This window comes from Pseudarthrobacter sp. DSP2-3-2b1, from assembly GCF_049895945.1.
In the GTDB taxonomy this organism is placed as follows: domain Bacteria; phylum Actinomycetota; class Actinomycetes; order Actinomycetales; family Micrococcaceae; genus Arthrobacter.
Map to the genome: position 1 here is coordinate 1 of NZ_JAFCTI010000017.1, position 56192 is coordinate 56192.

The 56192-nt window shown below is 64.8% G+C and carries 56 protein-coding genes (1 of these 56 running past the window's edge); 38 read left to right on the top strand and 18 right to left on the bottom strand.

Translation table 11 applies throughout. The annotated features are described in order from the left end of the window. From ACP7AX_RS17335 to ACP7AX_RS17345, 3 genes are all read left to right on the top strand, one after another. The coding region (locus ACP7AX_RS17335; protein ID WP_426228177.1) for a DUF3618 domain-containing protein at positions 1–435 on the top strand (435 nt) is incomplete at its 5' end. 276 nt (positions 436–711) lie between these two features. Next, positions 712–1767 carry an iron-containing redox enzyme family protein gene (locus ACP7AX_RS17340; protein ID WP_131683022.1) on the top strand — a complete coding sequence of 352 codons (1056 nt, stop codon included), beginning with the start codon at positions 712–714 and terminating at the stop codon, positions 1765–1767. Beyond that, positions 1764–2030, top strand: a complete 267-nt coding sequence (locus ACP7AX_RS17345) for a CDGSH iron-sulfur domain-containing protein (RefSeq protein ID WP_426228179.1) — start codon at positions 1764–1766, stop codon at positions 2028–2030. The genes ACP7AX_RS17340 and ACP7AX_RS17345 overlap by 4 nt, the downstream gene beginning before the upstream one ends. Here the strand turns inward: ACP7AX_RS17345 and ACP7AX_RS17350 are convergent. The 6 genes from ACP7AX_RS17350 to ACP7AX_RS17375 form a co-directional block, all read right to left on the bottom strand. Next, complete coding sequence (locus tag ACP7AX_RS17350) at positions 2027–3523, bottom strand: glycoside hydrolase family 32 protein (RefSeq protein ID WP_426228305.1); 1497 nt, start codon at positions 3521–3523, stop codon at positions 2027–2029. The genes ACP7AX_RS17345 and ACP7AX_RS17350 overlap by 4 nt on opposite strands. 47 nt (positions 3524–3570) lie before the next feature. Beyond that, complete coding sequence (locus tag ACP7AX_RS17355) at positions 3571–4413, bottom strand: carbohydrate ABC transporter permease (protein WP_426228307.1); 843 nt, start codon at positions 4411–4413, stop codon at positions 3571–3573. Positions 4414–4459: 46 nt separating this feature from the next. Next, complete coding sequence (locus ACP7AX_RS17360) at positions 4460–5425, bottom strand: carbohydrate ABC transporter permease (RefSeq protein WP_426228181.1); 966 nt, start codon at positions 5423–5425, stop codon at positions 4460–4462. 78 nt (positions 5426–5503) lie between these two features. After that, positions 5504–6799, bottom strand: a complete 1296-nt coding sequence (locus ACP7AX_RS17365; RefSeq protein WP_426228183.1) for a sugar ABC transporter substrate-binding protein — start codon at positions 6797–6799, stop codon at positions 5504–5506. A gap of 139 nt (positions 6800–6938) precedes the next feature. Continuing rightward, entirely contained in the window at positions 6939–7961 is a 1023-nt protein-coding gene (locus ACP7AX_RS17370; protein WP_426228185.1) for a LacI family DNA-binding transcriptional regulator, read from the bottom strand. Between the two features lie 182 nt (positions 7962–8143). Beyond that, positions 8144–8923 carry an SDR family NAD(P)-dependent oxidoreductase gene (locus ACP7AX_RS17375; RefSeq protein WP_426228187.1) on the bottom strand — a complete coding sequence of 260 codons (780 nt, stop codon included), beginning with the start codon at positions 8921–8923 and terminating at the stop codon, positions 8144–8146. Positions 8924–9006: 83 nt separating this feature from the next. On the opposite strand from ACP7AX_RS17375, the gene ACP7AX_RS17380 reads away from it, so the two are divergent. After that, positions 9007–9633 carry a TetR/AcrR family transcriptional regulator gene (locus tag ACP7AX_RS17380; RefSeq protein WP_426228189.1) on the top strand — a complete coding sequence of 209 codons (627 nt, stop codon included), beginning with the start codon at positions 9007–9009 and terminating at the stop codon, positions 9631–9633. A 70-nt stretch (positions 9634–9703) separates the two neighbouring features. Then, positions 9704–10240: a MarR family winged helix-turn-helix transcriptional regulator gene (locus ACP7AX_RS17385; RefSeq protein ID WP_426228191.1), complete on the top strand. Its 537-nt coding sequence runs from the start codon at positions 9704–9706 to the stop codon at positions 10238–10240. Here the strand turns inward: ACP7AX_RS17385 and ACP7AX_RS17390 are convergent. Next, entirely contained in the window at positions 10237–11466 is a 1230-nt protein-coding gene (locus ACP7AX_RS17390; protein ID WP_426228193.1) for an MFS transporter, read from the bottom strand. The genes ACP7AX_RS17385 and ACP7AX_RS17390 overlap by 4 nt on opposite strands. Then, positions 11463–12890, bottom strand: a complete 1428-nt coding sequence (locus ACP7AX_RS17395; RefSeq protein WP_426228195.1) for an alpha/beta hydrolase domain-containing protein — start codon at positions 12888–12890, stop codon at positions 11463–11465. Before ACP7AX_RS17395 ends, ACP7AX_RS17390 begins: the two co-directional genes overlap by 4 nt. Positions 12891–13037: 147 nt before the next feature. Between ACP7AX_RS17395 and ACP7AX_RS17400 the strand changes: the two genes are divergently transcribed. The 15 genes from ACP7AX_RS17400 (at position 13038) to ACP7AX_RS17470 (ending at position 30330) form a co-directional block, all read left to right on the top strand. After that, positions 13038–14636, top strand: coding sequence for an ABC transporter substrate-binding protein (locus ACP7AX_RS17400; protein WP_426228197.1), 1599 nt, complete (start codon positions 13038–13040; stop codon positions 14634–14636). A 13-nt stretch (positions 14637–14649) separates the two neighbouring features. After that, complete coding sequence (locus tag ACP7AX_RS17405; protein ID WP_426228199.1) at positions 14650–15591, top strand: ABC transporter permease; 942 nt, start codon at positions 14650–14652, stop codon at positions 15589–15591. Further along, entirely contained in the window at positions 15588–17540 is a 1953-nt protein-coding gene (locus tag ACP7AX_RS17410) for a dipeptide/oligopeptide/nickel ABC transporter permease/ATP-binding protein (RefSeq protein ID WP_426228201.1), read from the top strand. Before ACP7AX_RS17405 ends, ACP7AX_RS17410 begins: the two co-directional genes overlap by 4 nt. Further along, on the top strand, positions 17537–18418 hold the full coding sequence (locus tag ACP7AX_RS17415) for an ATP-binding cassette domain-containing protein (protein ID WP_426228203.1): 882 nt from the start codon (positions 17537–17539) through the stop codon (positions 18416–18418). The genes ACP7AX_RS17410 and ACP7AX_RS17415 overlap by 4 nt, the downstream gene beginning before the upstream one ends. A gap of 2 nt (positions 18419–18420) precedes the next feature. Then, complete coding sequence (locus tag ACP7AX_RS17420; RefSeq protein ID WP_426228205.1) at positions 18421–19302, top strand: alpha/beta fold hydrolase; 882 nt, start codon at positions 18421–18423, stop codon at positions 19300–19302. Then, positions 19299–20435, top strand: coding sequence for a CapA family protein (locus ACP7AX_RS17425; RefSeq protein WP_426228207.1), 1137 nt, complete (start codon positions 19299–19301; stop codon positions 20433–20435). Before ACP7AX_RS17420 ends, ACP7AX_RS17425 begins: the two co-directional genes overlap by 4 nt. Positions 20436–20475: 40 nt before the next feature. Next, complete coding sequence (locus tag ACP7AX_RS17430; RefSeq protein WP_426228209.1) at positions 20476–21732, top strand: CaiB/BaiF CoA transferase family protein; 1257 nt, start codon at positions 20476–20478, stop codon at positions 21730–21732. A gap of 26 nt (positions 21733–21758) precedes the next feature. Then, positions 21759–22721 carry a PaaX family transcriptional regulator C-terminal domain-containing protein gene (locus tag ACP7AX_RS17435; protein WP_426228211.1) on the top strand — a complete coding sequence of 321 codons (963 nt, stop codon included), beginning with the start codon at positions 21759–21761 and terminating at the stop codon, positions 22719–22721. Positions 22722–22859: 138 nt separating this feature from the next. Beyond that, positions 22860–23774 (top strand): transporter substrate-binding domain-containing protein, encoded by a 915-nt coding sequence (locus ACP7AX_RS17440; RefSeq protein ID WP_426228213.1) that lies wholly within the window; start codon positions 22860–22862, stop codon positions 23772–23774. A gap of 49 nt (positions 23775–23823) precedes the next feature. Next, the gene (locus ACP7AX_RS17445) at positions 23824–24717 is read left to right on the top strand and encodes an amino acid ABC transporter permease (RefSeq protein ID WP_426228215.1); all 894 of its coding nucleotides are present in this window, start codon (positions 23824–23826) and stop codon (positions 24715–24717) included. Next, positions 24717–25553 (top strand): amino acid ABC transporter ATP-binding protein, encoded by an 837-nt coding sequence (locus tag ACP7AX_RS17450; protein ID WP_426228217.1) that lies wholly within the window; start codon positions 24717–24719, stop codon positions 25551–25553. The genes ACP7AX_RS17445 and ACP7AX_RS17450 overlap by 1 nt, the downstream gene beginning before the upstream one ends. Next, a complete protein-coding gene (locus tag ACP7AX_RS17455) occupies positions 25550–26695 on the top strand; it encodes a CapA family protein (protein ID WP_426228219.1) in 1146 nt (381 codons plus the stop codon). Before ACP7AX_RS17450 ends, ACP7AX_RS17455 begins: the two co-directional genes overlap by 4 nt. Continuing rightward, positions 26688–27926, top strand: coding sequence for a CaiB/BaiF CoA transferase family protein (locus ACP7AX_RS17460; RefSeq protein ID WP_426228221.1), 1239 nt, complete (start codon positions 26688–26690; stop codon positions 27924–27926). The genes ACP7AX_RS17455 and ACP7AX_RS17460 overlap by 8 nt, the downstream gene beginning before the upstream one ends. Then, a complete protein-coding gene (locus tag ACP7AX_RS17465) occupies positions 27923–29086 on the top strand; it encodes a 2-hydroxyacyl-CoA dehydratase (protein WP_426228223.1) in 1164 nt (387 codons plus the stop codon). Before ACP7AX_RS17460 ends, ACP7AX_RS17465 begins: the two co-directional genes overlap by 4 nt. Next, a complete protein-coding gene (locus ACP7AX_RS17470; protein WP_426228225.1) occupies positions 29086–30330 on the top strand; it encodes a 2-hydroxyacyl-CoA dehydratase in 1245 nt (414 codons plus the stop codon). The genes ACP7AX_RS17465 and ACP7AX_RS17470 overlap by 1 nt, the downstream gene beginning before the upstream one ends. On the opposite strand, the gene ACP7AX_RS17475 is transcribed toward ACP7AX_RS17470, so the two are convergent. Beyond that, positions 30327–30734 (bottom strand): MarR family winged helix-turn-helix transcriptional regulator, encoded by a 408-nt coding sequence (locus ACP7AX_RS17475; RefSeq protein WP_426228309.1) that lies wholly within the window; start codon positions 30732–30734, stop codon positions 30327–30329. The two genes, ACP7AX_RS17470 and ACP7AX_RS17475, sit on opposite strands and share 4 nt — an antisense overlap. A 194-nt stretch (positions 30735–30928) precedes the next feature. Here ACP7AX_RS17475 and ACP7AX_RS17480 point away from each other — a divergent pair, with 194 nt between their 5' ends. Genes ACP7AX_RS17480 through menE form a run of 4 tightly spaced genes read left to right on the top strand, consistent with a single transcriptional unit; the run spans position 30929 to position 34860 of the window. Beyond that, complete coding sequence (locus tag ACP7AX_RS17480) at positions 30929–31864, top strand: SDR family NAD(P)-dependent oxidoreductase (RefSeq protein WP_426228227.1); 936 nt, start codon at positions 30929–30931, stop codon at positions 31862–31864. A gap of 1 nt (position 31865) precedes the next feature. Beyond that, positions 31866–32768: an amidohydrolase family protein gene (locus ACP7AX_RS17485; RefSeq protein ID WP_426228229.1), complete on the top strand. Its 903-nt coding sequence runs from the start codon at positions 31866–31868 to the stop codon at positions 32766–32768. Between the two features lie 44 nt (positions 32769–32812). Then, positions 32813–33268 (top strand): MaoC family dehydratase, encoded by a 456-nt coding sequence (locus ACP7AX_RS17490; RefSeq protein ID WP_426228231.1) that lies wholly within the window; start codon positions 32813–32815, stop codon positions 33266–33268. A gap of 32 nt (positions 33269–33300) precedes the next feature. After that, positions 33301–34860, top strand: coding sequence for an o-succinylbenzoate--CoA ligase (gene menE, locus ACP7AX_RS17495; protein WP_426228233.1), 1560 nt, complete (start codon positions 33301–33303; stop codon positions 34858–34860). 46 nt (positions 34861–34906) lie between these two features. Here the strand turns inward: menE and ACP7AX_RS17500 are convergent, their stop codons facing one another. Further along, positions 34907–35278, bottom strand: coding sequence for a VOC family protein (locus ACP7AX_RS17500; RefSeq protein ID WP_426228236.1), 372 nt, complete (start codon positions 35276–35278; stop codon positions 34907–34909). Between the two features lie 243 nt (positions 35279–35521). Between ACP7AX_RS17500 and ACP7AX_RS17505 the strand changes: the two genes are divergently transcribed. From ACP7AX_RS17505 to ACP7AX_RS17525, 5 genes are all read left to right on the top strand, one after another. Beyond that, the gene (locus ACP7AX_RS17505) at positions 35522–35761 is read left to right on the top strand and encodes a hypothetical protein (RefSeq protein ID WP_426228238.1); all 240 of its coding nucleotides are present in this window, start codon (positions 35522–35524) and stop codon (positions 35759–35761) included. A gap of 275 nt (positions 35762–36036) precedes the next feature. Then, positions 36037–36936 carry an NAD(P)-binding domain-containing protein gene (locus ACP7AX_RS17510; RefSeq protein WP_426228240.1) on the top strand — a complete coding sequence of 300 codons (900 nt, stop codon included), beginning with the start codon at positions 36037–36039 and terminating at the stop codon, positions 36934–36936. Beyond that, a complete protein-coding gene (locus ACP7AX_RS17515; protein WP_426228242.1) occupies positions 36933–38306 on the top strand; it encodes an MFS transporter in 1374 nt (457 codons plus the stop codon). Before ACP7AX_RS17510 ends, ACP7AX_RS17515 begins: the two co-directional genes overlap by 4 nt. After that, on the top strand, positions 38303–38932 hold the full coding sequence (locus ACP7AX_RS17520; protein ID WP_426228244.1) for a 4-carboxy-4-hydroxy-2-oxoadipate aldolase/oxaloacetate decarboxylase: 630 nt from the start codon (positions 38303–38305) through the stop codon (positions 38930–38932). The genes ACP7AX_RS17515 and ACP7AX_RS17520 overlap by 4 nt, the downstream gene beginning before the upstream one ends. 65 nt (positions 38933–38997) lie before the next feature. Then, the gene (locus tag ACP7AX_RS17525) at positions 38998–39636 is read left to right on the top strand and encodes a GntR family transcriptional regulator (protein ID WP_426228246.1); all 639 of its coding nucleotides are present in this window, start codon (positions 38998–39000) and stop codon (positions 39634–39636) included. Between the two features lie 83 nt (positions 39637–39719). Here the strand turns inward: ACP7AX_RS17525 and ACP7AX_RS17530 are convergent, their stop codons facing one another. After that, positions 39720–40358: an alpha/beta hydrolase gene (locus tag ACP7AX_RS17530; protein ID WP_426228248.1), complete on the bottom strand. Its 639-nt coding sequence runs from the start codon at positions 40356–40358 to the stop codon at positions 39720–39722. Beyond that, positions 40359–41000, bottom strand: coding sequence for an NADPH-dependent F420 reductase (locus ACP7AX_RS17535; protein ID WP_426228250.1), 642 nt, complete (start codon positions 40998–41000; stop codon positions 40359–40361). Positions 41001–41151: 151 nt separating this feature from the next. Here ACP7AX_RS17535 and ACP7AX_RS17540 point away from each other — a divergent pair, with 151 nt between their 5' ends. After that, on the top strand, positions 41152–41364 hold the full coding sequence (locus tag ACP7AX_RS17540; RefSeq protein ID WP_426228252.1) for a hypothetical protein: 213 nt from the start codon (positions 41152–41154) through the stop codon (positions 41362–41364). Positions 41365–41919: 555 nt separating this feature from the next. Further along, complete coding sequence (locus ACP7AX_RS17545) at positions 41920–42954, top strand: peptidase (protein ID WP_426228254.1); 1035 nt, start codon at positions 41920–41922, stop codon at positions 42952–42954. Positions 42955–43066: 112 nt separating this feature from the next. On the opposite strand, the gene ACP7AX_RS17550 is transcribed toward ACP7AX_RS17545, so the two are convergent. From ACP7AX_RS17550 to ACP7AX_RS17560, 3 genes are all read right to left on the bottom strand, one after another. Then, positions 43067–43411 (bottom strand): hypothetical protein, encoded by a 345-nt coding sequence (locus ACP7AX_RS17550; RefSeq protein ID WP_131683040.1) that lies wholly within the window; start codon positions 43409–43411, stop codon positions 43067–43069. A gap of 99 nt (positions 43412–43510) precedes the next feature. Then, on the bottom strand, positions 43511–43645 hold the full coding sequence (locus ACP7AX_RS17555; protein WP_426228256.1) for a hypothetical protein: 135 nt from the start codon (positions 43643–43645) through the stop codon (positions 43511–43513). Between the two features lie 280 nt (positions 43646–43925). Next, positions 43926–44285: a UBP-type zinc finger domain-containing protein gene (locus tag ACP7AX_RS17560; protein WP_426228258.1), complete on the bottom strand. Its 360-nt coding sequence runs from the start codon at positions 44283–44285 to the stop codon at positions 43926–43928. Between the two features lie 188 nt (positions 44286–44473). Between ACP7AX_RS17560 and ACP7AX_RS17565 the strand changes: the two genes are divergently transcribed. From ACP7AX_RS17565 to ACP7AX_RS17580, 4 genes are all read left to right on the top strand, one after another. Further along, positions 44474–46249 (top strand): FAD-dependent oxidoreductase, encoded by a 1776-nt coding sequence (locus tag ACP7AX_RS17565; protein WP_426228260.1) that lies wholly within the window; start codon positions 44474–44476, stop codon positions 46247–46249. Further along, positions 46233–47099, top strand: coding sequence for a hypothetical protein (locus ACP7AX_RS17570; protein WP_426228262.1), 867 nt, complete (start codon positions 46233–46235; stop codon positions 47097–47099). The genes ACP7AX_RS17565 and ACP7AX_RS17570 overlap by 17 nt, the downstream gene beginning before the upstream one ends. A 238-nt stretch (positions 47100–47337) precedes the next feature. Then, positions 47338–48705 (top strand): pectate lyase family protein, encoded by a 1368-nt coding sequence (locus ACP7AX_RS17575; RefSeq protein WP_426228264.1) that lies wholly within the window; start codon positions 47338–47340, stop codon positions 48703–48705. Next, positions 48705–50582, top strand: a complete 1878-nt coding sequence (locus ACP7AX_RS17580) for a pectinesterase family protein (protein ID WP_426228266.1) — start codon at positions 48705–48707, stop codon at positions 50580–50582. Before ACP7AX_RS17575 ends, ACP7AX_RS17580 begins: the two co-directional genes overlap by 1 nt. Positions 50583–50632: 50 nt before the next feature. Here ACP7AX_RS17580 and ACP7AX_RS17585 read toward each other — a convergent pair whose 3' ends face one another. Together ACP7AX_RS17585 and ACP7AX_RS17590 are read right to left on the bottom strand one after the other, a co-directional pair. Then, complete coding sequence (locus ACP7AX_RS17585; protein WP_426228268.1) at positions 50633–50938, bottom strand: hypothetical protein; 306 nt, start codon at positions 50936–50938, stop codon at positions 50633–50635. 126 nt (positions 50939–51064) lie between these two features. Then, positions 51065–51499 carry a CBU_0592 family membrane protein gene (locus ACP7AX_RS17590; RefSeq protein WP_426228270.1) on the bottom strand — a complete coding sequence of 145 codons (435 nt, stop codon included), beginning with the start codon at positions 51497–51499 and terminating at the stop codon, positions 51065–51067. Positions 51500–51602: 103 nt separating this feature from the next. On the opposite strand from ACP7AX_RS17590, the gene ACP7AX_RS17595 reads away from it, so the two are divergent. After that, positions 51603–52526, top strand: coding sequence for a LysR family transcriptional regulator (locus ACP7AX_RS17595; protein ID WP_426228272.1), 924 nt, complete (start codon positions 51603–51605; stop codon positions 52524–52526). Positions 52527–52590: 64 nt separating this feature from the next. On the opposite strand, the gene ACP7AX_RS17600 is transcribed toward ACP7AX_RS17595, so the two are convergent. Next, complete coding sequence (locus ACP7AX_RS17600) at positions 52591–54042, bottom strand: DUF222 domain-containing protein (protein ID WP_426228274.1); 1452 nt, start codon at positions 54040–54042, stop codon at positions 52591–52593. Between the two features lie 185 nt (positions 54043–54227). Between ACP7AX_RS17600 and ACP7AX_RS17605 the strand changes: the two genes are divergently transcribed. Together ACP7AX_RS17605 and ACP7AX_RS17610 are read left to right on the top strand one after the other, a co-directional pair. Beyond that, positions 54228–54779: a hypothetical protein gene (locus tag ACP7AX_RS17605; protein WP_426228276.1), complete on the top strand. Its 552-nt coding sequence runs from the start codon at positions 54228–54230 to the stop codon at positions 54777–54779. Then, on the top strand, positions 54776–56192 hold the 5' portion of the coding sequence (locus ACP7AX_RS17610) for an ATP-binding cassette domain-containing protein (RefSeq protein ID WP_426228278.1). The gene runs 1427 nt beyond the window's last position; only the first 1417 of its 2844 coding nucleotides appear in the window; the start codon lies at positions 54776–54778; the stop codon falls past the right edge of the window. The genes ACP7AX_RS17605 and ACP7AX_RS17610 overlap by 4 nt, the downstream gene beginning before the upstream one ends.

Genomic DNA, 56192 nt, shown 5'->3' on the forward strand with positions numbered 1-56192 from the left:
CACCACAGGGCGGACCACACCGGCAACGCAGTGGGCAATGCCGGCAACGCAGTGGGCTCCACCCTGCACGACGCCGGACAGGCCATCGGGGACGCACCCCAGCAGGTCAAGGCCAAGACCCAGGGCAACCCCCTGGCCGCCGGCCTGGTGGCCTTCGGCGCCGGCATGCTGATTTCCTCCCTGATCCCGGCCAGCACCAAAGAACGCGAAGCCGCAGACGCGCTCAAGACCGCGGCCGAACCGATGACCACGGAACTGACCGACGCCGCCAAGGACATGGCCGAAGGGCTCAAAGAGCCCGCCCGCGAAGCGATGGAGAACGTCAAAGCCACCGCCACCGACGCCGCCGAACACGTCAAGGCCGAAGGCCAGGTTGCAGCAGCCGACGTCAAAGACCGCGCTACCGACGCCAAAGACCACGTCCAAAACACGTAGTCCATAAGCGCTGCCAGGGCCGTCCTTCCTTGGAAGGGCGGCCCTCTCGGCTGATTCACCACCTCCGTCACCACCGCATACTACGAAAGGCCCCACCGTCGTGAAGAAACTGCTGCTCGCTTTCCTCCCCGCCATCATCAGCCGTATCCTGCGTGCCCGCCGGGCCAAGCAAAACCCCACCGCAACGCCCCGTAACCGGAACCGGTTCTAACACTGCCCGATGCGCTGCACGAGTTGGTTGCGCTGCACAATCCGAAGACTTCCCAGGAGAGACAATTGCACATCCCAGAACCGCGGGGCCCCATCAGCGCCGCCCTGCTGGCGCTCCTCGCTGACCAGCCCGCGGAGGTTCCGGGGGCCCTGACCGGCCTACCGGAACTCGTCACAGCGAAGCTCTCCGAGACTGATGACGTCATCGAGGATGACGATATCCAGCTTGCGCTGTTCTGTCTCTACGAGCTGCACTACGGCGGTCTTGATGGTGTGGATGACGGCTGGGAATGGCATCCGGGCCTGATTGCCGTTCGCCGTCTTTTGGAGCGGCCGTTCGAACGGGAACTCCGTGTGGCGGCCGCCTCCGCGGTTCCCGTGATCCCCCCGGTTCCGGCCGCGGGGCATGTGAGCGACGGCGTCGCCACCGTCTTGTTTTCCCTCGCAGCCGCGGACACCGGGCCCAGTCTCTCGAAGTACGTCGCGAAGAAGGCCACCGTTCCGCAGCTCGGGGAGTTTTTGGTTCACAAGTCCATTTATCAGCTCAAGGAAGCGGACCCGCACACGTGGGCGATTCCCCGGCTGACCGGCCGCGCGAAGGCCGCGCTGGTGGAAATCCAGGCCGACGAATACGGCGGCGGCCGCGCGGACCGGATGCACAGCGCCCTGTTCGCCCGCACCATGCGTGCCCTCGGACTCGATGACCGGTATGGCGCTTATGTTGACACCGTGCCGGCCATCGCCCTGGCGTCCGTCAACATGATGTCCCTCTTCGGGCTGAACCGCCGGCTGCGCGGTGCCATCGCCGGGCATCTGGCGATCTACGAGATGACGTCCTCCCGGCCCAACCAGCTTTACGGCAACGGCTTCCGCCGCCACAGCTTTGACTCCGCCGCAACTGCCTACTTCGACGAGCACGTTGAGGCAGACGCAGTTCACGAACAGATTGCCGGCCGGGACCTCGCCGGCGGCCTCGTGGAGGCGGAGCCGGACCTGCTCGCCGACGTCCTTTTCGGCGCGACGGCTGCCATCGCCCTGGACACCATACTGACCAGCCGCATTCTGGAGGCGTGGGAGAACGGGCGGTCATCTCTCCGCACAGCCCTCCCCGTTGCCGCATGAGAACACCTGAAGGAGGCCCCGTGGACCAGGAACCTGCCAACGGATCGCTTGCAGACGGTTCGATCATCGTCTGCCCCGACGGGCCGCTCCTGGTCCGCGGGGCCTTCGAAATCCTCACACCCTCCGGCGAGCCCGTGCCGAGGCAGCGCCAAACCGTTGCCCTCTGCCGCTGCGGAGCGTCAGCCATCAAGCCGTACTGCGACGGGACACACAAGCTGATCAAGTTCCGGACCGAACCGCCGGGCGAAAGCAAGGACAGCTAGCGCACGACGTCGAGACTCACCAGAGTGGCACCCTCACCGGCGGCGAAGACAGCCAACGCCATGCTCGTTTCGCTGGGGAAGATCTGGTCCGTGATGGTGGCCAGCCCGTCCTGGGCGAACACTTCCACCGAGCAGCGGTCCAGGAAGACCTGAAGCCGCAACCGGCCATCCTCGAGCGCCACGGGGACCCGTTCCACTGAGGCAAAGTCCTCGTGGAAGCGAGTATCCCCGGACGCTGTCCGGTCCAGGCGAAGCACTCCTTGGACGACGTTGTAAGCCAGGACAGTCCTCTCGCCGGTACCTTCACGCAGCACCAGCCCAACCTCGTCCGCCGTCCCCGGCACGAATTCAGCATCAATCCGCAGCACATCGCCGGGTCCTTCCACGGCGAGTGGGTACGAACCGGAGAGCCGCGTAGGCGCGAGGGCGCACACAACCTCCCCGGTTTCCGCAAAGGGATCCACCGGCTGCTGCTTCAGCACCACCCGTCCGGCCTGCCGGACAAGGGTTACTTCCCGTACCAGGGTCATGGCGCCGCGCCAGCCGCCGGTGGGTGTCAGGGCACCGTACTGCCAGTTGTTCATCCAGCCGATCATGAGCCTGCGCCCGTCCGGAGCATTGCTGAAGGACACGGCGGCGTAGTAGTCCCGGCCCCAATCGAGCCAGCCGTACTCCCCCATCCTGCTGCCGTCCTTCTGCATCCCTTCGGTGACCGTACTTTCGGAACGGAACCGGACGCCGTCGAACTCTCCAAGGAAGTACTGGCCGCCGGATCCGCCGGCGATGCCGCCGGGGTTCAGGTTCACCACCAGCACCCATTTGGTGGTGCCGGGTTCCCCGTCCACCGGCAACTCAAAGAGGTCCGGGCACTCCCACACTCCGCCGGTGGCGTTGGCCGGGCCGAACGTGCTCAGATACTCCCAGGCCAACAGGTCCGCGGACTTGTAGAGGAGCACCTCCCGGCCCAGCGCCTCGACCGCCACCATGACCCAGTAACTCTCCACGCCGCCGTCGTACCAGAAGACTTTCGGGTCACGGAACTCGGCGGACGCCCGGTCCAGCACGGGGTTCCCCGCGTACTTCAGCCACGTGGCGCCGTCGTCGATGCTGTACGCGAGGGACTGCGCCTGGCGTCCCGCCAGCGGCGACCCGGCAGAGTAGGCGCTGGTATATATGGCAACCAAAGGGGCGGTTTCCCCGGTTCCGAAGCCGCTGGTGTTGTGGACGTCAACGACGGCGGAACCGGAGAAAATGGCTTCCTGCGCGTCGCACAGGATGGCTACGGGTTGCTCGTCCCAGTGCACCAGGTCCGCCGAGGTGGCGTGGCCCCAGGACATGTTGCCCCAGTCAGCACCCTCCGGGTTGTGCTGGTAGAAGAGGTGGTAGATGCCGTTGGAGTAGAGCAGTCCGTTGGGATCGTTCAGCCAGTTGCGGGCTGCGGTGAAGTGGTACTCCGGCCGGAACCGGGAGTCTACGGTGAGGGCTGATGCCATGGCTGCGGGGTCTTCTTTCGAGCTGAGGGCGGCGGTCATGATGGGCATCAGCCCTTGACGCCGCTGGAGGCGATGCTGTTGATGAAGGACTTCTGGAATGCGATGAAGAGGATCACCACGGGCACGGTGATGAGCGAGGCGTAGGCCATGACTTCGCCCCAGGAGACGTTGAGCTGGAAGAAGTACTGGATGCCGATCATCACGGGCCGCAGCTCCTCGGACTGGACCACCATGAGCGGCCAGAGGTAGGAGTTCCAGGCGGGCAGGAAGGTCAGGATGGCCACTGTGGCGGTGGCCGGCCCGGCGAGCGGCATGACCACCTGCCGGTAGATCTTGAACCAGCCGGCGCCGTCGATCCGGGCCGCTTCATCCAGTTCCTTGGGAATGGACTCAAAGTACTGGTGGTACAGGTAGATGGAGAAGGCATTGGCAATGAACGGGATGATCTGGACCTGGTAGGTGTCCAGCCAGCCTTTGGAGAACTCGAGGCTGAAGCCGTCCAGCTCGAAGTAGGGCAGCTGGTTGACCCACCACACCAGCGGCAGCGCCAGGGTCTGGAACGGCACAATCAGCGTGGCGAGGATGGCGCTGAACACGATCCGTTTACCGCGGACCTCCATGCGGGAGAGCGCGAAGGCGCAGAGGCTGTTGACGAAGATGCCCAGCACCACCGTCACCGCCGAGACCCCGATGGAGTTGACCAGGAACCGGGCGGCGGGGACGCGGTCGAACACTGCGGCGTAGTTATCGAACGAGATGTTCCCGATCGGCAGGAAGGCTGCCACGGAGGACATATCGCCGAAGATCTGCTGGTCCGGTTTGAGGGAGGACACCAGCATGAAAACGATGGGGAAAACGGCGACGGCGGCGAACAGGACGCGCACTGCCATAGTCCCCAGGCTGGTCAGGTTCGCGGAAATGAGGGTCGGTTTCACGTCAGTCCTTCTCTCGGGTCAGGTAGCGCTGCACTGCGGAAACCAGCAGCACGAGGACGAAGAATACGAGCGAGATGGCCGAGGCGTAGGAGGTTTCCTGCTGCTTGAACCCGGACCGCACCGCCTCGTAGATGATGGTGGTGGTGGAGTCCAGGGGACCGCCCTGGGTCATCACGCTGACCTGGTCAAAGAGTCCCAGCGCCTGGATGGTGATGGTCACCAGGACCAGGCTGCGGGTGTGCTTCAGGCCCGGCCAGGTGACGAACCGGAACTGCTGCCAGTGGGTGGCTCCGTCCAGCTGCGCAGCCTCGTACAGCTCGCCCGGGACGCTTTGAAGCCCGGCCAGCCAGATGATCATGTGGAATCCGGCTGCCTGCCAGATCGACAGGGCGATGATGGCCGGCATGGCCGTCGCGGGATCGTTGAGCCAGTCAGCGCCCCGGATCAGGCCGAAGCTGAACGTGGAGAGCAGCTCGTTGATCAGGCCTTCGCGGCGGTACATGAACATCCACAGCAGCGACACCACCACCATGGAGGTGACCACCGGCAGGAAGTAAAGGGTGCGGAAGAAGTTCACGCCGCGGAACTTCTTGTTGATCAGCAGGGCCATGGCCAAGGCGAGGGCGGACTGCACCGGCACCACGATCACTGCAAAGTACGTGACGTTGAGCAGGGCACGCCAGAACGTTGGGTCAGCGAAGAGCCGGGCAAAGTTATCCGTCCCCACAAACTCCACGGGCCGGGGTGAAATCAGGCGGGCGTTGGTGAAGGCCAGGCCGAAGCCCATGATTGCGGGCAGGAACACAAACAGCAGGAGGAGGGCGGCGGCGGGGGCGATCATGCCCCAGCCGCTGATCTGTTCGCGAAGGAAGCCGGGGCGGGTGCGGCGGGAGCGGGTTGGGCCGCTGGCCTGCACCGGCTCGCTGACGGCCAGTGGCGGACGGGTGGGGAGTGGGCTAAGTGTCATGCGGGTCTCCTTGGGGAGGATCCGGGGGATGGACGACGGCGGCGCGTGCCCGCCGTCGTCCGTACCCTTGATCGCTGGCTATTTCTGGTAGCCGCCGTTGGACTTGATGTTGGCGTCAATCGCCTTGGCGGCCTTGTCCAGCGCACCCTGGGGATCCGCTCCGGCAAGGACGTCCTGGGCTGCCTTGCCGAATTCGGTGGCAATGAAGGGATAGGCGGGGGTCTCCGGCCGCATCACGGCGTAGTTGCGGGAGAACTCCATGAAGATGCGGTTGGCGCCGCCTTCGGCGAAGGCCGGGATCAGCGCGGCGGCGTCATTGGTCGCGGGGATGGTGCCGGTGGCTTTGGCCACGGCGGCGAGGTTCTCCGGCTTCAGGGAGTAGGAGAGGTAGTCCATGGCGGCCTCGGCGTTCTCGCAGCCGCTGGTCACGCCCCACTGCCAGGAAGCCCCGCCGATCTTCGGGCCGTTGCCGAGGTCCACGGTGGGCATGACCACCAGGTCATCGCCGAGGGCGGCTTTGGCTTTGTCCGCTGCCCAGGACCCGGTGTACAGGATGGCGCTCTTGTTGTTCAGGAAGTCCTGGGTGGAGTCCTTGCCGCTCTTCTGGGCCATGAAGCCCTGGTCCACCAGGCCGCGGAACCAACCTGCCCATTCAACGGCCTTATCCCCGTTGAGGACGCCGTCCGCTGACTGGAAGCCGTCGCGGTTGACGAGGTCCCCGCCAAAGGACTGCAGCATGGGCGAGTAGGCGTACGGCAGCCATTCACCGGTGCCGGCGGTTCCCATGTCCAGCGGGTGTTCCCACTTCCCCAAGGCCTTGAGCTTGGTCAGGGCGTCCTGGAACTCGGCGGCGGTCCACGGTTCCTCGATTGTGGCCACGCGCACGCCGGCCGCTTTGAGGTCAGAGGCACGCGCCATCATGGCCAGGGCGACATCGTAGTAGCCCACCGCGTAGGTTTCGCCGTCCCACTTGGCGACGGTGCTGGGGAGGTTGCTCGTTAGGTCTGTGGACAGGTTCAGGGGCTGCAGGTATTCCGCCCAGGCCCAGTTGGGAACGTTGGGACCGTCGATGTCCACGATGCACGGAAGGTTCCCGGCCGATGCGGCGGACACCACCGAGTCGTTGTAGGAGTCCTGGGGGAAGGCCTGGACCTTGACCTTTGCCTTCGCGTCACTGCTGCTGTTGTAGGCGGCGACCACGTCCTCGATGGCCTTCAGCTCCTCGGGGTTGCCTGCGTTGTGGGTCCACATGGTGATTTCGTTGGCGCCCTCGGAGGATGATGAGGCGCTTCCTTTGCTGCAGGCGCCCAAGGTGCCGAGGAGTGAAGCTGCGGCTAGGCTGGTGGCCAGGACACGGGTGAATCGCTTGTTCATGGTTGAGTCTTTCTGCTGATTTCGTGCGTGGATGAGTAGCCCGTTTCCGTGAGGGGCGTAGCCGGTGCAACGGCTGCGTCCCTTTATTTGCCGGAAACGGGGTTCGTGACGTGTTTAAGTACTGAGGGTGGGGGCCGCCTTACAGCGGTGGCGGGCCTACAGAACCTCGGTGGACCACCGGGCAGGCGAGCTTTTCCTGGACCGCCGGTGAGCTTGGGCCCTCGATGTCGTTGAGCAGCCGGACCACGGCCCAGCGTCCCATCTCGTAGTGCGGCAACGCCACCGTGGTCAGCCCGGGCCACAGGGCGTCGGCAATGAGCTCCAGGTTGTCCATCCCGACGATCGAGAGGTCCTCGGGGATGCGCAGGCCAAGGGCCGAGGCCGCCTGGTAGACGCCCATGGCAACCCTGTCGCTGAAGCAGAACAGGCCTGAGGGCCGGTCCGGAAGCGCCAGCAGATCCATTGCTGTTTCCCGTCCACCCGCCGTGTCCGCCACTCCGGCGATGATATGCCGAGGATCAGGGGTCAGGCCATGCCGGCGGACCGCGTTGTGGAAGCCCTCCAAGCGCCCGTGGGTTGCCGGGATGTCGTCCACGTTGTTGATCATTCCGATCCGGGTGTGGCCGGCGCTGATCAGGGTTTCAACGGCGGCCTCGGCAGCCGCGGTCTCGTCCGGCACCACGGAGGAGACAGACGCGTCGGTGGAGACGGCGTCGAGGAGGACTGTGGGCAGCCCGTCCAGTTCTTCCGGGAGCATGACGCCCTGGTGGTACATCTTGGCGTAGACGATGCCGTCCACCTGGTGCTGCTGGAGGATGCGGATTTCGCGTTTTTCCAGCTCGCTGTCCAGCCCGGAATTCACCACCATCAGCACATAGCCGCGTTCGTAGGCGGCATCCTGGGCTCCGCGGATCATCGCGCCGGCAAAAGGTGTGGTGGTGATTTCGTCACTGACCAGCCCGAGGATCTGCGACCGCTGGTTGCGCAGTCCGCTGGCGAGCCTGTTGGGGGCATAGCCGAGGTCCCTCGCCACCGCCCTGACATGCTGCTGGGTCTGCTGGTTAACCCGGGCACTGGTGGCGTCATTGAGGGCGTGGGAAACCGTTGTTACTGAAACTCCGGCGGCCTTGGCCACTTCCCGGATGCCGATCTTTGTCGCCATTGACTGTCCTTTGCAAAACGTTTTGCTTGTTGTGTTGATCACATTAGCCAAAACGTTTTGCAACTGTCAAGGGCCGGGTCTCAATCTCTTGGAATCAAGTGGGCACAAACGGAAGCGGGCGACCGCGGAACCTCCCGCCGTCGCCCGCTCTTTTTGGTGATTCCCCGTATTGGTGCCGCTCCTTACAGGGCCGACCAGCCGCCGTCGGACGCCAGGATGGCGCCGTTGAGGTTGGTGCCGTCGTCGCTCAGCAGGAACGTGATCGAGGCGGCGAGCTGCGCCGAGGTGGCGGGCGCCGGGATGTTGACCTGCATCAGCGGGCCGAGGCGCTCGGCCGCCAGCTGGGATCCCCAGTTGGCCACAATGTTGGTGATGGTGGCGCCCGGCGCTACGGCGTTGAAGCGCAGACCCTTGGGCCCGTACATGACGGCCGAGTTCTTGGTGAGGCCGATGACGGCGTGCTTGGACGCCGTATAGGCGGCACCGGCGGCGGATCCGCGCAGCCCCGCCTCGGAGGCGACGTTGACCACGGAGCCTGTACCAGCCTCGAGCATCAGCGGCACCACGGCTCGGGTGAGGCGCATGAGGGCGGTGACGTTGATCCGGAAGACGCGGTCCCAGGTGTCGTCGTCCACCTCGTGGATGGGGGCGAAGTTGTCCATGATGCCGGCAACGTTGGCCAGCGCGTCAACACGTCCACCGGCTGCAGCAATGACGGCGGCGACGGTCTCGTCGGTGGAGATGTCGCCGGCCACCGGGACCAGGTCCAGCTGGGCGTTCGCCGTCACGAGGTCGTCCAGCCGTTCCTTGCTGATGTCGGCGGCGATGACCCTGCCGCCCTCCTTCGCGATGCGCAGCGCCGTGGCCAGTCCGATGCCCGACCCGGCGCCCGTGACGATGACTGTTTTGCCGGCGAAGCGGCCGTTGGTGATGGCCTCCTGCCACGTGGCTTCGTTGCCCATGTTGTCCTTCCAAACGTTGATGGAGCTGATTCCACCAACCTTATGACACGCTGTGTCATTATGTAAGGGTGAATACTGGTGGGATGCCTTCGGATGCCGCGACCACCGCCGTTCCACGTTCGTTAGGGCGGCCGGTGACCATCAATCCCGACGCTGTGGCCGCCATTGCGCTGCGGCTTTTCGCCGAACGCGGGTACGAGCAGACCTCCATGGAGGACATCGCCCGCGAGGCCGGTATTGGCCGCAAAAGCCTGTACCGGTACTTCTCCAGCAAGGCGGAACTGATCTGGGGTGGGATGGAACCGGTGGTCGCGGCCTCCGCCCGGGTACTGAGGGCGGGCCCGGAATCAGCGGCCGACGGCGGCGTCCTGGCGCGGCTGCGCGAAGCAGCAGTCGCGGGGGTTGCCGTGCCGCCCGATCTTGCGGTGACCCGCGGCCGCCTGCGCCTGATCGCCGAACACCCCGAACTTGGCAGCCAAAGCTATGCGTCCCTGGCGCCCCAGCGTGAAGTGGCCCGGGCCTACCTTGCAGCGGCCGGTGTCCCGGAAGATGTGGCCGGGTATCTGTGCGCCGCGTATCTTGGTGCCACGTTCGAGGCGTGGATGCAGTGGGCCGCCGGAACCGATCCCGATCCGGTGCCGTACCTTGAAGCGGCTGTCGGAGTGCTCCGGGTGCCCCAAACAGCGGGATGGCGCCAAACCTTCGGGTAACGTGGGAGTAAATTTTGCCGGCCGAAACCATGGACAATGCCGCGCGAACACCCCACTCCCGAGGAGCGCTGTGGAACCAGCCCCGAATCAAGCAAACGAAGCGCACCCTGGCGCTCGGCCGGCCACCAGCGACCTTACCTACGTCATTTTCCGGCTCCACCGCGCCCTGTCACGCGCCGTGGAATCCATAGCGCTCCGCAACCGCCTGACGATGCCCGAGATGGTCACCTGCCTTGTACTTGCAGAAGGGCGGCCCCTCTCTAACGCACAGTTGGCGCGGCGCACGTTCGTTACCTCGCAGGCGTGCCATGAGGTAGTGGGCTCACTACTGTCCCGGGGGTTGGTAGACCGCGAGAACCACCAGACAAACAAGCGGATCCGCTTGGTCTTCCTCACCGAGCTGGGCTGGTCCGTGATGCAGGCCTGCCGCGCCGAACTCGATGACATCGAGCAGCGGATCCTGGCCAACCACTCCCCCACAGAGCGCCAGGCCCTCCTGCCCTCGCTGCTGCTCGCCGCCGAAACGCTGGCCGGAGGTTACTTCGGCGACGAAGCTGCCGAATCTGAGGCGCTCGAACTGCGCGGCAGGCTTAAGGGTCCCGCCTAGCCACGAGGGGCGGTGCCGCGTCCCCCGGAACGGCAGACAATGATCCACACGGCAACAGCGCTGGCCACGCAGGCCAGCGATCCCACAAGGAAAGGGGCGCGGCCGCTGGCAGAGTCGATCAGGGCTCCGGAGATGAGGGCACCAAAAGGAATCGATCCGAACGTCCCCATGGTCACAAAGGACATCATGCGCCCGATTGCAGCTGGCGGGACCAGGCTCTGTGCAGAGGCGTTTAGAGTTGCCTGGAACAGACCAATCCCCAGCCCCAGAACCGGGGCAAGGGCCAGGAACCACGCCAAGCTGGGCGCCAGGGCATTGGCGGCAAGGGCAACGCCGAAAATAACGCAGACCGGCGCCAGAGTGCGGAAGGACAACGATCGTAGCCTGGCCAGGAAAAAGGCTCCCACCACGGCGCCGACAGCGTTCAGCGCATGGGCCGCGCCCAGCTGTTCGGCACCGCCGCCAAGGGTCTCCGTCACCAGCGCGGTGATTACCACGTTCATGTTCATGGCCGTCACGGTCACCACCACGTTGACCAGCAGCAACGCCAGAAGTAACGGGAATACGGGCAGCTTCCGCAGCAGGATCTTCTCCCCTCCGCGGCGGGAAGACTGCCGCCCGTGAAGGTCGGCCGGCCGAATGAGCAGCACCGCGATCACCACCGCGGCATAGGAAACCGCGTTAATGGCCAAGCAGGGCACGGGCCCGAAAGCGGCAAAGGACAGGCCTGCGAGCCCAGGGCCGATCGAACGGCCCGCCGAGACATAGACGCTGGTCATCACGGTGCCGACCTTAAGAAGTTTCGGGCCCACCATCTCATAAACAAACGCCTGGGCGGCAATACGCTCAACACCTTGGAAAGACCCCGCAAGAACCAGCCAGCCCAACAGCCACGGCAAGCTCAGCTCAGACTGTCCCAGCACTGCTATCAGCCCGACGGAGACCGCCACGCTCCCCCCGGAGGTGACGAGCAGAATCCGCCGGATCGGAATGGTGTCGGCCAGCCGGCCAGCAAGCGGGGCCAGCAGGAACACCGGAGCGAACTGGGACATAGTGACCCATGCCAGCGCGGTGGCGCTACCGGTCGCCTGCAGGACCACCAGGGAGATGGCGAGGTTCTGGAACCAGGATCCCGTGTTCGAGACCAGTTGGCCTGCGAAGTACAGGCGATACGAGCGGCTTGAGAACGGGCCAAAAGACGCCCCCCGCCGCGCCGCGGAACTCACCCGCGACGGTCAGCGGCGGTCCACGCCGCCCAACGCCCGGGGATTTCACCGCACAACGCCTCGGCCTCTGCCTCCAACAGGAACCCCTCCTTGATGCTTGCCTCGATTGCGTCACTGAAGGCAAGGCCGTACTCGGATTCAGTGGCATACAGGCCAGTCACAGTTGCAGCGGGCAGCGGATTCATGTGCCCCACCAGCCTGGCCACACGGACGGGATCGCTGAGAGGCGTCCACTCCGGCGCCAGACAGTAGCCGGGTGCCGGCGTGCTGTGCGGGACATAGCGCTGGAGCGGCGCCTCGGTCCACGGCGTGCGGATCCCGCCCAGAACATTGCCGAGGCCGTCACGCGCCAGCTCGACCGTCCGCCCCTCCGGAACTCCGGCAGGGGTAAACCGCCGTCCTGCCGGCGGTTCGATTCCGTCGCGCGCCCAGCGGTCAAGGTGTTCGTAGAGTGCCCTGTTGTAGTAGTCCATGCGCGCATCGGACGGTGTCTCCACGATGCGGCGCTCAGGCACATCAAGTCCGGCTGCCCGGAACTGGGTGAAATTGGTGAGGATCGTGGCGTCGAGGTTGGCATGGGAGGTGCCGGCGATGGAATAGAAACGGTAGAGGTCCTCCGCCGTGTCGGAGTCCTGCCTCATGACGGGCATGTGGGTTTCCGACTCGAATTCGCTGAGCACCTCGAACACCGGAACGGGCGCCCCGGAGACAATGCGCCGTGGGTGTTCGAGCGGCAGCGGCTCCGAACCCGCCGACAGCAGCGGGTAGCCTGCGGTGGCAGCAGCCCCGGAGGAGATCCCGATCAGGACGCTGGAGATACTCGGTGTGCCATCCGCGATCGTGTAGTCGCTGATGAACCCCTCCTGGACGTAAAGGCGGCTGATGCTGCCTGTCGCCGACCACCCGGAGAGCGTAATGCGGTCCGCGACGACGTCAAACCGGCCTTCGCGCAGAGCCACCGACACTTGTCCAAGCAGATCGTAGACGAGACCCGCCACCGGCACCGACAAGCGGTGATAACGGTCCGGAAAGTATTGGGTAATCAGTCCGGCGCAGGTCGCATCCTGCGTGACACCGACCCAGGTGTGGCCATTGCGCACAATCCAGTCATGGATCGAGCGCCAGGTGTTGGCGCGGTCCAGGTTCGGGTGCAGGGGTTCAAGCTGCACCAGCCCGCTGCCCGCCGCCGGATCGGCCGGCCGCCGGACCAAAACCCTGGTCACGTAGGGGTGGGAAGCCATTGCCACGCGGTTGAAGTGCCCGTCGTAGCCCCATTCCGTGGCGGTTCCGCTGACGAGGAACTCTTCCTCCACGTAGCCCGAAGCGGCCAACTCAACCCCGACGGCCGCGCCGCTGGAGAAAGCGGCGCCCAAGGCCTCCCCCGGACCCGAAATCCGCTCTACGGCCAACTGGGTATCAATCATGACAATCTCCTTCGATTCTCGACCAGCCCTTGCATTGTTATCAAGCTACCTGATAACTTCTCGTGTGTCACCCATCACACCGGAGGCCCGCCCCGGCACGTGATAATCATTCGTTCGCTGGTTGACCAGCAGTCCCGAGGAGTATCAATGAAGAAGTCCCGGAACGGTTTCAAGGCATCACTTTTAGTACTGACCTGCAGCCTCGCCCTGTCCCTTTCGGCCTGCGGGGGCGGGGGAAGCGCCGCAGGCAACGGGAGCGGCGTGGAGCTCGCTGAATCCGGCCGGGGAGCCGAACTGCGCATGCAGTTCACCGGCCCGCCGACCAGCCTGAATCCCGCCTTGGCGGGAACCGGCGGCTCCACCGCGTTCGTCTCCCTGGCCTACGACCCATTGATCTTCATGGACTCGAAGGGCGAATTCGTCCCCGCCCTAGCCACGGCCTGGCGCTACGTCGGTGACGCCAACACGGCGTTCGAGCTGACCATCCGTGATGGCGTGACGTTTGCCGACGGCTCCGCGCTGACGCCGGAAGCGGTCAAGGCCTCGATGGATTACTTCCTCAAGAATGCCGGGCCAAAGGCGCTGAAGGTCGGTCCGATCGAGAGCATCGAGGCTTCCGGGAAAACCGTGACCCTGAAGTATTCCTCCCCGTTCCCCGAGGCCGAAGCCACTTTTACCCAGGAATGGATGTTCGGCAACATCATCAGTCCTGCCGGTCTCGCCAACCCGGCGTCGCTCCTCGTGGAGACAAAGGGAACCGGTCAGTACCAGCTCTCCGGCGGCGAAACTGTAGCCGATTCCAAATACGTCTACGACCGCAACGAAAAATACTGGCTCCCCGAGGCCCAGCAGTTTGAGAAAGTATCCATCTCCGTCATAGGGGATCCCAATGCCGTGATCTCGGCAATCACCACCAACCAGGTTGATTACGCCTCCGGTTCCGCTTCCACCTTGGAGGCCGCAAAGGCCGCGAACCTTGAGATCGGCAGCACGCCATTCTTCAACTGGTCCCTCTATCTGGCTGACAAGAAGGGGACGATCAACCCGGCCCTGACCGATGAGCGTGTCCGGAGAGCCATTGGCCTGGCGATCAACCGCGAGGCGATCGCCAATGCCGTTGGTCCTGAGGTTTCGGAGGCCAACGGCCAGATCATGAACAAGGGCACCCGAGGCTACGTCGACGGCCTGGGCTTCGACTATGACCCGGCGGAGGCCAAAAACCTGCTCGCAGAGGCCGGTTACCCCAACGGCTTCAAGCTCACCATCCTGACGCAGAACACCATTGACAACCAGACCATCCGTTCACAGGCGATCGCCGACAACCTCAAGCAGATCGGCATCGATGTGAACCTTGAGGTCATCACCACGGGCATCGCCAACTTCACGAGCGAAGCACTGTCCAAGAAGTATGAGGCGGTCATCTTCCCCCTCACCGGCACTTCCACCGGTTCAGCCCACAAGGACATGCTGCAGGGCGGTAACCGGAACCCCTTCCAGATCGTGGAGCCTGAAATCGACGCTCTGTACAAAAAGTCATTGCTCGCCGCGAGCACCGATGAACGAACCGAAATCTTCGAGGAAATGAGCCGCGAGTACTACGAGCAGGCGTTCGTCATCCCCGTTTTCACGGCCAAGAACCTGAAGTACGTCGGCCCCGGCCTGACCAACGTGAACTCCTCAGCACTAAACCCCACGGATGTTCCCACCGGTCCCGGCGCGGAATACTCCTGGCAGCCGAAGAAGTAGCGGAGGCCGGTCCATGTTTGGCTTTGTCCTCAGACGGTTCGCTATCTCTATACCTATGATCGTGATCGTTTCGATGGTCATGTTCGTGCTCTCCTCGATCGTGCCGGGAGACCAGGCAGCCACGATCCTGGGCGAAGACGCCACCCCGGAGGCCGTCGCGAGGCTCCGCGAGCAGCTGGGTTTGAATATGCCGCTGTACCAGCAGTACGCCAACTGGGCCGGCAACGCACTCCAAGGCGATCTGGGCAATTCGATCTACAGCGGTCAGTCCGTGGTCGACATCCTCGGGGACCGTCTGCCCGTGACCGTCTCCCTCATGGCAGTCTCCACCCTGGTGATAGCGATCGTCGGAGCCAGCCTCGGGCTGCTGTCCGCCATCAAGGGCGGCTGGCTTGGCCGCTTTTTGGACGCGCTGAGCCTCGTGGGGCTTGCCGTGCCCAGCTTCGCGGTGGCGGTCCTGTTTGTCTCCGTCTTCGCTGTGGGACTGCGAATTTTCCCGGCCACAGGGTACGCCCCGCTGGAACGCGGGGTAGGCCCGTGGCTGATGGCACTCGTGTTGCCGGTGGCGGCGATGAGCCTGTCGGGCACCACCCTTGTGGCCAAGCAGATGCGTGACTCAGCCCTGGACATCCTGGCCCGCGATTCCATCCGCGTGCTGCGCGCCAACGGCATCAGCGAGACGTCAATCCTCTACCGCCATGTGCTGAAGAATGCCGCCATCCCCGCCACCACCATCGTGGGGATCGGCGCCATCGGAGCCCTGACGGGAGCCGTGTTCGTGGAAAACGTCTTCGTGCTGCCGGGCATGGGCTCGCTGGCCACGGCCTCCACGCTGAACCACGATCTGCCGGTCCTGCTCGGCCTTTCGGTGTACTTCACGTTGGTCGTGCTGTGCATCAACCTCATCGTCGACCTTGTCTATGGCTTCCTGAACCCGAAAGTGCGTCTCTCATGAGCGAAACCACCACCGTGCGCACCGATGCAGCGGAGACGACCGTCGTCGTCGAACTCCCCGCAAGGCCGCCGTCCACACTGCGCCGCGTTACGCGGGACTTCCTGCGGAAGCCGCTGGGTGTCGCTTCAGCGGCGTTTGTCCTGGTGATGATCGCAGCGTCCATCCTTGCGCCGTGGATCTCTCCCGCCGATCCGCTTCAGCAGAACCTGATGTCAGTCAAGGCCGGCCCCTCGGCAGAGTTCCCGCTTGGCACTGACTCGCTGGGGCGCGACGTGCTCAGCAGGCTCCTCCACGGCGGCGCCGAATCCATCTTCGGGGTCCTGCAGGCCGTGTTGACCGCACTCTGCATCGGCATTCCGCTCGGCGTGGCCACCGGCTTCCTTGGCGGCCGGTTCGACAAGATCCTGATGCGGGCCATCGACATCAAGATGGCCATCCCGGGCATCATCGTCACCCTGTCGGTCCTTGCAATCTTCAATAACTCCATGACCGCAGCCATGATCACGTTCGGTGCGCTGGCGTCCGGCAACATCATCCGCGTCATCAGATCTACAGTGCTGGGTGTGCGCGAGGAACTCTATGTCGACGCCGCCCGTGTGATCGGGCTTGGCTCTGCGGCCATCATCTTCCGCCACATCCTGCCCCGCACCGTCGGCGTCATCATTGTCCAGACAGCCATGCTCGCCTCCATCGCCCTCGGCGTGCAGACCGGCTTGGCGTTCCTCGGCTTCGGCCCGCCGCCACCGGCCCCCACGTGGGGCGGCATGGTCTCCGAAGCCTCAGGGCTCCTGCGCCAGCACCCGTGGATGATGGTTCCCACCGCCGGCCTGATCACTATTGCCACACTGGCGCTCGGCCTGCTGGGGGACGCCGTGCGCGACGTTAACTCCGAGCGTTTGGGCCGCCCGAAGGGCTCCGGCCGCCGCCGTGCCGTAATTGACGCGGGACCGGCCGAAGAGCCGGCGCCGGCCGCCCTGCTCTCCGTTCGGGGACTGACCATTGCTTTCGACGACGGCGAGAAGGAAACCGTCGTCGTCCAGGGCGCAAGCTTCGATATCCACTCGGGCGAGACTGTTGGCTTGGTGGGCGAGTCCGGATCGGGCAAAACCGTCACAGCGCTGGCACTGCTTGGCCTTCTTGGTGATACCGGCCGGATCGTCTCAGGATCCATCCACTACCGCGGCACGGACATTTCGTCTTACACCCAGTCCCAGTACGGGGCCCTGCGCGGCAAGGAAATGGCCCTGATCTCCCAGGAGCCGATGGTCGCGCTGGATCCGGCGTTCCGTGTCGGCTGGCAGCTCGCCGAAGTTGTCATGACCCACCGCGGTTGCTCCCGCAAGCAGGCACGCGCTCACGTGCTGGATCTCCTGGCGGCTGTGAAGCTGCCGGACCCCGCGAAGGTGGCGGGTCTCTACCCCCACCAGATCTCCGGCGGTATGGCACAGCGAATCGTGATCGCCATGGCACTGGCCGGCGAACCTAAGCTCCTGATCGCCGACGAACCCACAACTGCGCTGGACGTGACGGTGCAGGCTGAAATCCTGGATCTACTGCACGGACTGCAACGCGAGCGCGAACTTGCGGTTCTCTTTGTCACGCACGATTGGGCAGTGGTGGCGGACATCTGCTCCCGGGCAGTAGTGATGTACGCCGGTGAGGTGGTGGAAAAAGCCACCGTGCAACAGATGTTCGACCGTCCATTGCACCCGTACACGCAGGGACTGCTCGATTCCAGCCCGCACCTCGCTGTCAAGGGACAACCCCTTCCCACCATCGGCGGCATCGTCCCGCCGCCCTCCCAGTGGCCCGTGGGATGCCACTTCAGCACCCGCTGCCCGCTCGCGACGGAGGCATGCCGGGTCGGCGGAATCGCCGAGATCGAGCTCGGCGAAGGACGCACCAGCCGGTGCCTGCGCACCGCAGAACTCACGGAGGCACGCCCATGAGCACCACAACACGAACCAATGACGCTCCGCTCCTGGAGGTTACCGACCTGGTAGTGGATTACCGCAACGGCCGGCGCAGCTACCGCGCCGTGCGGGGCGTGTCCTTCAAGCTGGAACGCGGCCGCACTATGGGCCTGGTGGGGGAATCCGGTTCCGGCAAATCCACCATTGGCCGCGCGATCCTCGGATTGGCCCCGGTAACAGATGGCTCGGTCCGCTTCCGCGGCGACGAACTGGCCACCATGAAGCGTTCCCAGCGGCGGGCTCTGAGCGACCAGATCCAGGTGATCTTCCAGGACCCCTACAGCTCCCTGGACATCACCAAGACCATCGGCTACACCCTCGCCGAACCGCTCAATCACCACGAGCGGCTCACTCGGGAGCAAACCCACCAGCGCATCCGCGACATGGTGCGGCGCGTGGGGCTGCCCGAGGAGAGCATCCACCGGTATCCTGCCCAGTTCTCGGGCGGACAGCGCCAGCGTATCGCCATAGCCCGGGCCCTTATCGGAAACCCTACGTTCGTGGTGTGCGACGAGCCCGTCTCGGCACTGGACCTCTCCATCCAGGCTGAGGTCATGAACCTCCTCGCCGAACTGCAAAAGAGCATGGGCCTGGCTCTGCTGTTCATCTCTCATGACCTGTCCGTGGTGCGCCACATCTCCGACGACCTGGTGGTGCTTAAGGACGGCCTCGCCGTCGAGCAGGGCTCAGCCGAGGATATGTACGCGAATCCTTCACACCCCTACACCCAATCACTCTTGGCGGCCTCTCCCGTGCCCGATCCACAGGCCCAGGCTGAACGCCGCAGACTACGGCAGGCGGCCGCAGCCGGCAGCCACGCACCGACCCAAACCCCCACGCTCGAAAGGATCTAGCCATGCCCCTGATTACACTGAACGGCGCGGAACTGTACTACGAGGAACACGGCGAGGGAGACGAAGTTGTCATCTCTTCGGCCAACGGATTCCATCCCACCTACCCTGCGTCGCTGGCGCAGGCTCCGACGAACTACAAGGTCTATACGCTGCAGACACTCGGCTTTGGCCGCTCCGCGCGGCTGGACACGGCCCCGCCGCAGGGCTATCTCAACCGATGGGCCGAGGACGTTATCGCCCTCGCGGACCACCTCGGCGTGGACAAGTTCTCCTATACGGGCATCTCGCACGGCGGCGGAATCGGCTGGGTGATTGCCCACCGGTTCCCGCAGCGGCTCAAGGCGCTGCTGTCGGTAGTGGGAACTCCCCACCTGCGCTACGGCGTCACGGATTCCTCGGAGGGCCGGCGCAAGATCGTGGACAACCCCGGCAACTCCGATGTCATCCGTGAGGCTATGATGCAAATGGCCGGCCCCACCCCCGAAGGGCGCGAGGAACTCCGCGATGCCGTTTTGGAGCTGGCACTGGCCACGAAACTGGATCGGGATCCGAACGAGGCGCGCATCAACCAGGGCATGCCCTTCCCCGAGGCCAAAGACAACGATGCCCTGCGCACGGTGCTCTCCAGCATCGATGTCCCCGTGCTGATCCTCGGTGGAATGCGCGACGGCGTGATCCCGCCCGGGTCCTCGGTGCTTGCCGGGGCGGCGGTACGCCGGGCCAAAACGGTCCTCTTCGAGGACGAGGGGCACTGGATTGCGAAGGAGAGCCCCGAGCGCCTGGTCCGCGAGATCAAGCTGTTTATGGACGAACTGGACGGAACGGCGCTGCCTCCCCGCAACGAGGCGCTGAGCCTCGCCGGCGGCGAGGCCGGGACGGTATGAGCGCTGCAGCCTATACCATTCTCGCCGTCGGCGATCTGGTCCTCGACGAGGAGGAGGTGGGCCACTACTTCGACCCCACCCGCGAGATCATCCAGGCCGCCGACCTGGCTATCGCCCAGATCGAGGTGCCGCACACCACCTCCACTGAGTGCGCCAGCGTCGACATTCCTGCTCCGCCTGCACCCGTACAGAACGTCGCCGAGATCGCGCGGGCCGGGTTCACAGTGGCCACACTGGCAGGGAACCACATCTACGACTGCGGCCCCCAGGGCATCGCCGATACGATCGGGTTGGCTAACGCCGCAGGCATGCAGACCACCGGGGCGGGCGCTGACCTGGACGCCGCGAAAGTCCCGGTCATCACCCAGCTCGGCCCGTTGCGTGTGGGACTGCTGAACTACAACTGTGTGGGGCCGCGCGAATCGTGGGCCACGTCAAAAAAGGCTGGCTGCGCTTTCGTCAACGTCCTCACGCACTACGAGCTCGACAGTGCCAACCCAGGCGGACCGCCGTCGGTTTACTCGTTCGCCGAACCCAAAAGCCTTGAGGCATTCACGGCAGACGTCCGCGCCCTGGCGGCAGAGGTCGACGTCGTGATCGTGGCCCTGCATAAGGGCGTTGTGCACCTGCCGGCGGACATCGCGGCCTACGAGACGCAACTGGCGCACGCCGCGATCGACAACGGTGCGCACGCGGTGATCGCCCACCACGCCCACATCATGCGGGGAATAGAGTTCTACCGCGGAGCCCCGGTTTTCCACGGATTGGGCAACTTTGTCACCGTGACCAATGCCCTCAACGTTTCCGGGGATAATTCGCCGGAGCGCCTCGCCTGGGCAAAGCGCCGCAAAAAGCTCTTCGGCTTCGAATCCGACGCAACCATGCCGAACTATGCCTTCCACCCGGAGAGCAGGAACACGGCAATGGCGCTGATGGAGCTCGACGAAGACGGCGGGCTGTCGGCGTCGTTCATCCCTTGTTGGATCGACCAGTCGGCAGCGCCCCGGCCGCTGAGCGATGAAGCCTCGGCTGCCCCTGTGCTCGCCTACGTGGAAGCGATCAGCCGGGAGGCCGGATTTGACACTCACTTCACCTGGGACACGGACCGCGTCAGGGTCTCCGCGCCCGCTTAACCCGGCACTTCATCGCCTCGTCATTACTGAACGGAATCACATGAACGCCAAACCACTGGACGGAACCATCGTCCTGGACCTGACCACCGCACTTTCCGGCCCCTACGCCACGATGCTCCTGGCCTCCCTTGGAGCCCGGGTGATTAAGATCGAGAATCCCCAAACCGGCGGGGATTCGTCGCGCAACAATGCGCCGTACGTGACCAAGGAGGGCATCTCGCTGCAGCGTTCGAGCTCCGAGGACATGTCCCTGTCCATGATGCTGCGGGGGCGCAACAAGGAGAGCGTGCTGCTGGACCTGAAATCCGGCACCGGCCGCGAGGTGTTCCTTGAACTGGCCTCACAGGCGCACGTCGTCGTCGAGAACTACAGTCCGGGCGTGACCCGGCGGCTGGGGATCGACTACGACGCCGTCAGCGCGGTCAACCCGCGGATCATCTACACCTCGATCACAGGCTTCGGGACGGCCGGCGGCACCGACGGCCTCAAAGCGATGGATGCGATCATCCAGGCGATGAGCGGCGTGATGTTCACCGCCGGGGAGGAAGGGCAGGACCCCGTCCGATTTGGCCTGCCGATGGGCGACCTGATCGCTCCGCTGTACGCGGTAATCGGGACGCTGGCAGCGCAGCGGCACCTGGACCTGACAGGCGAAGGCCAGTTCGTGGACGTGTCGATGCTCGGTTCGCTCACTTCCCTCGTGGCGATCGAACCGTTCGAAACCCTCGAAGCCCTGGGAATTCCGCAGCGAACAGGTTCCCACGTCCCGCGGCTGGCGCCGTTCGGCACATTCGCGACCCGAAACGGCTTCTTTGCACTGAGCGCCCCGACCGATCCGATGGCGCGCAGCGTTTTTGCCGGGATCGGGATGGCCGAACTCGGAGCGGACCCGCGGTTCTCCACCCGCGACGGCCGCGTATCCCATTCCTCGCAGCTGCACGGAATAATCCAGGACTGGGCGGCCGGTCTGGACAACCACGACGCCGTCACCCGCCTCGCCGCCGCCGGCGCCCCAGTGGCGCCTGTAAGGCAGCCGGCCGAAGCCATCCGCGACGCCCAGGTCCTTGCCCGCGGCGAGGTAGTTCCGCTGATAGGCAAGGCCGGCGCCGAGGGCACCATCTACGCTTCCGGGGTCCCGATCCAGATGTCGCGCGTGACCACGACGCTCGACAACCCGGCACATGCGCTGGGTGCGGACACAGAATCCGTGCTTGGCGGCATGCTGGGCTACACGCCTGAGCGGATCGCCACGATCACAGGCAGGGCACTATCTTCCACCGGAAGGCTATCGGACTAATCGCAGAACGCGTACGATCGTCCTTCATGGGAATACAATCAGCACCGGCTGTTCGGCCCGGCCCGGAGACAGCTCAACGCTTTCTGGAGGACGTCCGCGCTGCCGTCACCGAGGGGCCTCGCCCGCGGCAGATCCTGCTGACCCTCCTTGCCGATTACTGGCTGTCCCCTGATGCGCAGGCGCCGTCGGGAGCTCTTGTTGAGCTGCTTGCCGACTTCAACATCCCTGCATCAGGTGCCCGCACCTTGCTGGGCCGCCTCTGCAGGGACGAGCGCATCCAGCTGACAAAAATCGGCCGGCGGACCTTTTACAGCCTGTCCCCCTGGCTGAGGCAGCGGCTTGTCTCCCGCCTTGAACAGATGAACCAGTTCGGCCAGGAGGACACCCCTTTCACCGGGCTATGGACCTGCGTTGCATTCTCCATTCCCGAGGAGAACCGGGGCGATCGGCACAAGCTGAGGGCGGGCCTGTCATGGCTCGGATTTTCACCCCTCTACGACGGCTTCTGGATTACCCCCCGCCCCATGGCCGCCGAGGCCAGGAACCTGATCGTAAAACTCGGCGTGCTCGCTGCCACTGTATTTCAGGGGTCACTCACAGGCGACGGCAAGGAGTACGGAGCGCCAACCGACGCGTGGGATCTTGGCCACGTGGCCGCTCTTTACCGTAATTTCCTGAGTGACACGGAGCCCCTCGCCAACGCCTCCACCCTTAGTTCGATCGCGCCCGTGGAGGCGCTCATTTTGAGGACGGAACTGATCAACGTTTGGCGCGCTTTCCCCAACATAGACCCCGATCTGCCCCTGGATTTGCTGCCTCAAGACTGGCCGCGGACCAGGGCGCGGGAAGTCTTCCAACAGCTCTACGGCGGCCTCGCCCAACCCGCGCTCGCCCACGTGAAAGCCGTGGTCGCGGCGCACGCACCGGAATACGTGGACCAGGTCCAGTCCCATCTCACCGGTACGGTGACCGGGGCAGCCCCCCGGTGAGCCAATTCACAGAAAAGCCAAAGTTATGATTCAAAATCGTTGACGTTCGTCACGGATGAGAATACTGTTGGAGTTATCAAAGCGGCCGCTTGCCAACGAAGGCAGGCACGGGCTGAACTTTTTCCAGTGAGGGTTCTCATGAAAATTCCTGCTCCTTACAGGGTCGCCGCCGTCGCAGCTGGCGCCTTTCTAGCACTCACCGCCTGCGCCGGCCCTTCAGGGCAGGCCACCCAAACCACAGAAGCTTCCGGCGGCGTCAACAAATCCGCGAAACTCTACGATTCCCTTCCGCAGTCCATCAAGGACAAGGGCGAAATCGTCTTCGCCGGAGATTCCCACCCTCCGTACCGCTCTGTCGGCCCCGACGGCAAAACAGTCACAGGAATTGATCCGGACATCCAGAAGGCCCTGAGCGAATCACTCGGTGTCCCTGCCAGGATCGAAATCACCGAAGGCCTTCCCCAGATGCTGACCGGCATGAAGAGCGGCCGGTATGACGCGTTCAATGGACCGGTCAAGGCGACCCCGGAACGGCTTAAGGAATTCGACGGCGTAAGCTGGCTGAGCAGCCGGACCTCCTACGTCATTCCCACTACCAACGGCATTGATGCCCAGGGGACTGACGGCCTGTGCGGCACTACTACCGCCGGCGTCAAGGGCTCCATCACCGAGGAGCAGACCGCGAAGCTCAGCAAGTGGTGCGAGGACAATGGCAAGGCGCCGGTCACCTTCCTCGGCCTGGCAGACACCAACGCCACCATCCTCGCCGTGAAGTCGCAGCGCGCGCAGAGCGCGGCCACCACCCAGACTGGCGCGATCGACCTGATGACTCAGGAGAAGGACAAGTGGCGCTACGTCAGCCAGACCGACGAGCAGGGTGCAGGCGTGGACCAGCTGGTCATCCTGGCCCCGAAGTCCAGCGGCCTGGGACCGGTCCTCGAGAAGGCCTTCGTCGAGATCTTCGAGAACGGCACGTACAAGAAAATCGTCGACCAATGGGGCCTTGACGACGTCGCCGTAGACGCTCCGGTGCTGAACCCGGGCGCTTCCTAAGAAGGCAGGCATGACAATGAGCCGATCAACCAGTCCGGTCCTCCAGCCTATGGGACAGCCCGCAATCGACGTCGCAAACAGCGTTCCCCGTTTTCAGCCCTGGCGCTGGGTACTTTCAGCAGTTCTCCTGGTCATCGGGGTCCAGCTCGCCTACTTCCTCGTGACCAACCCCAACTTCGGCTGGGATGTCGTGTGGGAATACCTCTTCTTCCCCACGGTCCTGAACGGCCTCTGGATGTCCGTGCTCCTGGCGGTCATTGCCATGGTGGCCGGCACGCTGCTGGGCGTGGTCCTGGCCACCGCCCAGCTGAGCGACTTTGGTCCGGCCCGCTGGGCCAGCCGCCTGTACATTGGCATCTTCCGGGCGGTCCCGCCCCTGGTCCAGCTGATTTTCTGGTTCAACCTTGGCTTCCTGGTGCCCAACATTGGGATCGGAATCCCTTTCGGCCCCGAACTTGTGTCCTGGCCCACCAACTCGGTCATCACACCGCTGTCCGCAGCAATCATCGGGCTGAGCCTGCACGAAGGTGCGTACATGTCCGAAATCATCCGCTCGGGCATCACGTCCGTGGATCAGGGCCAACGTGATGCAGCGAAAGCGGCAGGCTTCACGCCCTGGCAGACATTCACACGGATCATCATGCCGCAGGCGATGCGGGTCATTCTGCCGCCCTTCGGCAATCAGTTCATCGCCACCCTGAAGGGCACGTCGCTGGTGAGTGTCATTGCCATGACCGACCTGCTGTTCTCGGTACAGACCATCGCTGACCGCACGTACCAGGTCATCCCCATGCTGCTGGTTGCCTGCATCTGGTACCTGGTGGCGGTTTCTGTCCTGACCTTCTTCCAGAAGAAGCTGGAGCGCCGGTACGGCCGCGGCTATGACGCAATGAAAACACCTGCAGGAAAACTCAAATTTCTTGGCCTCGGAGGCGGGATCTGATGACTGAAACAACAACCGGCAACAGCCCGGTCCTCCGCGTGGAGAACCTGCGCAAATCGTTCGGCGATCACAAAGCACTGGACGGAATCGATTTCGAAGTCCAGGACGGCGAGGTTGTGGTGGTTATTGGACCCTCGGGCTCCGGTAAATCCACGCTGGTGCGCTGCATCCACCAGCTCCAGAGCATCGACGGCGGTGCCATGTACCTGGACGGGGAACTCCTGGGGTACGAGCTGCACGGCGGACGTCCGCGTCCTCTGAGCGAGAAGAGCATTGCCGGCCAGCGGCGCCGGATCGGCATGGTTTTCCAGCAGTTCAACCTTTTCCCGCACTGGACGGTGCTGGAAAACATCACCGGCGCCAGCCGGATCGTTCACGGCAACACCTCCGCAGAGGCGGAGGAACGCGCCCGCTACCTGCTGGAGAAGGTGGGCCTGGCCGCGAAAGCCGATGCCCACCCACGCGAGCTGTCCGGTGGACAGCAGCAACGCGTCGCCATCTGCAGGGCACTCGCACCGCGTCCCCGGATCATGCTCTTTGACGAGCCGACGAGCGCGCTCGACCCGGAACTCGTTGACGAGGTCCTGTCTGTATTGCGGGACCTTACCTCTCTGGGAATGACCATGGTGGTGGTGACCCACGAGATGGAGTTCGCCCGGCAGATGGCCGACCGCGTGGTGTTCATGGATAACGGCAAGATCGTGGAGCAGGGACCGCCGGAGGAACTCTTCGGCCACCCGAAGACTGAACGGCTGCGCTCCTTCCTCTCCCGGTTCAACGCCCGCTCCACCAACTCCGGCTCCCCCACCGCTCCCACCGAAGGGGTCACAGCGTGACGATCTCCATCGCCGCCGTCGGGGATCTTGTCCTGGACGAGCCCGATCCTGCGTTCTTCCTCGCGCCCTCGGCAGCCGTCATCACCAAAGCGGATATTGCCATCGGGCACATCGAAGTGCCGCACTCCCACACAACTGTCCAGGCCAGCACTGACGTCCCGGCGCCGGCCGCGGATCCCGCTGCCCTGAAGGACGTCGCCGCAGCCGGCTTTGATGTGGTCACCCTCGCCGGGAATCACATTTACGACGCCGGTCCCGAAGGACTGCTGGACACCATCGCCTTCAGCCGCGACGCCGGTCTCCTCACTGCCGGCGCAGGCGCCAACCTGGCGGATGCCCGCAAACCGGCCGTCATCACCAAAGACGGCACCACAGTTGGAATCCTCAGCTTCAACTGCGTCGGACCGCGGGATTCCTGGGCTGCTTCGCAGAAAGCAGGCGCGGCCTACGTCAAAGTACTGACCCACTACGAACTTGATTCCGCAACGCCCGGCGGGCCGCCTACCATCTACACATTTACGGCACCTGACAGCCTCCGGAGCATGCAGGACGATATCCGCAAGCTGAAGGCAGAAGTGGACCTGGTGGTGGTTGCCCTTCACAAGGGCATCGGCCACACCCCGGCCGTCCTGGCCGACTACGAAATTCCGCTGTCCCACGCTGCGGTGGATGCCGGCGCAGACGTTGTGATCGGGCACCATGCGCACATCATGCGCGGCATCGAAATGTATCGGGGCGTGCCGATCTTCCATGGGCTGGGCAACTTTGTCACAGTCACGCAGGCCTTGAACGCGGATGGCGAATCCGCCGAACGTGCAGAGTGGGCGGCCCGCAGGGTCAAGATGTTCGGTTTCGCTCCGGACCCCGGCATGCCCACCTACCCTTTTCACCCGGAAAGCCGCAACACCGCCATAGCCGTGTGCACTTTTGACGGGCGCCGCCTGGTGTCCGCCGGGTTTGTGCCGTGCTGGATTGACGACGATGCCCGCCCGGTCCCCCACGGCCCGACCGAAACCGGCGAGCGCGTTCTGGCCTACATCACCGATATCAGCCGGAGTGCCGGCTTTTCGACAACTTTTACGTGGGACGGCGAGCATGTGCTCGTACAGGCCCATCCCGATCAGGAGAACCACCATGTCTAGCCGCCCCCTTGACGGTCTGACCGTCATTGACCTCACCACTGCCCTTGCCGGCCCGTACGCCACTCTCCTGCTCGCGGGCCTCGGTGCCCGCGTCCTCAAGGTGGAGAATCCGGGTACAGGCGGCGACGCTGCCCGCAACAACTCCCCGTACCTGGGCCGCGAAGGCCTGAACGTCCAGCGGCGCTCGGAAGACGACATGTCCATTTCCATCCTCTCCCGGGCGCGGAACAAGGAGAGCATCACCATCGACCTGAAGGATCCCCGTGGCCGCGAAGTCCTGCTCGATCTGGCCAAGACGGCAGACATCGTGGTGGAAAACTTCAGCGCCGGCGTGACCAAGCGGCTCGGCATTTCCTACGACGACCTCCGCGAAATCAACCCCGCTCTGATCTACACCTCCATCAGCGGCTTCGGGTCCAACCAGACCGGCGGCACGGGCAAGGCGATGGACACCATCATTCAGGCGCTCAGCGGCGTGATGATGACTGCCGGTGAGCCCGGCGGAAATCCCGTCCGCTTCGGCCTCCCGGTGGGTGACCTGGTGGCACCCCTCTTCGCCGTCATTGGGACCCTTGGCGCGGTGGTCCAGCGGCAATCCACAGGCCAGGGCCAGTATATTGATGTCTCGATGCTGGGTTCGCTGACCTCCCTGCTGGCCGCCGAGCCTTTCGATGCTTTCGAGAAGATCGGCTTGCCCACCCGCACCGGTGAGATGGTTCCCCGGCTTGCCCCCTTTGGGACCTTCGAGTCCCAGGACGGCTGGTTCGCACTCTGCGCACCCACGGACAAGTTCGCCCACGGCGTTCTGGCGGCCATCGGGCGTCCGGAACTGGCTACCGATCCAAGGTTTGCCAAGCGCGACGGCCGGGTCCAGAACGCCGACGAACTCCACGCCATGATCGGGGAATGGTCAAAGGCCCTCCCCCTGGACGAGGTCCTTGCACAGCTGGAAGCGGCGGGAGCCCCGGCAGCCGAGGTCCGGTCTCCTGCGGCAGCGGTCCAGGACCAGCGGGTCCTTGACCGAGGCGAAGTAGTACGCCTGAAGCACCCCGAGGCCGGCACTGAGAGCGAGCTGGTGGGGCCCGGCATGCCGTTCCTGATGTCCGGTGCCGAGACCACACTGGACAAGCCTGCCCCGCGCCTTGGCCAGCACACGCAGGACATCCTGAGCCGGTTCCTCGGATACTCCGACACCAAAATCGACGAACTCAAGCGCAGCGGCGTCCTGTGACCGGCGTCCGGCGGCAAAGCATTCTGGACGACTTCGCCGAGCACTATCCACTGCGGGTGGCCCGGGCCAGTAAGCGGGCCGGGCAAGGAACCGCCGTCGTCGGATTTGTGGGTGCCGATGTCCCCCGCGAACTCATCGCCGCCGCGGGCGCGCTGCCGCTCCGGCTCCACAGCCAGACCGGCCCGTCATCCGATGAAGCGGTGCAACTCCTCGGCGAGGCGACCGATCACGCGGCGCATTCGATCCTGACCCAGATTCTCGCGAAAGAGCTGGACTTCTTGTCCGGGATCATGATCTCCAGGGACTGCGAAGCTTCGCTGCAGCTTTTCTACGTGCTGCGCGAGTTGGCCGCCCGCCGCCCCGGGATGCCGCCGGTCCACCTGATTGACCTTTTGCACCTTTCCCGGGAATCAACGGCCCTGTACAACCGGCGCCAAGTCGCTGCGTGTGCCGAAACGCTGTCCCAGTGGACGGGAGCGTCGCCGGATCCTGCTTCGCTGGCGGCCTCGGTCGCGAGCTTCCAAGTGCTGCGCGGACACCTGGCATCCGTCCAGTCGCTCCGTCAATCAGGCCTGTTGTCCGGAACTGCCGGCCTCCACGTGGCTGCGGCTGCAGAATCGCTGCCGCCTTCGGAAGCGGCCCAATGGGTGGCAGAACTGGTGGGGACTTTTTCAGCTACGGCCACGGGCGGGGACTCTGCTCTACGTCTGTTTTTCTTTGGCAGCGCCCAGGATCAGGACGTCCTATACCGCGCCATTGAGGACTTGGGAGTCCGGATCATCGGCGAAGACCACGACTGGGGTCTACTTGCAGCCCCTGCTCCGGTTGCCGTCACGGCTGGAGCCAGCTATGAGGAACTTCTGGCCCGCCTGGCCGAGTCTTACCATTACCGAAGCCCCGCGGCGGCTATTTCCCCGTTGGCTGTCCATGCCCGGTGGGGCGCTGATCAGGCTGTATCCTGCGGCGCCGAGGCCGTCTTTTGCCTGACCCGCAGATTCGACGACGCGCCTGCCTGGGACTACCCGAAACTAGCCGAATACCTCCAGGACCGGGGCATACCGTCGGTCCTGCTGAGCCGCCAGCCCTTTGAACCGGAACCGGCGGTCCTGCGGGAATCGCTGGAACCCCTGTTGAGCACCGTATCGCCCGGGAGGCGTTGATGAACACCAAAAGACTGGAATCCGCCACCAGGGCATCGGCCTACCAAAAAGCCTGGTTCGCGGGCCTGCAGGAATCGGTCGGCTCGGGGGCGCCCCTTGCCCTTGTCAACGCCGATGCGCCGCAGGAGATCCTCAGGTCCATGGGCATTCAGTATGTGGTCAATCAATGGTGGGCCTCGGTGGTCTCGGCCAAGAGGCTTGCCGACCGGAGCCTTGATGCCCTGCGGGGCCGTGGCTTCCCGGATTACTCCCGCCAGTACGACGCCGTGTCTTTCGGCGCCTCGCATCTTCCGCCGGGCGTGGCACCGTGGGGCGGGCTGCCCACACCTGACTTCGTCATCGCTGAAAACAGCAGCGACTCCGCGCGGAAGGTCTTCGACCTTTGGGCCGAATCAGGAAAGACCAAGTTCTTTCCCTTCGAGCGCTCATCGGCGGTCCAGGCTCCCGAGCAGTGGTGGGAGCTGGTGCCGAGGAACTGGGAAGAAGCATTCGGTCCTGACCGCCTGGACCTGATGACCGACGAAAACTGGCAGCTCGTGAAATTCCTCGAGCAGAATACCGGACTTACATTTGACCTGGCCAAACTTTCAGACGTCATGGACCTCGTCAACGAGCAGGCCGAGTGGAACCGAAAGACCCGGGACCTCCTGGCGGCAACGCGTCCGGCACCCATCGGCGTCCACGACATCATCAACAGCGTCATGATTCCCCAGTGGCACCGTGGCACCGCCTGGGCCCGGGACGCGGCAAAAAGCCTCTATGAAGAGGTCCAGGCGGCTGTGGACAAGGGTGACGCCGTCTGCCCGGGTGAAAAGACCCGCCTGATGTGGATCGGCCGCGGGCTGTGGTTCGACATGGACCTCTACTCACGTTTCGAGGAAAAGTACGGTGCGGTCTTCGTCTGGTCCATGTACCTGGCGATCGCTGCAGACGGCTATCCGCGTTACGGGGAGGACCCCATGCGGGCACTCGCGGCACGGTTCGCCGGTTTCACTGACCAGCTCTACATGCCGGGTTGGGCTGACGAATGGTACGTCAAGGAGGCACTTACCCATGGGGTGGACGGCGTGGTGCACCTTGTAGCCGATGACGTACCCGGTGCCCACTTCACTACTGAAGCGCTTGAAAAAGCCGGCGTCCCCGTCCTCGAGATCCGCGCGAATAATGCGGATCCACGGTCTACGGACGCAGCGGCCCTCAGTGGCGCGATTGAGGACTTCCTGACCAGCCGGGTCCGCCCCTAGTCAAGGTTTCTACCCCACAACGCCTTGCGGAGCAGTCCTTTGAGCACCGTAACTTCGTCCGGTTCGAGTCCGTTGAGCGCCTCACCCTCGGCGCGGATGGCCGCCTCGGCAGCCTCTCCATGGAGTTTGGCACCCTTCGGCGTTGCGGTGACAGTCTTGGCCCGGCGGTCCTGTTTTCCGGCAGCCCTGGCGACCAGGCCCCGCTTCTCCAAATCATCCACAAGTGCCACGATCTGGCTGGGATCAAGGCTGAGAAAATCCGCGAGTTCACGCTGGGTCGGTTCCAGCCCACTGTTGGCCAGGACCAGCACCGAGTACGAGCGTTCCTTGAGGCCAAAAACAGCCAGAGCCCGGTTGTTGAGCACGGACCCAGCGGCGTGCAGCTTGGCCAGGAGAAAGCCCATGTCGTTGGTGAGGGAGGCCTGCACCAGCTTGTCTCCAACAGCCTGTTTGTCGGGGTGAGTCTCGATTCCCAATATCCGCTCCAATAGTCCCAAAGATTAATCGTTGACATTTTCAACAATAAGTATTTTCATGGATATAGAACAGCATCCCACGCCGGACGGCAGGATGCACCTCAGCTAGCGAAGGAGCAGCCATGAGCCTGTCAGGCAAAGTAGCAATCGTCACCGGAAGCGGCCGCGGCCTGGGCTTGGCCTATGCCCGGGAGCTGGCACGTCAGGGCGCCGCAATCGTGATCAACGACGTCGACGCGGACGTCGCGGCGGAAGCCGTGCGCACCATTGAGTCCGACGGCGGCCGCGCGGTTGCCGTCGTCGCTCCGGTGGGCAGCAGTGAAGTAGCAAAGCAGCTCGTGGAGACGGCCGTGGCGGAGTTCGGTCGGCTGGACATCCTGGTCACCAACGCCGGCATCCTCCGCGACAAGTCCCTGCTGAAGATGACCGATGAAGATTTCGACCTGGTGATCAACGTCCACCTGAAGGGCACGTTCACGTGTGTCCGCGAGGCGTTCGGTCACTTCAAGGAGGACAACGTCCAGGGCCGGATCATCACCATCGGCTCCCCCACCGGGCAGCGAGGCAACTTCGGCCAGACCAACTACGCCGCCGCCAAAGCCGGAATCGTGGGCATGGTCCGGACCTGGGCCCTGGAAATGAAAAAGGCCGGCGTCACGGTAAACACCGTCGTTCCGGTGGCAGCCACTGCCATGACCAAGACTGTCCCGTACTTCCAGAAGGCTGTGGAAGCGGACGAGCGCGGCGAGGCCATGCCGTCCTTCTTCCGCCACGACCTCGGGTTCGGAACGGCCGACGACGTCGCCGGCCTGGTTGCCTTCCTCGCCTCTGACGCGGCGGCCGGGATTACCGGCCAGGTCATCGGAGCCGGTGGTGACCGGCTGCAGCTCTGGACCCACCCCGAGGCAGCCGCCACCGAATACCGCGAGGGCGGCTGGGGGTACACGGACCTGGTCGAAAACTTTGACGGCCTCTTCGGCGACAAGCTCCAGAGCGTCGGCGAGGACTTCCTCCCCCTCCCGGAGGACCTCAAGCCCGAACCCGCCCAGGCCCGCTGAGATGGCCGCACCCCGTTATGAACTGGGCATCGACGCCGCCAAGCTCGATGCGATCGACATGCACGTCCACCTCGAGGTGGACGGCCACGGCCACCAGTCCCTGCCGCCGGCCCTGACCGAGGCCTCCGCGAAGTACTTCAAATCCGAGGACCGCACTCCGTCCCTGGACCGCATCGCCCAGATCTATCGCGGACTGAACATGGCCGCCGTCGTCTTCACCGTGGATGCCCGCACCCAGCTCAAGCACGAGCCGAACAGCATCGAGGACCTGATCGCCGGCGCCGCCCGGAACAACGACGTGCTGATCCCGTTCGGCAGCGTGGATCCGCGGACCGGCACCGAAGCGATCCAGGGCGCCAAGCACCAGGCCATCGACCTCGGAGCACGAGGATTCAAGTTCCACCCGTCCCTGCAAGGCTTCGATCCCTCCAACGAACAGTTCTACCCGCTCTGGGAAACCCTCCAGGAACTCGGGCTGCCCGCGATCTTCCACACCGGCCAGAATGGAATGGGCGCAGGCCTTCCCGGCGGCTACGGCATCAAACTCGCCTACTCCAACCCGTTGCTGCTCGATGCGGTGGCCGCGGACTTCCCGGAACTCCGGATCATCATGGCGCACCCTTCAGTGCCATGGCAGGACGAGGCCAACTCCATCGCCACCCACAAGGCCAACGTGTTCATCGACCTCTCCGGCTGGTCACCGAAGTATTTCCCCGAGTCGCTGGTCCGCATGTCCAACTCGGTGCTGCAGGACAAGGTCCTGTTCGGCACGGACTTCCCGCTCATCACCCCTCAGAAATGGCTCGGCGCGTTCGCTGACCTCCCGCTCAAGGACGAAGTCCGGCCCAAAATCCTCAAGCACAACGCCGTCCGCCTTCTTGGCCTGGACAGCACCACCCCCTAACGCACGCTAACCCCAACCCACACACCAACTTTCAGGAGCCCAAGATGCCCAATCTCGTCGTCGACTTCGACAAACTGCTCACCCTCGCCGGCACCGATCTCGGCGCCACCGAGTACATCGAAATCACCCAGGAACAGATCAACAAATTCGCTGACGCCACGGGCGATGACCAGTGGATCCACGTCGACCCTGAGCGCGCCAAGGACGGCCCGTTCGGAGCCCCCATCGCCCACGGTTTCCTCACCCTCTCCCTGATCATCCCGTTCTGGGGCGAGCTGTTCGACGTGGATGGTGTCACTGCCAAGGTCAACTACGGCCTGGACAAAGTCCGCTTCACCTCCCCCGTCAAGGTGGGCTCCCGCATCCGCATGCAGGCAACCATCGCCGAGGTCGCCGAGGTCAAGGGCGGCGCCCAGATCAAGGTCGCCAACACCATCGAGATCGAGGGCCAGGAACGTCCCGCCGTTGTGGCCGAATTCCTCGCCCGCTTCTACAAGTAATCCACCACTCCCTACTCGAAGAAAGGACCGCCGTGGAGAACTTCGGCATCGGCTCCTGGCTGCAGCGTCGCCGCCCCAAATCCGGTAACAAGACCGCGCTGATCAGCGGCAACCGGGAACTGAGCTATGTGGAGTTCGCGGACCGGAGTGCCCGCCTGGCCAACGCCCTCCGGGACCGTGGCGTAGCCAAGGGCGACAGGGTGGCCTACTTGGGCGAAAACCACCCGGCCTTCCTCGAAACCCTCTTCGCGGCAGGCCTGCTTCGCGCCATCTTCGTACCCCTCAACACACGTCTGGCACCTCCGGAGATCCAGTTCCAGCTCCAGGACTGCGGGGCGAGGATTCTTATCCACCCCCGGAGCCTGGATGTTCTTGCGACTCGGGGTTCCGACGGCACACCGCTGACGCGGAGGATCGTCGTCGATGACATCAGCGAGGGCGGTGCCGCGCCCTCGGAGAACATCCCGGGCCGGGGCTCCTTTGCCGTGGAAGACTTCGAGTCGGTGCTCGCCACCGTCTCGGACGACTTCCGGGATGAGACCGTCGGGCTCGACGACGGCGCCATGATCCTCTACACCTCGGGCACCACCGGGCGGCCCAAGGGGGCACTGCTGACGCACGGGAACGTGGTGTGGAACTGCATGAATGTCTTAGTGGACTTCGATTTTGCTTCCACGGATGTGGCGCTCATGATTTCCCCGATGTTCCACGTGGCGTCCCTGAACATGGGGGTACTGCCCACACTCCTGAAGGGCGGGACGGTGGTCCTCGAAGCCAAGTTCGATCCCAAGCGAACCCTTGAACTGATACAGAAGCACCGCGTGACCACACTGAGTGGTGTTCCCACCACATTCCAAATGCTTTGCGAGCACCCGGACTGGGAAGGCACGGACCTCAACTCCCTGAAGAAGCTGACCTGCGGCGGATCTGCTGTTCCCCTGCGGGTCCTGGACTCCTATGAGCTGCGGGGCCTGCGCTTCTCCAACGGCTACGGCATGACTGAGACCGCCCCAGGCGCCACGGTGCTTCCCGCAGACCGTTCTCGCGAAAAGGCAGGTTCGTCGGGGCTTTCCCACTTCTTCACCGACGTCCGCATCACCGGCTTTGACGGCGGCCAGGCCCCACCGGAGACCGTAGGGGAAATCCACATCAAGGGTCCCAACGTCATCAGCCAGTACTGGAACCAGCCGGAAGCCATCCTCCAGTCCACCGCACCTGATGGCTGGTTCAAGTCCGGGGACATGGGGTACAAGGACACCGAAGGTTTTGTTTACATCTCGGACCGGCTCAAGGACATGATCATCTCAGGCGGCGAAAACGTCTACCCGGCCGAAGTGGAGCAAGCCATCACCGAGCTCGAGGCCGTGGCCAGCGTCGCCGTCATCGGGGTCCCGGACGAGAAGTGGGGGGAAGTCCCTCGAGCAGTCTTGTTGCTTCGCGAAGGAGCGTCACTCACTGGCGAACAGGTGAGGGAACACCTCAGCGGGCGCCTTGCCCGATACAAGATTCCTAAGTCCTATGTCTTCGTCGACGAGATGCCCCGCACGGCCAGCGGAAAAATCCGCAAGGTCGAGCTGAAGAAATTTGCCTGAGAGGCAACCAACTTGGGCGCGGTTTTGCCCCATTGTGGATTTGCGGTCAGACGTGCTGATCGAACAGCACCGGGTTGCCGTCGGGGTCCGCGAGCATGAAACTCGCCGGGCCGGTGGTTGACTCGTCGGCCTCGGAAAGGAACTCCACGCCCTTGGCTTTCAGGTCCCGCTGCAGTTCGCGCACATCGGTGAACGATTCCACCGCTTCCGCGTTCTGGTTCCAGCCCGGGTTGAACGTGAGCATGTTCTGCTCAAACATTCCCTGGAAGAGGCCGATGACCGTCTCACCGTTCTTCAGAATCAGCCAGTTCTGGGTGATGTCGCCGCCGAAACTGCTGAAGCCGAGCTTCTCGTAGAACGCAGCTGACGCGGCGATGTCCTTCACGGTGAGGCTGATCGAAAATGCGCCGAGCTGCATGGGTTACTCCACTCTCAAAGGGACAGATGTGTCCGATGATACGGCGTGCCGACGACGGCGGGACGTACCGCCGTCGCCCGTTTCCTTTTGTCAGGCGCTCTCCGAGGCCAGCAGGCTTAAGCTGATACCAGCACGTCTCTTCCAGCGCAGGGAGGTCATCATGGACACGGAAACCGCCGAAGTTGTGGGTCATGATGTCACCACCATCACCTGCGTGTGCGGCAATACCGTCGCAAGGACGGCTTGATCCAGGCCAATTCGGAGGGCGTCCCCGTCTACATCGGCGAAAACACCGCCGTCCCCGCGGGACTGGCGCCGTGGCCGGAGGATGAGGACCTCTACACCCTGTGCCCCTCCTGCGGCCGCGTCTACCGCGACGCCGTCATCGAGGAAATCGGAACCGCGCCCGTTGCTTTCCGCGTGGACGTTACCGCTGGCCCCCTTGCCGAGGCCATCCGGGTCCACTGGGACATCAGCACCTAACCGATAGTCCTCGCGCCCCTCGTTCCGAAGGGTCGCAGTCCACCAGCGAGGCCGAGATAGCCACCGGGAAGTCCGTCGCCTTGAGTCCATTCCGCGGCGCCCAAGCACTGGAACCGCACACTGACACTGCCCCGAGCGCCGATTTCCAGACCCACAAACACAGAGTACTAAATAAGTACAATGTTGGCCTTACGCCGAGATTTTATGCAGGTCATTGCCAAATGGTACTCATGTTGTATTCTTGGTCACAGACATTTGCGACGAAGGAGTCTGTCTTGAAAACCACGATCATTGGTTCTGGCCAAGTTGGCCTGTGCTGGGCTGAGGCGCTCACAGCGAACGCCGCCCACGCAATTTCCGTTTCGGATCCGCAGCCACCCGCTCCGGCCAAAGCCTGGTCCGAACGCACCGGGGTTCCGATCCGCCCGGAGGTTTCGGCCTGGATTTCAGATCAGGACCTTGTCCTGGTCTGCGTCCCGGGTTCGATCCTGCCGTTCGTGACCGACTCGCTGGTGCAGCACCTGTCTCCGGGCGCGACAATCGTTGACATGACCACTGCCGCGGCCGGGGCCAAGCGCGAGTCGGCCGCTCGAGCGGCGGCGTCGGGCATCGAATACATCGATATCGCCATTACCGGCGCCGTCGCTCTGAAGGGGGTTCAGACGCCGCTGCTTTTTGCAGGGAAACGCAACGCTGCGGTAGAAGAACTCCTGGCCGCCGCTGGTGCGCCGGTCCGGGTTCTCCCGGACAGTGCACCCGGGGATGCCGTAACGGTCAAGCTGTTGCGTTCGGTGATCATGAAGGGCATTGAAGCCTTGGCTATCGAAGCCCTTCCCGCAGCCCGGGCATACGGTGTGCTTGATCAGCTTTACACGGTCCTTGGTGATGTTGACCAGGCACCTTTCACGGACCTGCTCAAGAGCATGGTTGCCACCCATCCGGCCCATTCAGTCCGGCGCCATGCGGAAGTCCTTGAGGCCGCATCCCAGCTGGACCGTGCCGGATACCCCGCGGAACTGACCGGACACGTGGCCGGCAAGTTTGCCGTCACCGCCGAGAACCTCGCCCGGACCGGGGGGCCCGCCGATGGCACTTTTGAGGCATCCTTGGAGTGGCTGGACACCTTCGCCCTCCCGGCAACAACAGCTCCGGCAGCAGAGGAAGTGACAGCATGAGCGCCGTAGCAAACCGTCCCCGCGTGGGGGACGCGACCGTCCGCAAGATCAAGTTCCGCATCCTCCCGCTGCTCGTGGTGCTCTACATCATCGCGTTCATCGACCGGGCCAACCTCGGATTCGTGGCCAAGGAGATGAATGCGGACCTGGGCATCACCACGGCCCAGTTCGGCCTCGCAGCGGGCCTCTTCTCCATCGGGTACTTCCTCTTCGAAGTGCCCAGCAACATCCTCATGCGCAAGGTCGGCGCCCGGCGCTGGATCGCCCGCATCCTGGTTTCGTGGGGCATCGTGGCCGTAGCCTGCGGCTTTGTGCAGGACTTCACCCAGCTGGCAATCGCACGCACACTGCTCGGCGTCGCCGAGGCAGGGTTCTTTCCCTGCGTGATCCTGTACCTGTCATTCTGGTTCCCCGAGCGCGAACGGGCCCGGGTGGTGGCCCTCTTCATGATCGCCCTACCGCTGGCCACCGTCATCGCCGCCCCCTTGTCCGGACTTCTCCTGGACAATGTCCACTGGCTTGGCATGGAAAGCTGGCGCTGGGTCTTCATCCTCGAAGGCGCGCCCGCCCTGATCCTGGCAGCCGTGGTGCTGTTCGTCCTCGTGGACTCCCCGGCCAAGGCCAAGTGGCTGACCGCGGAGGAAAAGACCTGGCTCGAAACCACCCTTCAAACTGAACAGGCTGCAAAGGAAGAACGCCACGGCCACGTCTCGTTCTGGCGCAGCCTCATCGGCGGCCGCGTCCTGGCGCTCTCCCTGATCTACTACAGCAAATCTGTGGCCATCTACGTCCTGGCATTCTTCACCCCGCAGATCATCGCGGCAGCATCCACCCAGCTGAGCAACACCGCCGTCGGATACCTCAACGCCATCCCCTACGGCGTCGCTGCGATCTTCATGGTCTATTGGGCCCGCCACTCGGACAAAACCCGTGAACGCCGCTGGCACGTGGGCATCCCCCTGATTGCCGCAGGCGGCGGTCTGGCGCTCATGCCGTTTGCCGTGAACAACCTGATGCTCTCGATCGTCCTGCTGACAGTCATCATCGTTGCCGTTTACGCCACCTACGGCCCATTCTGGTCCCTGCCCTCACTCTTCCTCACCGGAAAGTCAGCAGCCGTGGGCCTCGCGGCCATCAACTCCCTCGCCAACCTTGGCGGCTTCGTCGGTCCGTTTGCCTTCGGCGCCCTCAAGGAGTCCACCGGCAACAACAACTGGGGCCTCGCAATGGTCAGCATCACCTGCCTCATCGCCGCCGCGATGGTGGTAGGCCTGAAATTCGTCCGCCAGGCAGAAGCCACCGCCCGCTACGCCGAAGAAAAAGCCGACGCGGAAGCAGAACTCGTCACCACAGGAGATAACCACAAATGACCACCACCCAAACCACCGACAGCCGCCTCAGCCGCCTGGCTGCCCTCGGAGCAGCCACCGTCTACGAAGCCAACGGCCAGCGCGACGCTATTGACCCCGCCATCAAGCCCCTTGACCCGAAAACGCGGATCGCGGGACGCGCGGTAACACTCGATCTGGAACCCGGCGACAACTGGTTCATCCACGTCGCCCTGCTCGAAGCCGGCGAAGGCGACATCCTCGTGGTCGATGCCAAGGGTTACACCCAGGCCGGCCCGTGGGGTGACGTCCTGACCCTCGCCGCACAGGAACGCGGTCTTGCCGGACTTGTCATCGACGGTGCAGTGCGCGACAGCCAGGAGATCATCTCCTCCGGCTTCCCCGTCTTCACCCGGGGGGTTTGCATCCGCAAAACCACCAAGGTCCAAAAAGGACGGATCAACGTCCCCGTCACCATCGGCGGAGTGCTGGTCCACCCCGGCGACATCCTGGTAGGCGACGCGGACGGACTGGTCAGGGTCGCCGCCGCCGACGTCGATACAGCCCTCACCTCCTCGGAGCACCGGGAACTCAAAGAGGAAGCCATGCGGGCACAGATCCGGGAAGGCGCCTCCACCCTGGAACTGCTCGGACTGAGCCGTCCCTGAGGCTAGGCTGTTGGGTTAGGTAGCATTCGTGGTCCGCTGAGATCATGGCTGGTCTCGGGAGGGTAATGGACACGCAGCGTCAGGACGTACTGGAGGATCTGCGCGCCAAAATAACCACCGGCAGGCTCCCTCCCGGCAGCCACCTCACCGAGCGCGCCCTGTCCGAGGAATACGCCCTCAGCCGCACCCCCATCCGGACCGTCCTGCGCGAACTCGCGGATGAGGGCCTGGTCGTTGTGTCGCCTAACCGCGGCGTCTTTGTGGCCGAATGGACCAACGCCGACGCCGCTGAAGTGATGTCGATCCGGGCCCTTCTTGAATCCCATGCAGCAGGCCTTGCAGCACACAGCCGGTCAGTTTCCCAACTTGAGGAACTGAACCGGCTGTGTGACCGCATGGATGAACTCGCGCAGCAGCAGGCCGACGGGTACCGTGCCGAGATCGCCGAACTTAACCACGAACTCCACCTCCTCATCCTCGCGTCCGCCGCCTCACCCAGACTGTTCAACATCGCTAAAGACCTCGCCCTGGCACCCCTGATGTCCGGGTCCTTCCAGTACTACGCACCGGACGAGCTCCGGCGCAGCCTCCAGGACCACCGCCTCATCGTCGATGCCATCACCCAACGCGATGACAGCCGTGCCCGCGCCCTGATGGAAGGCCACCTCCGCACCTCTTACGCCGCCCTCACCCGCAGGCGCTGACAGCCGGCGCGCCTGAGAACAGAAGCGGCCGACGGCGGGACCTCCCGCCGTCGGCCGCTTGCCTTCGCTTCACCGGAGGGAAACTAGCCCTCAGGTGTCAGCAGATCCTCAATCCAGCTGCCGAGCTCTGCCAGCGTCTGCCCTGTAATGCCATGTCCGCCGGGATCGCGGCGGGAGTGCACGGCTGCACCGGATTCTGCGTGCAGATAGTCCCAGGTGCGCTGCAGCAGCTCGGCCGGGATGACCCGGTCCTGCTCGCCATGGGCAACGAAGACGGGCACTCCGGCCAGCCGGCCTGGGGTGACTGGCACGCCGGCGTCGAACGGCAGGGTGCCGTACAGGACCGCGGTGCCTGTGGAGCGCTGGGGATCTGCCAGCAGCAGGCCCCCGGCGAAGGCTGCCCCGCCGCTGAACCCGACCAGCACCACCGGGCGGCCAACCGGCGACACGGTGTCAAGCCACGTGCGGAACCAGGCCATAGTCTCGGCCAGTGATTCAGCGGTAGGGCGGCCGATGCCGCGGTTCGCGAACCACGCATAGCCCCCGCCTTCGGCAATAGGCGCCCGGACCGCCGCGTAAGCGGGACCTTCCGGCAAGTGGCCGGCGAGGCCGATGATGTCCTGTTCGTTGGAGCCGCGGCCATGCAGCAGCACCACCAGGGGCTGCGCCGGGTCGGAGGATCCGGCCGTTGCCACGACGTGGCCGGTCTCGGTGGTTTCCATTTACTTGGTGACCTGGAGCCCGGTGTCCCAGTTGAAGTCGGCGAACTCGGGGTTGGCCTGCATGGTCATCAGGACGAACTGAAAGCCTTCGAGTTCCCTGGACCGCTTGAGCGGGCCCACCACCAGGGGGCGCAGGCCGGCGGCACTGGCGAAGCTGCCCACTGCACCCGTGGCGGCGGCGTTGTCACCGGCGATGAAGACATCCAGCGGCAGGCCGCCGGACTCACCTGCCACCAGGGGGCCGGCGAAGGTGGTGTTGAAGGCCTTGACCACGTGGGCGCTGGCGGGGGCGAGCTTGGCGATTTCCTCGGCGGCGGACGTACCGGGTGCCACCACCAGGGAGTCGAAGGTTTCGAAGTTGACGGGGTTGGTGATGTCCACGATGGTCTTGCCAGCCAACGCCTCTCCGTAGGCGGTCACCAGGGATTTGGCGGCATCGAACGGCACGGCCAGCACCACGATGCTGCCTTTGGGAGCCTGGGTGATGCTGCCGAAGGTGACTCCCCCGCCGAGCTCGGTGGCCAGGGCCTGGGCGTTGCCTGCATCCTGGCCGAGGATCTCGACGCTCTGGTTGGCGGCGAGGGCGCGGGTGGCGATGCCTCGGGCCATGTTGCCGTTACCGATGATGGTGATGTTCGTCATGGGATTCTTCTTTCCGAATATGCGGACCAGGAGGTTCTTCATCAGGTTGAGTTCTGTCTGCTAGTTGTTACTTGAAGCTACAACTAAATATAGCCCCAGAAAGTTGAAGTGTCAATGGTCCTCGGAAAACGAACCTGGGTACCATGCACCCATGAGCACCCGCGATTCGCCGGCACAAACCGGCGACCTCCCACCCATTGGCCGTCCCGCGAACAGCGCCCTGTTGGAAGCAGGGATCAGCTCCCTGGCCCAGGTTGCCGGGTTCAGCCGCGGCGAATTGCTCGCCATGCACGGCGTGGGCCCCAAAGCCGTCCGGCTCCTGGAAGCCGCGCTGGAGAGTCAAGGGCTGCGGTTCGCCGACTGACGGCGTGCCCTGACGTTGGGCCGGATGGCTGTTGACTCCACCCGCCCCAAGCGATCCAATGGCTGCGAGGCACGCAACGGCGCGGGCCAGGAGTGACGGGAGCACCGATGCCGAGCAGGATGTCTGACCAGTCCCGAAGGAGTGCCAGGCTGCAGACCGCCCAAGGGAAACGAGGCTCACGCCGCATCGCCGTCCTCGCCACGCTGACGGCGCTGGCAGTGGGCCTGAGGGGTGCCATGGACCTGTTCGGCGAGGTCAGGTACTGGAATCCGCTGACACCGCTCGAGTACGCCGCCGTTGTCACAGCTTCTGTAGCTTTTCTTCTCCTGGGCACCACGTTGTGGGCAATTCCTCCTGCTGCCGATCACCGCCGGCGTCACCATCCTGGCGTTCTCGGCCATCCCGGCGGTTGCCGCACTCCTGGCTGCGGCCGCCTACTACGCTATTGGCCTGCGCAGCGGGCGTGACCATCCGGATCCCGCCCTAGCCTGACCCCACTGCCGCATCCATCGCCGGGGCGAAACGGCCACTATGCTGAGCTGACCATCGCAGGAGATGGGCTGGACAGCACAGGGGGCGCTGGTGGTATCAGGTTTTGACGGCGAGGACTCTTCGGGGCGACCTGCCAGCGGGCGTGACATTCCGGGAATCCGCCGGTCGCCGAGCGGGCGCATCCCGCAGTGGGCCATCGACGAGGCGCTCGGCAAGCTTGATAATTCCGAGCCCTGGCGCAGCGCCCCGGCCCCGCTGGCGTTTGAAAAGAAACGGGGGTTCCGTGGAAGACGGCCGGTCCGCCGCCGCAAAAGGCGCGGGGGGCTAGCCACAGTCCTGGGCCTCGCCCTGGTGGTTGGCCTGTATTTCACGCCCACCCTGTTCGAACGGTACGTGATGTCCGCGGCGCGCCCCCACCTGCCGGGCTCCGAGGTTCCGCCACCGGGCTTTGAAGCCGCTTCCTCTCCGCTCGGCATTCCGCCTGCCGTTACTGGATCCAGTGCCTATGTCCTCCAGGAGTCGCCGGATGCGGGCCAGTCCTTTACCGCCTACGACCCGTGCCGGCCGGTTCATTACGTGGTCCGCCCGGACTACGCGCCGCCAGGCACAGAGCAGCTCGTCCAGGAGGCCGTTGCCGCCGTCTCTGCTGCAACCGGACTGCAGTTCGTGTACGACGGAATCACCTCCGAAGCGCCAACGGAGGAGCGTGATGCCTACCAGCCGGACCGCTATGGCAAGAAATGGGCGCCGGTTCTGATTGCCTGGTCCACGCCCGAAGAGTCATCTGACCTGGCCGGCAGGGTTGCGGGCACCGGCGGAAGCTCGTCCGTCCGGGTTCCGGGCGAGCCCTACGTGTACGTCACCGGCCAGGTGCACCTCGACGGTCCTGGCCTGACAGAAACGATGGCCTTCCCGGACGGGCCGGCGCTGGTTCGGGCCATCATCATGCACGAACTGGCCCATGTGGTGGGGCTGGATCACGTCAACGACCCCACGCAGCTGATGTACGAGGAGAACAGCGGGCAACTCGACTTCGGGGCCGGCGACCGCGCCGGCCTGGCGTTATTGGGAACGGGCAAATGCGTCCCGCGCCTCTAGTTAGCCGGACTTAGACGCGGCAATTTGAGGTGAGAGAACGACGGCGGGGCCACCCCGCCGTCGTCCGTTTGCCCTCGGTGGGGCTCAGCGCGCTCCATTGCGCGCAGCTGGGTCAGGCGGCCAGCGGCATATCGAAAAGCTGCTCGGCGAGCCTGATCAGGTGGCGGGGAGCATCGACCGTTTCGCCAGGCCTTCCGTCGCCCAGGAACAGGGCTGTCCCGTGGATGGTTTCGTCAAGGTCTACGCCGGCCTCGCGGATGAGGACTTCCGCCCGGACGTTCGGGAGGGACCGGCTCCCACCGTTGTTCAGGTAGACGTGCCAGTCCCGGCCGGCGATGAATCCGATCTCCCCGGCGGCCACTCGCTGCCATGCGGCCAGGTCCAGCTCAACTGGTCCGATGTGCACCGGATGCGTGAGGCGTGCCGGGACTACTAAGGCTTTGAAGGAAGTTCTCATGGTCATGTCCTTGGTGCTGAAAAGGATTGCGTCCGTTCCGGATGGCGCGGGCAGCCGAGCCGGGCTAGGAGTCCCGCTCCCGGCTGCCCGCAGGCATGGCTAGCGCTGGTTTTTGCGCGGCTTTGCGAAACTTATTTCACTGTTTTCGCTTTTAGCTTTTTTATCGGCCCGTTTTTCGAGGATTGACTTGCCCGCTTTTTTAGCGGAACCGCTTTTGGGGGATTTCCCGGACATAGGAATCACGCCTTTCTATGCTTTGCGTTACCCAGTACCATACCCGCTTTTATTTTTTATGCCAGTCGTCGAAAAACAGCACAGCGACGGGCATCAGGGCCCTCAAGGGGGGCACCATGGCTTGACCAGTCCAGTGAGGCAGCTTTTACACTTTATGACCGGAAAGGCCTTTAAAGTAAATTTCTGTCACAGATCAAAAAAGCAGAACAGGAGTGGCGGAATTTACATTCTCTCAGCGGAAACGTCGCCCAATTCCGCCGCCATTGCGGTTGGTGCCGGATTACCGGTGGATGCGCTCCTGCCAGTCCGCGGGCACCTTGTCTTCCGGCGCAGGCGAGGGCTGCTCCGGTGGCCTGGACTGCGGATCCGGAAGCTGCGGGCCGCGGAAGAACTTCTGGGTGGTGTGATCGTAGAACCAGGCCTCCCCGGGTTCAAAGGACCTCACGACGGGGTGGCCGAGGGTGCGCGCGTGGGCAGTGGCGTGCTGTGAGGGTGAGGAATCGCAGCATCCGATGTGGCCGCATTGGGCGCAGCGGCGAAGATGCAGCCACCATCCTGGGCTGTCACCACCAAGGCACTCCACGCACCCTGTTCCGCTGGGCGTGGCGGAAAGGCTGATACCCGGAACATGATCCTCCATGAGTCCTCCATTTCCACGGCTCGGGTTCTGATCGCGCCGCCCCGAGGGCCCGCCGTCGGGAGCTAGTCTGGCAGAATATCCGCACCTTTGGAATGACAGCATGGACGGGGCAAACGGCCCTTGTCCCCATTGTCCCAGCGCGAGTATCGTGAGCGTCACCGAACCCTTGAACCGGAAAGACGGCGGCCATGGATGACTCGGTTCCGATCTTGCTGATTGCCACCACAGACCCGGATTCGCGGCGGATTCTCGAAGATGAGTTGCGCCGCCGCTACGGTGCCGACTACGAGGTGGTGGTCTGCGCCGGCTACGCCCACGGGCGGGCGGCGCTCGAGGGGCTCCGGCGCTGGAACCGTCCCGTGGCGCTCATCCTCGGGTGCTACGGCCCGGCTGACCGCGGTGGCCTCGATTTCCTCCGGCGCGCTTATGGCTTCCACCCGGCTGCCAAGCGTGCTGTTGTGGTGACATGGGGTGACTTCGCCAGCGCCCCCACCATCTTCCACGCGATCGCGCAGGGCCACGCCGAACTGCTGATGATCCGTCCCGAAAAAGCGCGTGACGAAGAATTCCATGGGGCGATTACCGACGCCCTCGACGACTGGCATCTGGCCCAGGGGGTGGGATTCGAGGCGGTCCGGCTGATCGGGGAGGTCGGCGACGAGCGGACCCATATGTTGCGTGACAACCTGAACCGAAACCACATCCCGGTGGGCTTCCACGCTGTCGGGACCGAGACCGCGACGCGGACGCTCGAGGGCCTGGGCCTGAGCGACCCGGAGCTGCCAGTCATGGTGCTGCAGTTCACCGCTGCACCCGTTGTCCTGGAGAACCCCACTGACCTGGAGATTGCCGAAGCGGTGGGGGTGACGCGGCCGCCACCGCCGGACAAAATTTTCGATGTGGTGGTGGTGGGAGCCGGTCCCTCCGGACTCGCAACCGCCGTATATGCCTCCTCCGAGGGCCTCTCCACCATGGTGGTGGAAGGAGAAGCCGTGGGGGGCCAGGCCGGCACCAGTTCGCTGATCCGCAACTACCCCGGCTTCTCCCGGGGTGTGAGCGGGGCACACTTGGCCTATCGCTCATTCCATCAGGCCTGGACCCTTGGCACGGACTTCCTGTTCCTGCGGAAGGTAGTGGGGCTCGGCGCGGACGGCGCACTCCACACCGTGGCGATTTCCGATGGCAGTCTGGTGCGGTGCCGCACGGTGGTGGTGGCCACCGGGGTGGACTACCGCCGCCTCGGCATACCCCAGCTGGAGAATCTGGTCGGCAGGGGTGTCTTCTACGGGGCCACGGTCTCCGAGGCGCCGTCAATGACCGGAAAACACGTCTGTGTGGTGGGTGGCGGCAACTCGGCCGGACAGGCGGTCCTGCACCTTGCCAAATTCGCCAAGAACGTGACGCTGCTGGTGCGCGGACCCACCCTGTCGATCACCATGTCGGAATACCTCATCTCCCAACTCGAAGCCACCCGGAACGTCGCCATCCGCTACAGCACCATGGTGGTGGGGGCCCGCGATCAGGACGGGTTCCTTGCCGCCGTCAGGCTCGCCCCGTCCGGAGCCACCGACGCAACCCCCAGCGATGAGGTCGAAGCGGCCGGCCTGTTCGTGCTGATCGGTTCAATGCCGCGGACGTCCTGGCTGCCCGACACCGTGGAGCGTGACCCAGCGGGTTTTCTGCGCACCGGCGCCAGCCGGGATGCCGGTGACGGATCCGTCAGGCCGGACAGGCCGAGCAGGCCGCCGTTGGCGCTGGAAACCAGCATGCGCGGCATTTTCGCGATCGGCGACGTTCGGGCCGGTTCAATCAAACGGGTGGCCACGGCAGTGGGGGACGGCGCCACCGTGGTCTCGATGCTTCACACCTACCTGGCCGAAAACCCACTGCCTGGCCCGCCCCCAGCCCCCGGTGGTGAGGCGGCCACACCCGAGGAGGTGCCCAGTGATGTCCGTCCCAACTGAGGCCACACCGCTGATTCCGCAGATGCGGCGGCTGCTCTACGCCGCTGCGTTCCTCGTGTTTCTTGCCGGGCTGGTGCTGTTCGTGTTTCCGCTCCGGACTGCTGAGTTCTTCGCCTGGACAGTCACTCCGCCCATGACCGCGGTCTTCCTCGGGGCGGCCTACTGGGCGAGTGCCGGCCTGGAGGTGGCGGGCGCCCGTTCGGCGGGCTGGGAGTCAGCGAAGCTGGCGGTCTGGCCGGTGTTCATCTTCACCACACTGACCCTCGGAGTCACCCTGCTTCATCTGGATCGCTTCCACTTGTCGCCAGAGAATGCCCTCCTCGCCCAGATAGCCACCTGGGCATGGCTGGCAATCTATGCCATCGTGCCCGTGGCGATGCTGGCCGTCAGCTTGCTGCAGCTACGGCGCCGGCGGGCTGCCGCAACGTCCGTAACGGCGGGACGGCCAGCACTGCCCCCTGCCCTACGGCTGCTCATGCTGGGGATAGCCGGAGTACTGCTGGTCTACGGCGTGGCGCTCCTAGCAGTGCCCCTTCCAGCCGCAACGTGGTGGCCGTGGCAGCTGTCCGAGCTCACAGCGAGGGCTGTCGGGGCGTGGTTGGTGGGTCTTGGGTGGTCGGCCGCGCAGGGCCAGTTCAGGAGTGACCTCCGCACGGTCCGCCCCGTGGCCCTGACCTCCGTGGTCTTCGTCATTCTGCAGGCAATCGCCCTGCTGCGATACGGCGGCACCCTGACCTGGCCAAGCGCTCAGGCGATCGGCTTCGTCACCGTACTGCTCGCCATTGGAGTGGCCGGCGCCTGGGCACTCGCACTGTCCCGTTCACCGGTGGCGCGGCCTGGAATTGCCTGAGCGGTTTGTAGGAATGCTGCACGTGAATCACGACGGCGGCACCTCCCGCCGTCGAACGTCGCCGCCTCGAACTCACCCGTTCGCGTCTTTGACGTGCACAAACAGTCACGGCGGCAAAAGCCGGGGGTTGTCGAGAAACCGGTTTCTCGGTAGTGTCCTTCTCAGCGCACCGAAGTGACCGTCGTCATAGCAGCCGCCGGACCGGAGCGCAGTTCATTCCAATGACGGAAGAGAGAACATGCGAAAACGTAACTACTTGTCCATGTCCGCAGCCTTGGCCGTGGCAGGAGCGCTGATCGTTTCGGCTCCGGCCAGCGCCTCTCCCAACCCGCTGGCGGACCCGGCCGCCCAGACAGCCCAAACTCCGCTGGAGCGCCAGGTTCTACCCCAAAGTGACGGCTGGGCATCCGCGGGAGCGGGCACCACCGGAGGATCGGCCGCTGAGGCCGCCAACGTTTTCGACGTCTCCACCAAGGCCGAACTGCTCGCCGCCTTCGCAGCGGCAGGCACCCAACCCAAAATAGTCCGGGTCCACGGCACCATCGACGCCAACACGGCGCCGGACGGCTCGGCGCTGACCTGCGAAAACTACGCCGCGGGCGCCGGCTACCACCTGGAGCAATATCTTCAGGACTTCGACCCGGCCACCTACGGCCGCAGCGAGGAGCCCGCTGGCCCGCAGGAATCTGCGAGGCGCGTCGCCGCTGCCAACCAGGCGAAATCCATCCGCTGGGACATCCCCAGCAACACCACCATCGTCGGCGCCACCGCCGAGAGCAGCATTACCGGAGCGGCCCTCCGGGTCAACGGTGCCACCAACGTGATCGTCCGCAACCTCACCGTGCGGGACTCCGCAGACTGCTTCCCTGCATGGGATCCGACAGACGGTGCGGAGGGCAACTGGAACAGCGAATACGATCTGCTTCAGGTCATCAACAAGGCAACCCACGTCTGGATCGACCACTCAGCATTCACCGATGCCCCCAACCTCGACAGCGAACAGCCGGAGTACTTCGGCCGCCCCTACCAGGTGCACGATGGCGCCGTGGACGTCACCAACGGCTCGGACCTGGTGACCATGTCCTTCAACCGGTTCTCGGACCACGACAAGCTGCTGCTCATCGGCTCCACGGATTCGCCCACCCGCGGAGACCCCGGCAAACTGCGGGTCACCATCCACCACAACGTCTTTGAGAACGTCGGCCAGCGCGCCCCGCGCGTCCGTTTCGGCCAGGTGGACGTCTACAACAACCACTTCATCGGGACCGAGGACAGCACCGTCCCCTTCGAATACTTCCTGGGCGCCGGATTCGACTCCCACCTGTACGCCGAGGCGAATGCCTTCACGCTGCCTGCCGGGGTAGACGCCGCCGACACCATACGGAGGTTCAAGGGAACGTCGATCACCACCGTCGCGAACGCCGTCAACGGCAAGATCACCGACCTTCGCGCCGAGTACAACGCCGCTGCCGCGCCCGCAGACCAGCTGGCCGCCGACACAGCGTGGACGCCCACTTTGCGTACCCAGGTTCACCCGGCCCAGGCCGTCCCGGCACTGCTCCAGAAGTCCACCGGCCCGATCTTCACCGCGGGAGGGAACCTCTGATGGCCGCCATCTTGCCCAACCGGCGCACCATCCTTGCTACCTTTGCGCTCACAGCGGGAACCATGGCACTCTCGGGAACGGGCATCGCGAGCGCCCTCCCGCAAGCCAACAACGACCCCACGGGACCCCGCACCAAGCCGGTTATCTTCGTCGTCGGCGACTCGACGTCGTCGGCGTACCAGCACTCCGAGCGCCCCCGCGCCGGCTGGGGGCAGGCCCTCCCCCTCCTGCTGGGGCCACAGGCAACCGTGTTTGACTATGCATTGTCCGGCGCCTCCTCCAAGAGCTTCGCCGATGCCGGACTGCTGGACCGCGTTCTGGCCCTGATGCAGCCCGGCGACTACCTGCTGATCTCCTTCGGCCACAACGACGAGAAAGTGGCAGACCCTGCGCGGGGAACGCTACCGGATTCCACGTTCAAGGAGTACCTGGCCCGGTACATTGGCGGCGCGAAGGCACGCGGCGGCAAGCCCATCCTGGTCACCCCAGTGGAACGCCGCCGCTTCGATTCCTTCGGCAACGCCCGCGATTCCCACGGAGCGTATCCCCAGGCTGTGCGGGAACTCGCGGCAGCGTCCGGCACACCGCTGGTGGACCTGACGGTTTCCTCGAAGGAGCTGTGGCAGCAACTGGGCCCGGAAGGGACCAAGTCGCAGTTCCTCTTCCTGGCCCCCGGCGAGCACCCGCAGTACCCCGAAGGCTCCGAGGACAACACGCATTTCCAGGCCGCCGGGGCGCTGGCGGTGGCCCGGCTCGTGGCCCGCGAACTGCAGAACAAAGAGATCGTACCGCCGGGCTATTTCCTGAATATCAACGGCGGCGCCGACCCGCTGGTGGGGATGTACTGGCCCTCCGAGCGGCCCGTCGATGTCCCGGTAACGCTCGACGTCGGACCGGGCCGGGCGTTCGCCACCGTCCAGGCCGCTGTGGATTCCGTTCCCGCGGGCAGCCTTCAGCGGACCGTCATCAGGATCCAGCCCGGCACCTACCGGGAAGCCGTGAAAGTGCCGAGCAACAAACCAAGGATCTCTTTCATCGGGCAGGGCAGCAGGCCGCAGGACGTGGTCCTCGTGTACAACAACGCATCGGGCACCGCGAAGCCGGACGGCAGCGGGAACTTCGGCACGTCGGGGAGCGCGTCGGTCCGGATTGACGGGCCGGACTTTGTGGCCCGGAACCTGACCATCAGCAACGATTTCGATGAGGCCGCCAACCCAGGCATGAAGGACCGCCAGGCCGTCGCGCTGCACATCACCGCGGACCGCTCGGTGCTGTCCAACGTCAGGCTGCTTGGCAACCAGGACACCGTGCTGGTCAACTCACAGGGGGCAGGCGTTCAGGCCCGCTTCTACTTCGATGGCTGCTATGTGGAAGGCGACGTGGACTTCATTTTCGGCCGCGGGACTGCTGTTTTCAGCGGCTGCGAGATCAGGTCCCTGGACCGCGCCTCCACCAACAACGGTTACGTGTCCGCAGGGAGCCTGGATCTGTCGATCAAGTACGGCTACCTCTTCGACCGGTGCCGGCTGGTCTCGGACGCGGCCAAGAACACCGTCCATCTGGGCAGGCCGTGGCACCCGAGCGGTGACCCGAAGGCTGTTGCACAGGTTCTGGTGAGGGACTCCTGGCTGGGCGCCCACATTTCCAGTACCCCGTGGACGGACATGAGCGGCTTCTCCTGGCGCGAGGCGAGGTTCCACGAGTACAACAACCGCGGCCCCGGCGCCCAGGTGACCGCGGACCGCCCGCAGTTGCCCGGAGCTGAGGCGGGGAAGTACACGGTCAGGACCTACCTGCAGAGTACGGACGGCTGGGCGCCGCAGCTCGCCGGTTCGACGACGGACTGCAGCGTGGTGCCGTCGGAAGTCGCACCCTAGCTGCTGAGGCACGGAGTGCCCGGTTCCCATGACGGAAGCGGGCATTCCCCTCAGTGCTCCTGCGGCATTCCCCTCCGGCCGATTCGGTAACCCGCCCAAAAGGCCAGCATAAGAAGGCCCAGCACAACGATCGCCAGGCCAACCTGCGTCCCTTGGGTGACCAAAGCCGCCCCGTTGGCGGTGAACGTCGTATTGCTCAGCGGTGCATGAGCAACCCAGCCGACGTAATCCCTGTTCAACCATGCAATAAAGAGCCCCGCCAGTACCGCGGCCAGCCCGGCCAGAGGTACGACGGCGGCAGGGACCCTTGCGGGCCGGTGCGGTGTGGTTTCCTCGGGTGTGTCGTTTTCCCCCATGCAGGGGAGTCTAGCCGCGCAACGTGACCCTGATGGAAACCGGTTCTGCGTCGTCGGCAAGAGCCCGCAGTAGCACTCCAGACTGGAGCGGACGACGGCGGGTGGGACCCGCCGTCGTCCGCTCATTCAGTGCTGCGCAGCGCTGAAGACCGCCGAATCTCTGGTCCGGCCCTCACGGAGGCTGGCCTGGCACTCAGCCGCCCGTCCGGCGACGTCGCCGTGGACAGCGGACGTAATGGCCTCGACAACAGCGATCTGGCCGGTGGTGTCAGGGACGCCGGGAAACTGCACCTGCGGAGCTTCGGCTGCAGCGGTGGGCGCCTCGTTCGTGGCGCGCATGCGGAGGATCGCGATGGCCGAGATCAGGCACCAGGCGACGTTTGTGACCACTGAAGGCCATGCCTGGTGGACCGCACCGTTGATGATGAACGCACACGCACCGATGAGGTTGGCCACCTGGAAGCGCTTGCCGGCTTTCAGCCAGCCCATGGAGACTGACAGGTAGGCCGACAGGATCAGGACCGCTCCTGACCAGCCCGCAATTTCCCACAGCAGTTCCATGATGTCCCTTTCAGAGGTAATTGTGGTTTAACAGCAATTATGAGCAGGACGCACCTTTAGGGCAATTGCATTCCACTGAAGATATGGTTTAGAACTGCTTAACATGGATATCGATCCGCGCAGACTCCGCGTCCTCCTTGCGATTGCCCGCACCGGCGGAGTGCTCGCCGCGGCTGATGAACTGGGAATCAGCCCGTCGGCCGTCTCACAGCAGCTCACCAAACTGGAGGATGAGACGGGGCACGCATTGGTGGTGCGCACGCCCAAAGGCTCGGTACTGACGCCGGCAGGCCTTGCCGTGGCGGAGGCCGGCGAGGAGATTGAACGCGCTCTCAGCGTCGCCCGCGCCCGCATCGAAGGCGGTGCCAGGATCGCCGGGGTGGTCCGCGTGGGCGGATTCACCAGCTTTGTCCGGACGGTGCTGATCCCCCGCCTGCCTGAGTGGCGCGCCCTGTACCCGCAGTTGCAGATCCGGATTGTCGAGGACGATCTGCCTGCCCTGATGCGGCTTCTCCGCCAGCGCCAACTCGACGCCGTTGTGGTGGAGCTCGATTCGACGACGGCGGAGCAGCGTTCGCTTCCCGCCGGACTGACCGAGGAGCCACTGCTGGACGAACCATGGAAACTGGTGGTTCCGGCCGGGGCCCTGCTCACCACCGGGAACATCGACCTTGCCCGGCTCCCGCTTCCGTGGATCGGCGTCGAGCACTCAGCCGCGAACGCCTCGGTGCTCGGCCGGCTCCGCCAGTCAACGGGCACCCAGATGGAAACGGTGCATCAGTACCAGGAGACACTCACAGCCCTCGCCCTCGTCGCAGCGGGAGAAGGTATTGCGATCCTGCCTACCTTGGCGTTGAGTGGCGTGGCCCACGACGGGGTGGACGTCCTGGACGTCCCCGGCCTCGGAACGCGGCGCATCGTCCTCAGGCGGTTCGACAGGCGGCGGTCAACCACCACCCCGATGGACACCGTCGCACGCCTGCTGCGGGAATCGGCCGCCGCGTTCGATACCCGCACGGCATCCTAAAACGCCCGCGCTGAGCGGACGATGGCGGGACCTCCCGCCGTCGCAAAGTGACGCCGCTGGCGCGTCAGGCAGCGAGGCTGGTCAGGATGGCCTGTTCCAAGGGGCTGACGCTCATGGGCAGGCAGCCTGGTGGAATGAGTGGTGGCTCCCGGTCCGGGTGCTCTGCTGGATAGTACCGGCCGGTTGGTGAAATCCAACCGGGTGGCTCATTCTTGGTAGCCGCCGTTGGTGTCCAGGCCCACCGGTGTTTGAGCCGGTGGTGTTTCGGGCATGCCTGTCCAAGGTTGCTTATCCCTGTGGTCCCGCCGTGCTGCCAGGCGGTGAGATGATCCACGTCATTGTCGAGGCTCTGGTTGCTGCAGCCGGGGAAGGTACATGTGCCGTCCCGCAGCCTGAGCCATCGCTTCAATGCTTCCGGCAGCCGGTAGCTTTTCCGCCCGATTTCCAGCGGCGCGCCATTCCTCGGGTCTACCAGGACGCGGTAGAACGAGCTTGCACCGTCAGCAACCAGCCTTCGTGCCACCGATGGCGGGACCGGCCCCAGCCCATCGACCTCGCCAGGTTCGTCGGTGAGGCCGAGGAGCGAGAAGACGGGGAGTGTGAGCAGCAATTCAACTCTAGGGGAGGGCACTTCACCGATGTCCTGGTTCGCACTGCCCAGCAGCAGCCCTGCGGCAATGTCGGCGCGCAACTGGGTGAGGTTGCGTGATTCATGTGGGCCTTGAAGACCGCGGGCCAGGGCGGTGGTCTTATTCCAGATGGCGCATGCTGTTTCGCCGGGTAAGTAGAGCGAGATCCAGGCCATGCCGTCGCGGTCAGGGGCGTACTCCATCCGCCGGTCCGTCATGCTCTTAGCGTGCCGCTTTTCAAGGGACTCGGGGTGGTGGCGTTCGCGCCAAGTCCGGACCTTCCGGCGGAACCGGGCGGGCACCAACTCTCCGGGCGCGGCATTGTTGGCAGGGTTGGGGGCGTCCTTACCAAAGAAGTGCGCTTCCAGGGCGGAGGCTGCCGCGGGCGTGAGGCCGGTTGTTTCCTCGACCATGATGCGGGCATGCTGCCAGGCGATGCTGCCGGTCTGCAGCGCATCGAGTGCCGCCGGCAACGAGGTGGTCAGGGCGTGGGCTTCTCCAAGGAGGGCGGATGCGGCACGTTCGCCGATGGTGAGCACGCAAGCGACTTCTGCCACCAGGCTCATCTCCTGCGCCGACGCCTCGTACGCGCTGGCCGGCGGTGCCACCATCCCGGCTGCGGCCTCAGCGTAGGCGGCCACCAGCCGGACCTTCACCGCCGCCGTCGTGGCCTCGACCCGTGCCAGCACCCCTAAGCCCTCCAGGCACGCCTCAGAAAACTCCCGCATTGGATCGGCATCGGCATCGGGAACACGCATGGGCCCGGCCGGAGCCGCAGTCGGGCTGGCAAGAACACCGGCAAGCTCGTCAATCAGCCCGGCCACAGACGCAATGGCACCCGCAACAGCGGCCCTGCCTCCCGCATCGACAACCACACCGGTTTCCATGACCAAAGCATGGCAGGGGGGTCTGACAATTTGGGAAGTTCCTGATGGTGCTACTGGTGGGGAGGGCAATGCCCTGGTGGTCGCTGTGCGCTAAGGGCCTTGTGAGCTGCGCCGTTCCCGGTGACTTAACGTCACACAACGGGGCGGCATCCCGCTCAGGGCAGGCAACGCCCTACCCTTGACAGGTGACTTTGACTAAGATGCGCACCGCCGCCGCGAGCTCCCTCGCCGCCGCCGGTCTCCTGTTTACCCTCGCCGCCTGTTCCGCGCCGGCCGCCACCACGCCCACCACCTCCGCTCCGGCCTCGACCGCAACGGCTTCAGCCGCCGCCGGGCCGTGCGCCGGCGTGAAGGTCATCGTCGATTCCGGCTCCCTGAAGCAGGCTGCCGCCGATAAGTCCGTGTGTGTGCCCGTGGACGCGCCCACCGCCGCTTCCAAGGTGCTCGAAGAAGCCGATGTGAAGACTGAAGGCACCACCCAGTACCCCACCGAACTGGTGTGCCGTGTGAACGGTGTGCCCGCCGCGGACTTCGAGATCACCCACAAGGCCGGCACGTACAAGGAAGAATGCAAGGGCATGCCCGCCGCCTTTGCGTACTGGTCCCTCTGGGTTAAGCCCGACGCCGGAGCCTGGGCCTACGCCCAGGAAGGCCTCGCCACCCTGCAGGTGAGCCCGGGCCAGAGCCTGGAACTGCTCTTCACGGTCGACGGCGAACCGGCCGCCCCCGCGGCATGACCTTCCGACCCGCGCCGTTACGCGCGGCGGCAGTCCTCGCCGTCGTGTTCATCGCGGCGCGGGTCATCTACCGCGTCCTCTTTAACGGCGCGGGCATCGGTGAACCGCTCCTGCTCGACCTGCCCGGGATCCGGCTTCCCGCCCCGTACGCGCACGTGGTCCTCCTCGGTCCGGTCACCGCGCCCGGCCTGTGGGCGGCAGTCCTGTCCGCCCTGCCGATTGCCGGGATGTTCCTCGCTTTCGGCCTGCTCAATGCTTTTGTGGATGTGGCCCGCGGCTTCGTGCACCTGGCCCGCCGGGGCCCCATGCAGGGCCTGGCCCGGACCCTCGTGGTGGCTTGGGCGGCGCTTCCTGCACTTGCCGACGCCGTAACCTCCGTCCGCCTGGCCTTCCGGTTGCGCGGCGAACGCTTCGGCCCCCGCGCCCTGGTGCCAGTGCTCGAAAGAACCCTTGAGCACGCCAGCCGGGTTGCCGCGGCCTTGGAGCTGCGCGGCTTCGGGAGCCGGGCAACACACCACCCCGTGCGCGACGACGGCGGCCCTCTACTCGTGCGGGACGCACAGTTCCGCATTGGCGACGCCCGGGTCCGCGCCGCCGGATTCACGCCGTCGAGCGGGTCCATCACGGTCATCACCGGCCCGACCGGCTCCGGCAAATCCACCATCCTGCGGGGCGTCGCCGGCCTCCTCTCCCACGTTGACGGCGGCGAAATCTCCGGCACCGTCCGCGTCGTCGGAACGGACCGCGCCACCACGCCGCCGCGCAACACCGCCCGCCTCATCGGCGTGGTCCTGCAGAATCCCCGCGCCGCATTTGCCAGCACCCGGGTCCGCGACGAAATCTCCCTCGCCCTTGAGCTGCGCGGCATGGCATCCGCGAGCGCCAAGGCCCGGTTGCTGGAGGTCGCGGAGCGCATCGGGGTGACGGCCCTGCTGGACCGGAATATCAGCACCCTCTCGGCGGGCGAGGCAACGCTTGTGGCCATCGCCGCCGCGGTGGTGCAGCGCCCGGTCCTGCTTCTGGTTGACGAGCCCCTGGCCGACCTCGACACCTCAGCCCGCAGCCACGTCATCGCCGTCCTCAACGATCTCGCCCACCATGAGGGTGTCTGCGTCATCGTGGCGGAGCACCGGGCGGCGCAGTTAGTCCCGGTCGCCGATGCATGGTGGACCATCGACGACGGCGCCCTGGTGCCGGGTGCCGCTCCCTCCCCTTCTGCGCCACTCGAGGCCCGCCCAACGCCGGCGGCGCCAGCGGAGGAGGCGCCCGTGCTGACCGCGGCGAACCTCGCGGTGCACCGCAAGGGCAAGGTGCTGGTGCGCGAGGCGTCCCTGACCCTGCACCGCGGCGAAGTGGTGGCCCTGGTGGGGCCGAACGGGGCCGGGAAGTCGTCCCTCTTGGTGGCTCTCGCGC

Bases quoted from the DNA above. Each gene is read 5' to 3' on its own strand.
- ACP7AX_RS17345 (WP_426228179.1), top strand. From the start codon at position 1,764: ATGAGAACACCTGAAGGAGGCCCCGTGGACCAGGAACCTGCCAACGGA.
- ACP7AX_RS17350 (WP_426228305.1), bottom strand. From the start codon at position 3,523: ATGGCATCAGCCCTCACCGTAGACTCCCGGTTCCGGCCGGAGTACCAC.
- ACP7AX_RS17355 (WP_426228307.1), bottom strand. From the start codon at position 4,413: ATGGCAGTGCGCGTCCTGTTCGCCGCCGTCGCCGTTTTCCCCATCGTT.
- ACP7AX_RS17360 (WP_426228181.1), bottom strand. From the start codon at position 5,425: ATGACACTTAGCCCACTCCCCACCCGTCCGCCACTGGCCGTCAGCGAG.
- ACP7AX_RS17365 (WP_426228183.1), bottom strand. From the start codon at position 6,799: ATGAACAAGCGATTCACCCGTGTCCTGGCCACCAGCCTAGCCGCAGCT.
- ACP7AX_RS17370 (WP_426228185.1), bottom strand. From the start codon at position 7,961: ATGGCGACAAAGATCGGCATCCGGGAAGTGGCCAAGGCCGCCGGAGTT.
- ACP7AX_RS17375 (WP_426228187.1), bottom strand. From the start codon at position 8,923: ATGGGCAACGAAGCCACGTGGCAGGAGGCCATCACCAACGGCCGCTTC.
- ACP7AX_RS17380 (WP_426228189.1), top strand. From the start codon at position 9,007: ATGCCTTCGGATGCCGCGACCACCGCCGTTCCACGTTCGTTAGGGCGG.
- ACP7AX_RS17395 (WP_426228195.1), bottom strand. From the start codon at position 12,890: ATGATTGATACCCAGTTGGCCGTAGAGCGGATTTCGGGTCCGGGGGAG.
- ACP7AX_RS17400 (WP_426228197.1), top strand. From the start codon at position 13,038: ATGAAGAAGTCCCGGAACGGTTTCAAGGCATCACTTTTAGTACTGACC.
- ACP7AX_RS17405 (WP_426228199.1), top strand. From the start codon at position 14,650: ATGTTTGGCTTTGTCCTCAGACGGTTCGCTATCTCTATACCTATGATC.
- ACP7AX_RS17410 (WP_426228201.1), top strand. From the start codon at position 15,588: ATGAGCGAAACCACCACCGTGCGCACCGATGCAGCGGAGACGACCGTC.
- ACP7AX_RS17415 (WP_426228203.1), top strand. From the start codon at position 17,537: ATGAGCACCACAACACGAACCAATGACGCTCCGCTCCTGGAGGTTACC.
- ACP7AX_RS17420 (WP_426228205.1), top strand. From the start codon at position 18,421: ATGCCCCTGATTACACTGAACGGCGCGGAACTGTACTACGAGGAACAC.
- ACP7AX_RS17425 (WP_426228207.1), top strand. From the start codon at position 19,299: ATGAGCGCTGCAGCCTATACCATTCTCGCCGTCGGCGATCTGGTCCTC.
- ACP7AX_RS17430 (WP_426228209.1), top strand. From the start codon at position 20,476: ATGAACGCCAAACCACTGGACGGAACCATCGTCCTGGACCTGACCACC.
- ACP7AX_RS17435 (WP_426228211.1), top strand. From the start codon at position 21,759: ATGGGAATACAATCAGCACCGGCTGTTCGGCCCGGCCCGGAGACAGCT.
- ACP7AX_RS17440 (WP_426228213.1), top strand. From the start codon at position 22,860: ATGAAAATTCCTGCTCCTTACAGGGTCGCCGCCGTCGCAGCTGGCGCC.
- ACP7AX_RS17445 (WP_426228215.1), top strand. From the start codon at position 23,824: ATGGGACAGCCCGCAATCGACGTCGCAAACAGCGTTCCCCGTTTTCAG.
- ACP7AX_RS17450 (WP_426228217.1), top strand. From the start codon at position 24,717: ATGACTGAAACAACAACCGGCAACAGCCCGGTCCTCCGCGTGGAGAAC.
- ACP7AX_RS17460 (WP_426228221.1), top strand. From the start codon at position 26,688: ATGTCTAGCCGCCCCCTTGACGGTCTGACCGTCATTGACCTCACCACT.
- ACP7AX_RS17470 (WP_426228225.1), top strand. From the start codon at position 29,086: ATGAACACCAAAAGACTGGAATCCGCCACCAGGGCATCGGCCTACCAA.
- ACP7AX_RS17475 (WP_426228309.1), bottom strand. From the start codon at position 30,734: ATGGGCTTTCTCCTGGCCAAGCTGCACGCCGCTGGGTCCGTGCTCAAC.
- ACP7AX_RS17480 (WP_426228227.1), top strand. From the start codon at position 30,929: ATGAGCCTGTCAGGCAAAGTAGCAATCGTCACCGGAAGCGGCCGCGGC.
- ACP7AX_RS17485 (WP_426228229.1), top strand. From the start codon at position 31,866: ATGGCCGCACCCCGTTATGAACTGGGCATCGACGCCGCCAAGCTCGAT.
- ACP7AX_RS17490 (WP_426228231.1), top strand. From the start codon at position 32,813: ATGCCCAATCTCGTCGTCGACTTCGACAAACTGCTCACCCTCGCCGGC.
- ACP7AX_RS17500 (WP_426228236.1), bottom strand. From the start codon at position 35,278: ATGCAGCTCGGCGCATTTTCGATCAGCCTCACCGTGAAGGACATCGCC.
- ACP7AX_RS17515 (WP_426228242.1), top strand. From the start codon at position 36,933: ATGAGCGCCGTAGCAAACCGTCCCCGCGTGGGGGACGCGACCGTCCGC.
- ACP7AX_RS17520 (WP_426228244.1), top strand. From the start codon at position 38,303: ATGACCACCACCCAAACCACCGACAGCCGCCTCAGCCGCCTGGCTGCC.
- ACP7AX_RS17525 (WP_426228246.1), top strand. From the start codon at position 38,998: ATGGACACGCAGCGTCAGGACGTACTGGAGGATCTGCGCGCCAAAATA.
- ACP7AX_RS17530 (WP_426228248.1), bottom strand. From the start codon at position 40,358: ATGGAAACCACCGAGACCGGCCACGTCGTGGCAACGGCCGGATCCTCC.
- ACP7AX_RS17535 (WP_426228250.1), bottom strand. From the start codon at position 41,000: ATGACGAACATCACCATCATCGGTAACGGCAACATGGCCCGAGGCATC.
- ACP7AX_RS17540 (WP_426228252.1), top strand. From the start codon at position 41,152: ATGAGCACCCGCGATTCGCCGGCACAAACCGGCGACCTCCCACCCATT.
- ACP7AX_RS17545 (WP_426228254.1), top strand. From the start codon at position 41,920: ATGGGCTGGACAGCACAGGGGGCGCTGGTGGTATCAGGTTTTGACGGC.
- ACP7AX_RS17550 (WP_131683040.1), bottom strand. From the start codon at position 43,411: ATGAGAACTTCCTTCAAAGCCTTAGTAGTCCCGGCACGCCTCACGCAT.
- ACP7AX_RS17555 (WP_426228256.1), bottom strand. From the start codon at position 43,645: ATGTCCGGGAAATCCCCCAAAAGCGGTTCCGCTAAAAAAGCGGGCAAG.
- ACP7AX_RS17560 (WP_426228258.1), bottom strand. From the start codon at position 44,285: ATGGAGGATCATGTTCCGGGTATCAGCCTTTCCGCCACGCCCAGCGGA.
- ACP7AX_RS17565 (WP_426228260.1), top strand. From the start codon at position 44,474: ATGGATGACTCGGTTCCGATCTTGCTGATTGCCACCACAGACCCGGAT.
- ACP7AX_RS17570 (WP_426228262.1), top strand. From the start codon at position 46,233: ATGTCCGTCCCAACTGAGGCCACACCGCTGATTCCGCAGATGCGGCGG.
- ACP7AX_RS17575 (WP_426228264.1), top strand. From the start codon at position 47,338: ATGCGAAAACGTAACTACTTGTCCATGTCCGCAGCCTTGGCCGTGGCA.
- ACP7AX_RS17580 (WP_426228266.1), top strand. From the start codon at position 48,705: ATGGCCGCCATCTTGCCCAACCGGCGCACCATCCTTGCTACCTTTGCG.
- ACP7AX_RS17585 (WP_426228268.1), bottom strand. From the start codon at position 50,938: ATGGGGGAAAACGACACACCCGAGGAAACCACACCGCACCGGCCCGCA.
- ACP7AX_RS17590 (WP_426228270.1), bottom strand. From the start codon at position 51,499: ATGGAACTGCTGTGGGAAATTGCGGGCTGGTCAGGAGCGGTCCTGATC.
- ACP7AX_RS17595 (WP_426228272.1), top strand. From the start codon at position 51,603: ATGGATATCGATCCGCGCAGACTCCGCGTCCTCCTTGCGATTGCCCGC.
- ACP7AX_RS17600 (WP_426228274.1), bottom strand. From the start codon at position 54,042: ATGGAAACCGGTGTGGTTGTCGATGCGGGAGGCAGGGCCGCTGTTGCG.